The organism is Streptomyces sp. Ag109_O5-1, assembly GCF_003814875.1.
GTDB lineage: Bacteria > Actinomycetota > Actinomycetes > Streptomycetales > Streptomycetaceae > Streptomyces > Streptomyces sasae.
Genome location: NZ_RKQF01000001.1, coordinates 3,940,828 through 3,998,111 on the forward strand (window position 1 = coordinate 3,940,828; position 57,284 = coordinate 3,998,111).

Sequence of the window (57,284 nt, forward strand, 5' to 3'; positions counted from 1 at the left end):
CCCTGTTGTGCGAGGAGGTCGGCAGCCCCCAGGTCTTGAGCAGCTCGTACGCCTCGGAGAGCCGGCCCAGCGCCTCGAAGCCCTCCAGGGCGCCGATGCCGTGGACGACCATGTGCAGCGGGCGGGAGGCGGTGACCCGCGGGTCCTTCTGGCGCAGTGAACCGGCGGCCGCGTTGCGCGGGTTGGCGAAGGGCTTGTCACCGGCCGCGACCAGCCGTTCGTTGAGCTCGGCGAACTTCTCCATCGGGAAGTAGACCTCGCCGCGGATCTCCACGAGGTCGGGCACGTGCTCGCCGTTCAGCCGGTCCGGGATCTCCGCGATCGTACGGACGTTGGGCGTGATCTCCTCGCCGGTACGGCCGTCGCCGCGGGTCGCCGCTCGGGTCAGACGCCCGTGCTCGTAGGTGAGGTTGACGGCGAGGCCGTCGACCTTCAGCTCGCACAGGTAGTGGTAGTCGGAGGTGCCGACGTCCTTGTGGACGCGCTCGCCCCAGGCCGCCAGTTCCAGGTCGTCGAAGGCGTTGTCGAGCGAGAGCATGCGCTCGCGGTGCTCGACCGAGGTGAACTCCGTCTTGTACGCCCCCGCGACCTTCTGGGTCGGCGAGTCGGGCGTGCGCAGCTCGGAGTACTCCTCCTCCAGTGCCTCCAGGGCACGCAGGAGCTTGTCGAACTCCGCGTCGCTGACGACCGGGGCGTCCTTCACGTAGTACCGGAAGCGGTGCTCCTCGATCTGCTCAGCGAGCTGCGCGTGCTTCTCCCGTGCCTCGGCGGGCACCGTCGTCTCCGCTTGCTTGTCGCCGGCCACCGTGTTGTCCTCCCGTTACTCTGGGTTGTCCGCGAGTGATCTCGCCGCCCGGACGCAGTGGGCGAGCGCCTGCCGGGCGTACGCGGGGGAAGCGCCCGCGAGCCCGCACGACGGGGTGACCGTGACCGCCTCCGCGAGCAGCCCCGGCCGCAGCCCCAGCCTGCGCCACAGCGTCCTGACACCCATGACGCTACCGGCAGGGTCTGACAATGCGGCGTCCGTGCCGGGCACGACACCGACGAACAGCCCGGTACCGCCCTCCACGGCCTCGCCGATCGCGTCCTCGTCACGTTCGGTGAGGAGCGAGAAGTCGAAGGAGACGGCGGCGGCTCCGGCCCGGCGGAGCAGGGCGAAGGGGACGTCGGGGGCGCAGGAGTGGACGGCCACGGGCCCGTCGGCGTGGACCCCGATGACGTCCCGCAGGGTCGCCTCGACGATCTGACGGTCCACGGCCCGGTGGGTACGGTAGCCGCTGGCGGTCCTCACCTGCCCGCGCAGTACGGCGGTGAGGGACGGCTCGTCGAGCTGGAGCACGACAAGGGCGCCGGGGATACGGCGCCGCACCTCGGCCAGGTGCAGCCGGAGGCCCTCGCCGAGGGAGGCGGCCAGGTCACGGCAGGCGCCGGGGTCGGAGAGGGCCGACTCGCCGTTCCTCAGCTCCAGGGCGGCGGCGAGCGTCCAGGGACCGACCGCCTGCACCTTCAACGGGCCCGCGTAGTCCTGGGTGAACTCCTCCAGCGCGTCCAGGTCCTCGCCCAGCCAGGACCGGGCCCGCCGGGTGTCCCGGCCCGGCCGGTCGCCGATCCGCCAGCCGCTGGGCTCCACGCGCGCGTACAGCTCGACGAGCAGGCCGGCGGTGCGGCCGATCATGTCGGCGCCGGGGCCGCGGGCGGGCAGTTCGGGCAGGAACGGGAAGTCCTCGAAGCTGCCGGTCGCGGTCTTGGCGGCCTCTCGGGCGTCGGTGCCGGGGAGCGAGCCGACGCCGGTGGCGGGGCCGAAGCGGGTTTCTGCGTTCACGTGAGGAGCCTAAGCGGGGTGACCGGTGCGGTGTGCGGCGGCGGGTGGCGGCGCGAGGCCGGCCGTCGCGGTGGTGCTGATCTTGGTGCGCAGTGCCCGGGCCTCCGGCAGGCCCAGTTCGTCGAACAGGTCCAGGGCCCGCCGCCAGGCGTCCAGCGCGGGGCCGGGCGCGCCCGCCGCCTCGTGGGTGTCGCCGAGGTAGGTGAGGCAGATGGCCTCGCTGCGGAGGTCGCCGGTCTTGCGGAAGAGCGGGAGGGCACGGTCGTAGCACTCCACGGCCGTGGTGTGGCGGCCCAGGCGCCGGTGGATGTAGCCGAGGCTGTCCCAGGTGTGTGCCTGGCCGCTCAGGTCGCCGGTCGCCTGGACGAGCGGCAGTGCCTGCCGGCAGTGCTCCAGGGCCTCTCCCAGCTCGCCGAGTTCGGCGAGGTACCAGCCGATGTCGTTGAGGGCGACCGCCTGGCCGCCGCGGTCGTGGGCGAGCCGGAAGTGCTCCAGGCAGCGGCGTGAGTAGTGCAGTGCCTCCCGGGTCACGCCGTGTGCCCAGGCCATCTTGGCCAGGTTCTGGCAGGTGCGCGCCTGACCGGCGTGGTTGTCCAGCCGCCGGAAGAGGCCCAGCGCCCGGGTGAAGTGGTAGCGGGCACCCTGCCGGTCCCGCAGCTGGAAGCGGGCCAGGCCCAGGCCGCGGTGGGCGGCCGCCTGTCCTGCCGGGTCCTCGTGGCACTCGGCCGCGCGCAGGGCGACGGTGTGGATGTCGGTGAGGGCCTGCCAGTTGCCCTGGCGTTCGAGGAACGTGGTCAGGGTCGCGGCCAGTTGCCAGGTGTGGGCGTCGAGGCCGGGCGACCGGCGCTCCACGGCCGACAGCAGTACGGACTGTTCGGCGATCAGCCAGGCCAGCGCCTCGTCGTAGTCGGCGAGTTGGCGGGGCAGGGCGCCGGGCTCGGCCGGGGCGAGGGTCATCGGGTGGCGGCGCCGGGTCAGCAGGGCGTCGGCCGCGTACGCCGTGTGCAGATAGTGGTCCAGGACGCGGCGGGTCGCGGCCCGGGTCGCGCGTGCGTCGTCGTGTTCGGCGACCAGTTCGACGGCGTAGGCCCGCAACAGGTCGTGACAGGTGTAGCGGTGGTGGGTGTGCTCGATCAGCAGATGGGCAGCGGTCAGTTCCGCCAGCGGCGCGCGGACCCGCCCCACGCCCACGCCGGCGAGCGCGGCGAGGGACGTCAGGTCGGCGTCGGGGCCGGGATGCAGGCCGAGGAGCCGGAAGAGCCGTGCCGCCTCCGGGCTCAGAGTCCGGTACGACCAGTCGAAGACCGTCCGTACCGCGGTGACCGGGTCGCCGGTGTCCAGCGGGTCCAGGATCCGCTCGGCGGTACGCAGTTCGTCGGCGAAGGCGGCCAGCGGTACGGCGGGGCGGGCGGCGGCGCGGGCGGCGACGACCGCGAGGGCGAGCGGCAGCCCGGCGCAGCGCACCACGATCTCGTCGACGGCGGCGGCCTCGGCCGCGACCCGGGCGGCGCCCAGACGGCCGGCGAGCAGGTCGCGGCACTCCTCGGCGCCGAGCAGGTCGAGCGCGAGCAGCCGGGCGCCCTCCGCGGCGGCGAGCCCGGTCAGCGGAGCCCGGCTGGTCACCAGGGCCAGACAGCCCGGCGCACCGGGCAGCAACGGCCGCACCTGGTCCGCGTCGCGGGCGTTGTCGAGGACGACCAGGACCCGGCGGCCGGACAACAGGCTGCGGTACAGGCCGACTTGCGCGTCCGGCGACTCCGGCAGCCGGGCGGCGGGCACCCCGAGCGCCTCCAGGAATCCGCGCAGGGCTCGGTCCGGGGGGAGCGGTGCGCCGCCCGGGTCGAAGCCGCGCAGGTTCACGTACAACTGCCCGTCGGGGAAAGCCGGACGGGCCTGCCGTGCCCAGTGCACCGCCAGTGCGGTCTTGCCCACACCGCCCATGCCGGACAGCGCGGACACCACGACCGCCGCCGGGCGCCGCCCGACGTCGTCGAGCAGCGCATCCAATTGGGCGAGTTCGTCGACGCGCCCGGTGAAACCCGCTGAGCCCGGCGGGAGTTGGGCGGGCGCGGCGTACGGCGCGGCGCCGCCCTCCGGGACCGCGAGGGTGGCCGCCGGATCGGACGCGGCACGCTCCGCCGGGTGCGCGTCGGCGGGGGCGGACGACGGACCCGAGCCCCCGCGCCCCTCCGACTGCCGGTCGGCAGGAGCGACCGACAACTCCGACGCCCGACGCCCCTCCGACTGCCGGCCGGCGGGCACGGCCGACGCCCCCGACACCCCACCCCCGGCCCCACTCCGATCAGCAGAGGCGACCGACGACTCCGACGCCCGACGCCCTTCCGCACTCCGATCCGCAGAGACAGCAGGCGCCTCCAACTCCCCCTCTCCCGCCCGACTCCGATCGGCGGGAACGACCGACGACTCCGACACCCCACGCCCCGCCCGATGCCGATCAGCAGGAGCGACCGGTGAATCCGACGCCCGGCGCCCCTCCGGGTACCGGCCGGCGGGCACGGCCGACGGCCCCGACTCCCCCTGCCCAACCCGACTCCGATCGGCGGGAACGACCGACGGCTCCGGCGCCCGGCGCCCCTCCGAGTGCCGGCCGGCGGGCACGGCCGACGGCCCCGACTCCCCCTGCCCAACCCGACTCCGATCGGCGGGAGCGACCGGAGAATCCGACACCCCACGGCCCGCCCGACTCCGATCGGCGGGCGTGGGCGGCAGTTCCGGGGCCGTTCGCCCAGCCCGGTGTCGGTCGGTGGGGGTGGTCGGGGTCGGGTGTACGGGCTTCGGGGCAGGGGCCTTCTCGTGTCCGCGGGCGGCAGTCCTGCCTTGTTCGCGGGCGGGGGCCAGGGGGCGGTCCCGGAGGATCTCCTGGTGCAACTCCCACAGCCGGCGCCCGGGTTCGGTGCCGAGCTCCTCCACCAGGCGCTCTCTGGTCCGGGCGTAGCAGCGCAGCGCCTCGCCGCTGTCGCCGACCGCGTGCAGGGCCCGCATGAGGGCCTCCGCCAGGGGTTCCGTCAGCGGGTACTCGCCCAGCAGGTCCGCCAACTGCCCCACCACGGCCGCCGGGTCGCCGCCGTGGATCTCCAGGTCCGCGAGGCGTACGGCGGCGTCCACGCGCTGCAGACGCCAGGTCTCGCGCATCCGGGCGGGCCAGTTCCCGGGCAGACCGGCGAAGGGCTCGCCGCGCCACAGTCCGAGCGCCTCGCGCAGCCGCGCGGCACGTGTGCGGTCGGGCAGCGCGTCGTCGCGGGCCGCCGCGGCCAGCCGCTGGAAGCGGTGCAGGTCGACGCTGTCGGGTTCGAGGTCCAGCTGGTAGCCGCCGGCCCGGCGCAGCACCGGTAATCGCCCCTCGCCGCTGTCGTCCAGGCGTTCCGCCACCCGCCGGATGCGGGCGACGTGCGCGTACAGGGCGCGGCGCGCGCCCTCTGGTGGATCGGCGCCCCATACCCGGTCGACGAGCGCCTCGACCGGCACGGGCCGTCCGACGTCCACCGCCAACGCGGCCAGCACCGCCCGGCGTTGGGGCGGCCCCAGATCCACCGGCGTCTCGCGCACCAGCAGTTCCACCGGTCCCGACAGACACAACCTCAGCATTGCGCCCACCCCCGTCCGCCCCGCATTCACAGTCTCCTCACATCCGTGGGCTGGGCGACAAGCTTTCGACAAGAAATCGGCTCACACCCGGCCACCACCCTGGTCCGGGCGGTTTCGCGCCGGTACATCGGCGTGTCGCGCTCGGGACCGCACCCCGTACCGGAACCGGACGGGGCTCACACGTGAAAACGGGGGTTGACACGTGCATCGACCGGAATGGGTGACCTCGCCCGTCTCGGCACCGTCACGGATCGCACCGCCGGCCTCGGCCTCTTCGGCAGGCCTCGGCGGAGCGTTGCCGGCGGCGGCCGGACGGGGTGTCCTGGAAGGGGCCTTCGCTCTGCTGAACGCGCTGCAACGGGAACAGGACGCCGGTGTGACCGCGCTCGCCGCCGCGTGCGGCCTGCCCAAGACGACCGCGTACCGGCTGCTCGACCAACTGGTGGAACTGGGAGCCGTCGAACGCAGTGCGGGCCGGTACCGCATCGGGCCGGGCATGTTCCGGCTGGGCCAGGGCTGGCAGCCGCACCCGGGCCTGCGGTCGGCCGCGCGGAAGCCGTTGCGGCGGCTGACGGCCGTCACCGGCATGACGGTCGCGCTCGCCGTACTGCACCGGGGCCAGACGCTGGTCCTGGACTGGACGGCGGCAGCGGACGCGCCGCGCCCGCTGCCCGACGACCGGCTGGTCTGGCCCTGGTACACGGCGGCCGGCAAGGTCCTCGCCGCCTGGACCCGCCCCGGCCCGGCGCCCGGCCCGCTGCCCCGGGACTGGCCACAGGAGGCCGGGCGGATCCGGGAGCTCGGGGCCGCCTACGACCACGAGGAGGTACTGGAGGGGGTGTGCTGCGCCGCCGTACCCGTGTACGCGGCGGACGGTGCCCCGGTGGCGGCACTGAGCGTGCTGACCGGCCCCCACCACCACCTGGACCGCCTCGCCGACACCGCCCGCCGTGCCGCGTCGGCCATCACGGCGGGGCTCGGCCGCCGCCGGTGACGCCCGGACCGGCGCCCACCGCCCCACCGTCCCGCGCCGGAGACCGGCCGACGGCGGCTCACGCAGCCCCGGGCCCCCGTCACCGTTCAGGGAGGACACCCATGACGTCGTCGCCCGCACGCCCCGGGAAAGACCGCGTTTCCCGGCCCGGACGGGGGCGACGGGGGCTGAGGCCCCTAGCCGCGCGCCGGGCCGGGGCGCACGGTGACGTCGTTGATCTCCGCGTCCCTCGGGAGGTCCAGGGCCGTGAGGATCGTGGTGGCCACCGACTCCGGGGCGATCCACCTCGCCGGGTCGTACTCCTTGCCCTCCTGCTGGTGGACCTTGGCCTGCATCGGGCTCGTCGTGCGGCCCGGGTAGACCGAGGTGACCCTGATGCCGTTGCCGCCCTCCTCGTGACGCAGGGAGTCGGCGAGGGCCTTCAGGCCGTGCTTGGACGCCGCGTACGCCGACCAGCCCGCGTGGGCGTTGAGTCCCGCGCCCGAGTTCACGAACAGCACATGGCCTCGGGCGGCGCGGAGTTGGGGCAGGAAGTGCCGGGTCAGCTCGGCCGGTGCGACCAGGTTGACGTTGAGCTGGTGGCGCCAGGACTTCGGGGTCAGCTCGCCGACCTCGCCCAGGTCGACCACGCCCGCGATGTGCAGCAGCGAATCGATCCGCTCCGGGAGTGTCTGGTGGGAGAACGCCCAGGACAGCTTGTCCGGGTCCGCCAGGTCGCCGACCAGGGTGCGGGCGCCGGGGAATTCCGCCGCCAGTTCCTTCGCGCGGCCCGCGTCGCGCGCGTGCAGGACGAGTTCGTCCCCACGCGCGTGCAGCCGGCGGGCCACGGCGGCGCCGATACCGGAACCGGCGCCGGTGATCACATGAGTTGCCATGAGGGTCATGCTCGCATCAGCCGGCGTTCCGGCCGGCCTCCAGGTGGGCGAGCGCGTCGGCGGGTTCGGCGGCGAAGTGCATCAGCTCCGACAGGGGGCGAGGCAGGAAGCCCTCCGCCTCCATACGGCGGAACTGTTCCTCCAGGCCGTCGTAGAAGCCGGCGGTGTTCAGCAGGACGACCGGCTTGTCCGTGCGGCCGTGCTTCTTCAGTTCCAGGATCTCGGTGGCCTCGTCGAGGGTGCCGGTGCCGCCGACCATGATGACCACGGCGTCGGCCTTCTCCAGGAGAAGCCGCTTGCGCTCCGCGAGGTCGGCCGCGACGACCATCTCGTCGGCGCCGGGGCGGGCCTTGTTCGCGAGGAAGTCGACGGAGACGCCGATCAGCTTGCCGCCGGCTTCCTGGACTCCGTCCGCGACGACCTTCATGAGGCCGACGTTGGAGCCTCCCCAGACGAGGGTGTGGCCGGCTTTGCCGATCAGTTCTGCAAATTCCCGGGCGGGGCGGGTGTAGCGGTCGTCGAGGTCGGCGGCGGAGAGGAAGACGCAGATTCGCATGGGGTCAGGGTATGACCCGTCGCATGGCGGCTGCGGGTGCGTGGGGGCTGGTCGCGCCCACGCGGCGGAGCCGCAGATCTATACAGCCCCGCGCCCCTGGAGGGGTGCTGCACCGAGCGTCGGGAACAAGTCGGCCTCCGTCGGCGTCCCCCTTACATGGCCTCAGGACACACGATCACCATCGAAGACAGTGACCAGCACGTGCGTGTGACGCACGGCGATCTGGTTCTCGCCGAGAGCGACCGGGCCCTCGTCCTTCACGAGACCGGCTGCCCCCCGCGCTACTACATCCCCGCCGACGACGTGCGGCTCGATCTGCTCGCGCCCTCCGAGTCGCACACCGTCTGTCCTTTCAAGGGCACCGCCTCGTACTGGTCCCTGCCGGACGCGCCGGACCTGGTTTGGGCATACCCGGAGCCCAAGGCCGACGTCGCCCGGATCAAGGACCACCTCTGCTTCTACGAGGTCGAGGTCACCGGCTGACGCCGTACCGTCGTCGCGATGGTCGCCGAGCCGACGACGCGCGTGCCGTCGTACAGGACGATCGCCTGGCCGGGGGCGACGCCGCGGACCGGCTCCGTGAACGTGACGTGCAGCTCGCCGTCGGTCAGTTCCGCGCTCACCTCGGTCTCGCCGCCGTGGGCGCGGAGCTGGGCGGTGTAGACACCGGGGCCGGTGGGGGCGGCGCCGCACCAGCGGGGCTTGATCGCGGTGAGGCCGGTCACGTCGAGGGCGTCGGCCGGGCCGACCGTCACCGTGTTGTTCACCGGTGAGATGTCCAGGACGTAGCGCGGCTTCCCGTCGGGAGCGGGGGTGCCGATGCGCAGGCCCTTGCGCTGGCCGATGGTGAAGCCGTACGCCCCCTCGTGGGTGCCGAGCTTCTCCCCGGACTCGTCGACGATGTCGCCCTCGGCCTTGCCGAGCCGCTGGGCGAGGAAGCCCTGGGTGTCGCCGTCGGCGATGAAGCAGATGTCGTGCGAGTCGGGCTTCTTCGCGACCGCAAGCCCCCGGCGCTCGGCCTCGGCGCGGATCTCGTCCTTGGTGGTGACGGTGTCGCCGAGCGGGAAGAGCGCGTGGGCGAGCTGCTTCTCGTCGAGGACGCCGAGGACGTACGACTGGTCCTTGGCCATGTCGGAGGCGCGGTGCAGTTCGCGGGAGCCGTCGGGACCGGTCACGACCTGCGCGTAGTGGCCGGTGCAGACCGCGTCGAAGCCCAGGGCCAGGGCCTTGTCCAGCAGTGCGGCGAACTTGATCTTCTCGTTGCAGCGCAGGCACGGGTTGGGGGTGCGGCCGGCCTCGTACTCGGCGATGAAGTCCTCGACGACGTCCTCGCGGAAGCGGTCGGCGAGGTCCCAGACGTAGAACGGGATGCCGATGACGTCGGCGGCGCGGCGGGCGTCGCGGGAGTCCTCGATGGTGCAACAGCCCCGCGCGCCGGTGCGGAAGGATTGGGGGTTCGCGGAGAGCGCGAGGTGGACGCCGGTGACGTCGTGGCCCGCTTCGGCCGCGCGGGCGGCGGCGACGGCGGAGTCCACGCCGCCCGACATGGCGGCGAGGACGCGGAGGGGGCGGGTGCGCTGCGGGGTGTCAGTCATAACCCCTCCAGGGTACGGGGGCGCGGGAACCGGGGCCCGCGAGTATCCGTTGGAGATCACACGGGGGTGCACATGGGGGTGGATCGGACAGTGGCGGGTGATCAGGACCGGCGGATCGGGCGGCGGGCGCTGCTGGTCGGCGGTGCGGCGGCCGCGGTGGGTACGGCGGCGCTGACCAGGGACGAGCTGGCGCGGCTGTACTGGCGGCTGCCGGGGGTGCGCAAGGCCCGGGTGGCGGGCGCGGTGGACTTCAAGGGTGCGCGCTGGGTGGCCGCGTCGCCCGCGAACTACCGGACGGCGAACCGGCCGGACGACTATCCGATAGACCGGGTGGTCATCCATGTCACCCAGGGCGGTTACGCGAGCGCGGTGAAGGCCTTCCAGGACCCGGCGCACGAGGCGGCGGCGCACTACATTGTGCGCAAGGACGGACGGATCACGCAGCTGGTCCGCGAGCTGGACGTGGCGTTCCACGCGGGGAACCGGTCGTACAACGAGCGGAGTGTCGGGATCGAGCACGAGGGGTTCGTGGACCGGCCGCAGGACTTCACGGACGCGATGTACGCGGCGTCGGCCCTGCTGACGGCCGCGATATGCCGGCGGTACGGCATGGCGGTGGACCGCGAGCATGTGATCGGGCATGTGGAGGTGCCGGGGACGGATCACACCGACCCGGGGAAGCACTGGGACTGGGATCGCTACATGGGGCTCGTACGGCGGGTCGGACAGACCTGAACCCCAGTTCCACCTGTGACGTAATCGTTATCTTGTGCTTATCCTGCGCACTGCTTGTGTCCGTTGCGTCCCGCACCCCGGGCGCTAGCTGCGCCTGATCAACTCGCCTTCCTCTCAAGGGAGTTAAGCATTATCAGCGTCCATGGCCGCTTCACAGCCCCTCGGGTTGCCTCCTAAGTTCGCCTCAGATTTCACACAGTCCCCAGGTCAAACATCCGGGGTCATGAGCCACACCACGGATCCCGCCTTCGGGGCGGACGGAAGCGAAGACCAGGAAACCCGCGGCCGGCGACGTCGTGCCAAGGGTGCGGAGCGCTTCGCGACGGAGCACTCCAAGGCGGAGCGCGTCACCGATGCCGAGCACTCCAAGGAGGCGACGGCCAAGCGCGGCAAGGGCGTTCACCGGCGGAAGTTCCTCGGCGGCATGGCCGGTGTCGGTCTGGGCGCCGTCGCCGCGGGCGGCGCGACCTTCGCCCTGCTGACCGACGCGAACGGCAACAAGGCCGGGGCGGCGACCAACACGGCCACCCTGACCATCCCGGACCTCCTGGAGGGCACCACCTCCGACAGCACCACCACCTTCACGCTCGAGGCGCAGACCGGCACCACCGAGATCCTCAGCGGTGTCAGCAGCACCACCGCCGGCTACAACCAGTCGTTCCTCGGCCCCACCATGAAGTGGACCAAGGGCAACACCAACGTCCTCAACATCACCAACAGCCTGGGCGAGGACACCACGGTCCACTTCCACGGCGCGCACGTCCCGGCCAAGATGGACGGCGGTCCCCAGGTCGCGTTCTCCGACGGGGACACCTGGTCGCCGACCTTCACGGTCAAGGACGAGCCCATGACGCTCTGGTACCACCCGCACGCGCTGGGCACCACGGCGAAGCAGGCAGTGCACGGCCTGGCCGGCATGATCATCGTCGACGACAGCGACAACACCACCAGTGCCGACCTGCCCACCACCTACGGCACCGACGACATCCCGCTGATCTTCCAGTGCCTGGCCATGGACAGCTCCGGCGACATCAAGTACGACCTGAGCGGTTACCTCACCAGCGGCCTCAGCTTCCCGCTGCTGGTCAACGGCACCAACGTCGACGACACCACCCTCACCTTCACCGCGACCAAGACCCGGACCCGGTTCCGGCTGCTCAACGCCTCGCCGTCGGACATCATCACCATCCAGCGCAGCGACGGCGGCACGATGACCCAGATCGCCACCGACCAGGGTTACCTGGCGTCCTCGGCCGATGTGACGGAGATCCGGCTGGTGGCCGGTGCCCGCGCCGAGATGGTCATGGACCTCTCGGCCGACGTCACCCTCCAGGCGGTCGTCACCACCGGCTGGGTCCGCGGCGGCAGCGGCACGTACGACTTCCTCGCCGTCACCGCGAGCGGCTCCGACACCCCGTCCGACCTGCCCAGCTCGCTCCGGACGATCGACCGGTACGACACCAGCGACTTCACGGCGCGGACCATCACCCTCGGCCAGTCCGGCACGAAGATGCTGATCAACGGCTCGGCCGGCACCAGCATGAGCTCGATGGCCATGATCAGCACGACCGTCGGGTCGAAGGAGATCTGGACGATCAAGAACTCCACGCAGCTGGAGCACTCGTTCCATCTGCACGACGTGCCGTATCAGCTGATCTCCATCAACGGCGAGGATCCCACCGGCGTCGAACTCGGCTGGTACGACACGTACGAGGTGGTCGGCGGCGGCTCGATCGAGATCGCCATGGAGTTCACGGACTTCTCCGACGACACGTACATGTACATGTTGCATTGTCATCTTCTGCAGCACGAGGACGAAGGAATGATGGCGTCCCTCATGGTCACGGACAGCTAGGTCAGGGACATCCAGTCGTCTCTGGGGCCTCTTGCGGAGGCTGCCGCCGGCAGTGGAAGTGCCGGCGGCAGCCGCTCTTGAGGTTCCGGTCACCGGCAGGTCCCCCGGAACACACCGACCTGGCCGCCCGTGCTGTCCGCCACCACGAGGTCGCGGACGCCGTCGCCGTCCAGGTCGGCCGCCGTCGCGTCGTAGGCGCCGGTGGCGGGTACGTCGGTCAGCTGGGTGAGGGTGCCACCGGTGGCACCCTCGTACGGCGTGACCGAGTTGCCGCGCAGGGAGGAGACCAGCAGATCCGTGGGGTCGGCCATGGTGCGGGCCAGTTCACGGTCCGCGTCGGTCCAGCGCCAGGCGCGGGCCGTCAACGTGTCCAGGGTGTAGGGCAGTTCGGCGATGTGGTGGACGCCGTAGCCGGCCAGGCCGTCCCGGGGCGGGGCCAGCGGGAGGCCGGGGGGGCAGGGGAGGGGTCCGAGTGAAGCGGTACAGCCAGGTGGGCACGACCGGCGCCTGGGTCCGCGCCCAGTGCCACACCGGGTAGACGAACCGGCTCTCGCCGGTGAACTCCCGTGCCGTACGGCGGACTTCGTCGCCGTCCCGCAACGGGTGCGCCGAGCCGGTGGTTGAGGGTGACGACGACCAGGCCGCGCCGGGCCAACGAGCGGCCGTGGTGGATCTCCTGGCCGCCGTGGCCGTAGCGGTTGCCGCCGCCGTGCACCCGGACCATCACCGGCAGCCGGGACCGATCTGACCCGTGAGTACCTCGCGGCGCCGGGGGTCCGGGCGTCCCTGGAGTCCCTCGTCCCCGCGGGTCGGCTCGGCCGGCCCGCGGACCTGACCGGGCCGGTGCTCTTCCTCGCGTCCGACGCCGCCGCGTTCGTCACGGGGCAGGTGTTGTACGTCGACGGCGGCCGGACGCTCGTCTGACATTCCCGTCCACGATGACCGTGGAGCATCCACGATGACCTTGGAGGCCGTATGACCGCCGTGTTCGAACGTTTCGCCGGGAAGACCGTGCTCGTCACCGGTGCAGGTACCGGATTCGGTGCGGAGATCGCCGTGCGGGCGGCGCGGGAGGGGGCCGATGTCGCCGTCCACTACCGCGGTTCCCGCGAGGGGGCCGAGGCGACCGCGGAGCGGGTGACCGCGCTCGGCCGCAAGGCGCTCGTCGTGCAGGCCGACATCTCCGAGCACGCGCAGATCACGCAGCTCGCGGAGGAGGTGTGGACGCACTTCGGGCGGCTGGACGTGGCGGTCAACAACGTCGGGGACGTCGCCCGGGAGCAGATGTCCTGGCGGGACATCACGGAGGAGTCCATCGACCATGTGCTCGCCGTCGACATCAAGGGCACGTTGCTGTGCACGCACGAGTTCGGGGGGCGGATGCTGGAGCAGGAGGGGGGCGGGGCGATCGTGAACATCGGGTCGACGGTGGTCGTGCGGGGCAGTGCGCGGGCACCGCAGTACGCGGCCGCGAAATACGGGATCATCGGGCTGACCAAGTCGTATGCGCACGCGTTCGCGCCGAAGGTGCGGGTGAACGTCTTCGCGCCGGGCTTCATCGAGACGGCGGCGACGCTGGGGCGCGAGGACTGGAAGGACGGGCGCGGGGATGTGCTGCGGGCGAACACACCCATGGGGCGGATTCCGGGGCCGGAGGAACTGGCCGGCGCCGCGCTGTTCCTGGCGACCGAGGACGCCGGGCACATCACAGGAGGTTTCTTGGTGGCTGATGGGGGATTCAACATGATCGGGGCATAAGGAAAAGGCAGGAACGCCTCTCCTCCCTTGAAAAGCTCGGCCCCCGGGATTCGGTTCGCATCCATCCCCGGGGCCGGTTCTCTTCTGTTGGTCTTCTTACGACACCGTCAGGGTCAGCGCGCCCGTGTAGCTCTTGCCCGCTGTGATGGTCGTCGCCGTGCCGTCCACCGTCAGGGTCAACGTCTTGCCGCTCGGCGCCTCGACCGATGCCGTCGACGCCAGGGTCAGGGCGCTCAGGTACGACGTTCCCGTCACGGTCCAGGTCGAGCCGGCGCCCAGCGTCACCAGGACGCCGTTGTTGACCACCGCGCTCGGCGTGTTGGTGACCTCGCTGATCTGGCGGTACTCGGTCTGCGTGATGGTCGAGACGCTGTGCTTGGCCGTGCTCGCCGAGATCACGCCCTCGACGGTGCTGCCGGTGAAGGAGAGGCTGAGGTTCTGGCCCTGGAGGCTCGCGTTGCCGGCGCCCCAGACCGAGTTGTAGAAGTCGCCGGTCAGGGCGATGTCGGTGAAGGTGCCCTTCGCGTCGGTGGACTGGGAGCTGGTGGTGGTCCAGCTCGACGCCTTGGTCGGGGAGCCGGTCGGCTCGGTGTACGTGCCGATCGTCTCGCTCGACCAGGGGTAGCCGGACACCGTGACGCTGCTCGGGCGGTCCGTGTCCATGAGCTGGAAGATGACGCCGTTGCCGGAGTTGATCGCGGCGCCGTCGGAGCCGTCCACGGTGACGGTGCCGGCGACCGCCTTGCACATGAACGTGGTCTCACCGGTGTTGACCTGGGTGCCGCCGTCGATGGCGACCGAGCCCGCCGCGTACCACATGACCATGAAGCGGCCCGCGTCGATGGTGGTCGACTGCACCGGGAGGTCGTCGAGTTCGGCCGAGGTCAGGCCGAGGGAGAGGGAGGTGTTGAGGGCGGAGACCGCGCTCTTGGTGCTGTCGCCGTAGTGCGCCGACGCGCCCCAGTGGATGAGAGCGTAGTCGCCGACGTCGAAGGTGCAGCCGAGGAAGTGCTCGGTGACGTTGCCGATGGCGTAGCTGCCGTACCCCTCGCCGCCGGTGTTGGCGATGGTGCTGTTGATCGCGGTGAGGGTGCAGTAGCTGCCGCCGTCGACCGAGAGCGCGCCCCACTTCTCCGAGGAGATCTTGGAGTTGATGTACGACGCCTTGGTGCTGGCGCCGAGCAGGTTGGTGGCGCGGACGTTGCCGGAGATGCCCAGCATCCACGGCACGGTGATCATGCAGCGGGTGTCGCCGGTGCCGGACGCCGGGTACTCGTCGGGGACGACTCCGTCGGCGCAGTGGATGGTGGAGTTCTTGACGATCACGTTGGCGGTGGCGTCGGCGATGACCGCCGTACGGACCACGCCGACGTTGCTGATGTTCGCGCCGTCGAGGACGAGGGTGGTGCCCGAACCGGTGCCGACGACGGAGGCGCCGTAGCCGATGAAGTCGCAGCGGCCGTTGCCGTCGAAGGCGATGCTCCACAACTGCGTGGAGCCGTCCCTGGTCGGCAACGAGCGCCGGATCCCCTTCACCCCGGACAGCGGCCCCTACACCCTGGCCGACCGGACGGCAGCGCTCGGAATCGACCTGCCGCCGGCCGCCCTGGACCAACTGCTCGATCAGGTGAAGCAGTTGATGATCCGGGAGAACCGCCTCGCGACCGACGACGACCTGCGGGCGCTCGCCCGGGAACTGGGCTGACCAGCCGGCCCGGTGACCATGACGGGTTGGGTCACCGGGCCGACGGTGCCAGCCGGCCTCCGGGCCCGTCGGCCTCAGGAGGTGCTGACACCCACGGTGAGCGTCGCCTTGTACCCGTCGGAGACGCTGTCACCCAGTGCGGTCAGGGTCAGCAGGCCGGAGGAGGCACCGCCGTCGTCGTAGATGGTGTCGTCGGCGAGCGCGGTCTCCTTCGTGGTGTTGTCGGAGTACGGCGAGGTCGCCTGGACCTCGGTGTTGATGTCCGCGTCGAAGAACAGCTGACCGGTGTGGATGATCGAGCCGCCGGTGTACGACGTGTCGGTCAGCGTCACATCGGTGTGCACCCGCATGTGGACGTGCACGGCCCGGGAGACGTAGTGCCCGGGCCAGATCGAGATGATGCTCACCTCGCCGTTGGAGTCGGTCATCTGACCGCCCCGCAGGAAGGTGCCGTCGTCGGTCTCGGTGTGGCCGTTCTCGCCGACGAAGCCGGAGTACTCACCGAGCGCGTCGCAGTGCCAGATCTCGACCAGCGCGTCCGCCAGCGGGGCACAGTCGTTGGCCTCGTCGACGACGGTGAAGGTGTACTGGAGCTCGACACCCTCCTTGTCCTCACGGATGTCCTCGCGCACCAGCGCACCCGTGAGCGAGTACGGGCCCTCGGTGACCTCGGCGGTGAGGGAGCAGACGCCGGAGGAGGCGTCGGTCGTGACGGTGGAGGAGGCGTCGGAGTCGCTCTCCGAGGTGGTGGTGTCGGCGGAGGCGAGGCCCGCGGCCATCAGCCCGCCGACCGCGGCGACGGTCGCGCCGCCGATCAGCACCCGCCGCCGCTTCATGGTGTTGTCCATGCGGTGACGCCCCGGCTCGGCGGAGAGGGTGTCGGCGGAAACGGGCTCGGGGGTCTGCTCGGAGGCAGAGGCGTTGTCTGTCATGTCATGAGAACTTAAAGACCGACCTGAGGTGAGCCATGGCCACGCACTGTGAAGACGCTGGGGAAGAACCCGTCAACTCGCCTCCATTGGAACGGAGTTGGGGCCAATTCCGCGTGTCGCGCGAACGGCGCGGACGTCACGTGTGCGACATGGGACAGCCCCGCCGGACGGTTCCGGCGGGGCTTCGGGGAGAGGTGGTTCCTGCGACGCCTACGACAGTCCGGCGGCCCGGGCCCGCTCCACCGCCGGGCCGACGGCCTTCGCGACCGCGTCGACGTCGGCCTGGGTGGAGGTGTGGCCGAGCGAGAAGCGCAGGGTGCCACGGGCCAGGTCCGGGTCGGTGCCGGTGGCCAGCAGGACATGGCTCGGCTGGGCGACCCCGGCGGTGCACGCGGAACCCGTGGAGCACTCGATGCCCTGGGCGTCGAGCAGCAGAAGCAGCGAGTCGCCCTCGCAGCCCGGGAAGGTGAAGTGCGCGTTGGCCGGCAGACGGTCCACCGGGTCGCCCCCGAGGATCGCGTCCGGTACGGCCGCACGCACGGCGTCGATCAACTGGTCACGCAGGGCGCCTATTTCCTGGGCGAACCACTCCCGGCGCTCCTCCGCCAGGCGGGCGGCGACCGCGAAGGAGGCGATCGCCGGGACGTCGAGGGTGCCGGAGCGCACATGCCGCTCCTGGCCGCCGCCGTGCAGGACCGGTACGGGGGTGTACTCGCGGCCGAGGAGCAGGGCGCCGATGCCGTACGGGCCGCCGACCTTGTGGCCGGAGACGGTCATCGCGGCGAGGCCCGAGGCGCCGAAGTCCACCGGGATCTGGCCGAAGGCCTGGACCGCGTCGGCGTGCAGGGGGATCCCGAACTCGGCGGTCACGTCGGCGAGTTCACGGACCGGCAGGACCGTGCCGATCTCGTTGTTGGCCCACATGACGGTGGCCAGGGCCACATCGTCGGGGTTGCGGGCGATCGCCTCGCGCAGTGCGTCGGGGTGGACCCGGCCGTAGGTGTCGACGGGGAGGTACTCCACCGTCGCGCCCTCGTGTTCGCCGAGCCAGTGGACCGCGTCGAGGACCGCGTGGTGTTCCACGGGGCTGGACAGGATCCGGGTGCGGGCCGGGTCGGCGTCGCGGCGGGACCAGTAGAGGCCCTTCACCGCGAGGTTGTCGGCCTCGGTGCCGCCGGATGTGAAGACGACCTCGCTGGGGCGGGCGCCGAGCGCTTCCGCGAGAGTCTCCCTGGATTCCTCGACCGTGCGGCGGGCCTTGCGGCCGGAGGCATGCAGGGAGGACGCGTTGCCGGTCACGCGGAGGGCGGCGGTGAGTGCTTCCACCGCTTCCGGGAGCATGGGGGTCGTGGCTGCGTGGTCGAGGTAGGCCATGGTGAGTCGATTCTACGGGGGGCGGAGTCAGGGTCGCCCAGCGCCGTAGGGGTCGATCACCGTGTGCGGGTGCCGGTGGTTCGTGGCTGGTCGCGCAGTTCCCCGCGCCCCTGCCGGGGCGCTTCCCTGAGGCCTGTTCACAGGCTCCAGGAGACCGTGTTCGAGAGCTCCATCGCGATCGCCAGGACCGCGAGGTCCGCCACGCCCAGGGCCAGGCCCAGGTATGCGCGGCCCTTCCGCTTCGTGCCGCGCCACAGGGAGACCAGGGCCAGGATGATCGCGATCGGGCCCAGGAACAGGTTCAGGACCAGGAGGCCGAGGAGGCCGAGGATGAAGGACGCCACGGCCATGCCGTCGGCGTCGCGGGTGCGGGGCTGGGGGCGGGGAGTGGCCGGGGCGGTGAGTTGCATCATGCTCAGCTCCTCAGGTGAGCGCGGGGATGGAAGGTCAGTTGGCCGAGGCGTGACGGCGGCGGGCGATGCGCTCGCGGAGCGCGAAGACGGCCAGCCAGACAACGATCACGGCGGCCAGTCCTGCGGTGACGTCGAGCGGTGCGTGGGCCACGGTGCCCAGCACCACGCCGAACAGCATGAGTGCGGCGACGAGGAACAGCATGGGTTTCGATCCCCCTCCGTTAAGTTTGGGTGAACGCTTGTAGCAACAGTTGTTCACTGACTTTGAGTCTAGCAACTCGCACGGCTTTTCAATTCCAGAGAACAGTTGTTAACTGGATGACATGAGTCACACCCTCGGCATCCGACAGGCCCAGAAGCAGAAGACCCGCCAGGCTTTCCTGGACGCGGCGCTCGGACTGCTGGAGGAGCAGAGCCTGAGCAGCCTGGGACTGCGCGAGGTCACCCGGGCCGTGGGCGTCGCGCCGACCGCCTTCTACCGGCACTTCCGCTCCACCGCCGACCTCGGCGTCGCCCTCGTCGACGAGGCCCTCGGCAGCCTGCATCCCATGGTCCGTACGACGGTCTCCATACCCGGCGAGGAGCGCATCACCCAGGCCGTGCGGCTGATCGCCGACTACGTGTCCGCCCACCCGGCACACGTCCGGTTCATCGCCCGGGAGCGGCACGGCGGGGTGCAGCCGGTGCGGGAGGCGATCCGGGCCCAACTGGCCAGGTTCGCCGACGAGGTCAGGTCCGAGCTGGCCAAGGACCCCGGGGCGGAGGGCTGGAACGACGACGACCTGCTGATGCTCGCCCACCTCTACGTCGACCAGATGCTCATCACCGCCTCACTGTTCCTGGAGACCCTGGAGTCACCGGAGCCCTCGGAGGCGGAGCGGGAACGCGTCACCCAGGTCGCCACCCGCCAGCTGCGCCTGATCAGCCTCGGCCGGCTGCACTGGCTGGACACGCCCTAGGGGCGGCCGGCGGGCAACGCGAAGGGGCGGCGCGTCCGGTGATCGGACGCGCCGCCCCTGTTCGCGCGGCCCCTGTCATGCGGCCCCTGTCATGCGGCCCTTGCCGTACGGCCTCTGCCTACGGCCGCCGGTGTCAGCTCTTGGTGGCCTGCTGGGTCGGGGCGCCACTGGGGGCCGCGCCGCCACCGCCGGGGCCGCCCTGGCCGCCGCCGCAACCGCCGCCGCCCTGGCCGCCGCCGGGGCCGCCCTGACCGCCGCCGCCCGGTCCGCCGCTCGGCATGCCGGTGGGGGTACCGGTCGGCTTGGCGGTGCCGGTGGGCGCGCCGGAGGGGGCACCGCTCGGACGGCCCGACGCGTTGCCGGTCGGCATGCCGGACGGCTGCTTACAGGACTGCGACTGCCCGGAGTTGCCACTGCTGGACGACGACGAGTCGCCCGAGCCGCACGCGCTCAGCAGCAGCGGAGACATGGCGAGCAGGGCCACGGCGGGGACGAGACGTACACGCTTCATGAGAGACAACTCCATAAAGGATGAGGGAGTCCTGAGGCGTCGCACTCAACCAACAGCGCTTAGGGCGTTCTTGGGCCCGCACTGTCCCCAGCCTGTGATTCGGGTAAAGAGCGGCCAAAGACACCGCGCTGACCTGCTCCTTCCCGGACGGGAGCTGTCTACTCGCTGATACAGGTCCGTGACAGAACAGAGTCCCCGGCGGGTCAGCCGAGACGGACCCGGGCCAACTGGCGGGACTGGGCGACGAGTCGGTCCGCGCTGTCCCAGACCTCGGCGTCCTCCTCCAGGAAGCCGCCGGCCAGGTTGCGGGTGGTGATGGCGACCCGGAGCGGGCCGGGGGCGGGGCGGTGGCGGACATGGACGGTCAGTTCGACCGTGGGGACCCAGCCCTTGAGGCCGATCTCGAACGCCGTGGGCGGCAGTGCGTCGACCGCCAGGAGGAGCGAGAGGGGGTCGGCGTCACGGCCGTCGGCGAGGCCGAACCAGGAGCGCATCTCCCCCTTGCCGGAGGGGGCGCCGAGGGCCCAGCCCAGGGTGGAGGGGTCCAGCTTGAGCATCAGGCGGTCGGTGATGGCGGAACTGCCCTCGACCGGCGCGGGGCCGTCCTTGGGGCCGAAGCACTGCTCCATGGGCGGGATCACGGGCGGGGTCGCCGTCGTACGGACGTCGTCGGGGAGGCCGGCGAGGTCGCCGTAGGAGGCGAGGACGCAGATGCGCTCGATCTCCTCGCCCCGCTCGTCGTACTGGAAGAGGGAGGCCTGGCCGGTGGAGAGGGTGCGGCCGGTGCGGACGGTGTCCGTGCGGATCACGGCCGGGCCCGGCTGGGACGCGGTCAGGTAGTGCGCGGAGATGGTGAACGGGTCCGGGTGCGGCAGCGTGTCCGCGAGCGCCCGGCCGAGGACGGCCAGCAGATAGCCGCCGTTCACGGCGTTGATGATGGTCCAGCCGGCCGCGAGGTCGATGTCGTAGACCCCGGGAGCGCGCCGGGTGACCGCCGTGTCGCGGTCGAACTCGCTGTCGCCGATCACGGCCCGCGTGCATGCTGCTTCTGGCATGCCTGAACGGTACAACAAGAAATTACTAAGCGGTAGCTTTTCTGATCCCGTAGCCGGCCCATTACCCGGGGACCCCCGGTAAGGGCTCCCTCTATCGAGTGAGGTTCCGGCAATATCTAAGTAAGTGCCCGGACACGTCCGTAACCCGGGGCCGGGAATTCCCCTCTATGGGGACATGAGCCTCACCGGGACTCCGTTCCTCTACACGACCATCGTGCTGTCGGTGGTCGCCCTCATACTGCCGCTCGTCCTGTGGTCGAAGATGCGGGGGCCCAAGGTCGTGCGTACGGCGGCCCGGGTCCTGATGCTGCTGTTCGCTCAGGCCACGGCGGTGACGCTGATCTTCGTACTGGTCAACAACCAGAACAACCTGTACGACAACTGGGCCGACCTCCTCGGTACCGGCAACCACGTCCAGCAGGCCGCCGACCTCGGCCGGGACGGGACCGGCGGAATAGCGCTGAAGACGCTGCCCAAGGTCAAGCAGACCTTCTCGGCGGCCGACGGACCGGGCATGCACGGGGTGCAGGTCACCCAGCTCAAGGGCCGGATCTCGGGGGTGAACGCCGAGGTCTACGTCTGGCTGCCACCCCAGTACAACGAGCCGGCGTACCGGAACCACAGATTCCCGGTGGTGGAGCTGCTCCCGGGCTACCCCGGCTCCGCCAAGGCCTGGTTCGGCTCGATGAAGGTGACCGCGCAGCTGGCGCCGCTGATGAGGAGCGGCAAGGTCGCGCCCTTCATCCTGGTCGCCCCGCGCACCAACCTGCTGGCCGGCGTGGACACCGGGTGCGCCAACATCCCGGGCACGGTCAACGCCGACAGCTGGCTGAGCATCGACGTGCCGAAGATGGTGACCGACAACTTCCGCGCCGCCCCGGCCCCCGCCGACTGGGCCACCGCCGGATACTCCGCGGGCGCGCACTGCGCGGTCAAGCTGGCGGTCGCCCACCCGGACCGCTACCGGGCCGCGATCAGCCTGTCCGGCTACAACGACCCGATCGGCGAGCGCAACTCGCTCGCCGCGCAGAACCTCACCCTGCGTCGGGCCAACAACCCCTATGTGCTGCTGAAGAAGGCGGTCACCCCGCCCCGGATCGCCCTGTACCTCTCCGGCGAGTCCGGCGACGGCTACCAGGCCGGCGTGGCGCTCGAACAGATCGCCAAGGCGCCGACCACCGTGCACGTGGTGTATCTGCCGCGCAGCGACGGCGGCCACAACATGGCGCTGTGGCGGCCCCAGGTGCCGACCGTGTTCGAGTGGCTCACGCTCAACATGGGCGAGAGCCACGCCAAGGGCCGTTCCACTACTCCTCGCGAACCGTCGAACGCCGATTCCACGCACGCGGCGCTCGCCAGTGGTACCTCATCGCGAGCAGGCGCAGTACGAAAGCGGTGACGACCGCGGCCCCGCTGGTGAACGGGGTCAGCGCGTCGTAATGGATACAGAGCACCACCGTCGTCGCCCCGACGATCGCCGGTACCGCGTACAGGTCGCGGTCCCAGCGCAGCAGCGAGGGCACCTCGTTGGCGAGCACGTCCCGGAGCACGCCACCGCCGACCGCGGTGGCGAGCCCCAGGGCCGCGGAGGCGGTCAGGTTCAGGCCGTAGGAGTACGCCTTCGTCGTACCGCTGACGGCGAACAGGCCGAGACCGGCCGCGTCGAAGACCAGGACCGCCGACTGGATCCGCTCGACGTGCGGATGCAGGAAGAACACCACCAGGGCGGCGATGAGCGGGGTGATGAAGTACCCCAGGTCCGTGAAGGCGGCCGGAGGGACCGCCCCGATGATCACGTCCCGGAAGATCCCTCCGCCCAGCGCGGTGACCTCGGCCATCACGCCGATGCCGAAGACGTCGAAGTTCTTGCGGACGGCCAGCAGGGCGCCGGAGATCGCGAAGACGAAGATGCCGATGACGTCGAGCGTGTGCTGGACGGAGGGAGAGAAGAGTTGCTGGAGCTGCACCCTGACATTGTGACGCGTCAGGGTGCATGAACCTTACAAAGCCAGGCTCACAGGGCGGGTTTCCCTGGGGTGAACAGCCAGGTCTGGAACAGGTCGTCGAGGTTCTGCCCGGAGATCTTCTCCGCGAGCCGGATGAAGTCGGCGGTGTCGGCGTTGCCGTAGCGGTGCAGCCTCGTCCAGGCGGGCAGGAGCTTGAAGAACGCCGTGTCGCCGATCCGCTCGCGCAGCATCTGCAGGGTCATCGCCCCGCGTTGGTAGACGGCCGAGGCGAACATGGTGTCGCGCTGCGGGTCGGCGACGGTGATCTGCCAGAAGGCGTTGTCGGCGGGGCGGGCGTTGTAGCCGGCCAGGAACGAGTCGTGGGCCGAGCGGGTGCCCTGGTGCTCCGCCCACAGCCACTGGGCATAGGTGGCGAAGCCCTCGTTGAGCCAGATGTCCTTCCACTGCGCGACGCTCACCGAGTCGCCGAACCACTGGTGGGCCAGCTCGTGCACGATCGTTGTCTCGTTGCGCACCGCCGAGTAGGCCGGCTTGCTCTGCACCTCCAGCGAGAACCCCGCCTCCGGCATGTCGTCGACGATCGCGCCGGTCTCCTCGAAGGGGTACGGCCCGAAGAGCTGCGACCAGTAGTCGGTGGCGGCGGCCGTCACCGCGTACACGTCGACGCTGTTGCTGCCCGCGAGGGTCGGGTCGATGGCGACGTAGATCGGGATGCCGGAGGGGGTCTTCCCGGTCTTCACGTCGAACTTCCCGATGGTGGCGGTGGCCAGGTAGGTCGCCATGGGCCTGCTCTCACGCCAGTGCGTGTACGTCGAGCCGCCCTTGTCGTACGTCGACACGAGCCGGCCGTTGGAGACCGCGGTCAGGCCCTGCGGCGCCTTGATCCGGATGTCGTAGGTCGCCTTGTCCGAGGGGTGGTCGCTGGACGGGAACCAGGTGGAGGCCGCGTTGGGCTCGCAGGCGACGAAGACGCCGTCGGGGGTCTTCATCCAGCCGTAGTCCGAGCCGAAGACGATGGGGCCGTTGAGGGGCTGGGGTATCCCGCCGTAGGTGACGGAGACGGTGAAGTCGCGGCCCCTGGCGAGCGGGTTCCTCGGCGTGATGGTCATCTCGTCGCCGGTGCGCGTGAACTCGGCTCGTCTGCCGTTCACTTCGACGCGCGTGACCTCCAGCTTCTGGAGGTCGAGGTCGAAGGAGGAGAGGTTCTGGGTGGCGCGGGCGGTGAGGGTGGTACGGCCGTCCAGACGGCCGGTGTCCGGGGCGTAGGCGACGTCGAGGTCGTAATGGCGGGCGTCGAAACCGCCGTTGCCGAGCTGCGGGAAGTAGCGGTCGCCGATGCCGTCGGCGCCCGGGGTGGGGGCGGGGGCGGCCGCGATGACGAAAGAGGCGGCTGCCGCGGTTGCGACAGCCGCCAGACGTGCCGAACGGGAGAGGCGCATGGGTCGTCCCTTTCGAGCGTGCCGGTCGGTTGACGGACACGGTCGACTCTGCGCTCTCCCGTTAAGGCATGTACATGACTTTGCCCAGTTGTGTCATGGGCTACTTGTCGGTTGACTCCTGTGACTTCTTTGACTTGGCTGTGGAGTCGGCGGAGTCGGTGGACTCGTCCGAGGCTTCGGGAGTACCGGAGGTGTCGGAGGCCTCGGCCGCCGACCCGGACTCCGCCTCCGACCCGGCGGGTTCGCCGGCCGGCTCCGTGACTTCGGCGGCCGGCTCCGCCGAGGAGTCCGCCTCCTCGGTCTCCGCCGGAGTCTCCGCCGCGGGTTCGGCCGGGGTCTCGGCCTCGTCGGCCGCGGGCTCCACCGGGGTCTCGGCCGCGGGCTCCGGGGCCTCAGCCGCATCCGCCGGGGAGTCCGGCGTCTCCGGCTCCGGCTCCGCGGCCGCCTCCGGCTTCTGTTCGGCCTCCAGCGCGGCCACCGCCGCCGACGTCTTCGCCTCCTCCTCCAGGACCGCCTCGCCCACCAGCTCCGAGGCCTCCCTGGCCGCGGTCAGCAGGACCGTGTCCTGCGGGGCCTGGTCGGCGAAGTTCTCCGGGTGGTGGCAGGCGACCCGCTGGCCCGGGCGGAGTTCGAGAAGCGCGGGCTCGGTCGTCTTGCAGATCTCCGTCGCCTTCCAGCACCGCGTGTGGAAGCGGCAGCCGGACGGCGGGGCGATCGGCGACGGGACGTCACCGCGGAGCAGGATGCGCTCGCTCTTCTGGCCCCGGCGCTTCGGGTCCGGCACCGGCACGGCCGACATCAGGGCCTTGGTGTACGGGTGCATCGGCGTCTCGTACAGCTTGGTGCTGTCGGCGAGTTCGACGATCTTGCCCAGGTACATCACCGCGACCCGGTCCGAGACATGCCGGACGACCGAGAGGTCGTGGGCGATGATCACGTACGTGAGGCCGAGCTCCTCCTGGAGGTCGTCCATGAGGTTGACGACCTGCGCCTGGATGGAGACGTCCAGGGCGGAGACGGGCTCGTCGGCGACGACCAGCTTCGGCTTGAGGGCGAGCGCGCGGGCGATGCCGATGCGCTGGCGCTGACCGCCGGAGAACTCGTGCGGGTAGCGGTTGTAGTGCTCGGGGCTGAGGCCCACCAGCGACAGGAGACGCTGGACCTCCTTCTTCACCCCGCCCTCCGGCTCCACGCCCTGCAGCCGGAACGGCGCGGAGACGATGGAGCCGATGGTGTGCCGGGGGTTCAGGGAGCCGTACGGGTCCTGGAAGATCATCTGGATGTCGCGGCGCAGCGGGCGCATCTTCGCGGTGGACAGGTGCGTGATGTCCTGGCCCTCGAAGGTGACCTTGCCGCCGGTCGGGTCCTGGAGGCGGGTGATGACCCGGCCCATGGTCGACTTGCCGCAGCCCGACTCCCCGACCACGCCCAGGGTCTCGCCCTTGCGCACCTCGAAGTCGATGCCGTCGACGGCCTTCACCGCGGCCACCTGCCGCTGCAGGATGCCCTTCTTGATCGGGAAGTGCTTCTGCAGGCCCTCGACCTTCAGCAGCACCTCCCGGTCCCCGGACGCCTTCTCGGGAGCCGACGCCTGCTGCGGGATGACCGCCTCATCGGTTTTCTTCGTGTCGCTCACAGCTTCGGCGCAATCTCTTCGGTCCAGATCCGCGTCCGGTCCTCGGCCGAGAGGTGGCAGGCGGACCAGTGACCGCCGTCGACCTGCTGCAGCTCGGGGCGGACCGTGCGGGTGACGTTCCCCTTGGGCAGGTCCGCGTACGGGCAGCGCGGGTGGAAGGCGCAGCCCGAGGGGACGTTGATGAGGCTCGGCGGCTGTCCCTTGACCGGGATGAGCCGGTCGGAGGTCTCACGGTCGATGCGCGGCATCGAGCCCAGCAGGCCCCAGGTGTAGGGGTGCTGCGGCTTCTCGAAGATCTCGTCGACCGGACCGCGTTCCACGCACCGGCCGCCGTACATCACCAGAACGTCGTCGGCGATCTCGGCCACCACACCCAGGTCGTGGGTGATCAGGACGACCGCGGAGCCGAACTCCTTCTGGAGGTCGCGGATCAGGTCGAGGATCTGCGCCTGGACGGTGACGTCGAGGGCGGTGGTCGGCTCGTCCGCGATGAGCAGCTCGGGGTTGTTGACCAGGGCCATGGCGATCATGGCGCGCTGGCGCATACCGCCGGAGAACTCGTGCGGGTAGCCGTCGATGCGCTTGGCGGGCTCGGGGATGCCGACCCGGTCGAGCATCTCGATGGCGCGAGTGCGGGCGACCTTCTTGCTGACGTTGTTGTGGACCCGGTACGCCTCGACGATCTGGTCGCCGATCTTGTAGTACGGGTGCATCGCGGACAGCGGGTCCTGGAAGATCATCGCCATCTCGCGGCCGCGCAGCCGGCGCACCTCGTCCGGGGAGGCGCTGACCAGCTCCTTGCCGCCCAGCCAGATCTCGCCGGACATCCGCACGTTCTTGCCACGGGCGCCGAGCCGGTGCAGGCCCATGATGGCCAGCGAGGTGACGGACTTGCCGGAGCCGGACTCACCGACGATGGAGAGGGTCTTGCCCTTCTCCAGGGAGAAGCTGAGCCCGTCGACCGACTTGACGATGCCGTCGTCGGTCGGGAAGTGCACCTTGAGGTCGCGGACTTCGAGGAAGGCGTCGGACGGGCTGGACGGCGTGGGCTCGCCCACGGCCGCGCCGGTCTTGGAGAGTTCGGTCACGAGAGCCTCACCCGCGGGTCGGCGGCCGCGTAGAGCAGGTCCACCAGGAGATTTGCGATCACTACGAAGAATGCGGCGAGCAGGGTCACGCCGAGGATCGGGGGCAGGTCGTTGTCGTCGATGGCCTGCACCGCGTACTGGCCGACACCGTGCAGGGAGAACACGGTCTCGGTGATCACCGCGCCGCCGAGCAGCAGACCGAGGTCCATGCCGAAGACGGTGATGATCGGGGTGAGCGCGGCGCGCAGTCCGTGCCGGACGACGACCTTGCGCTCGCGCAGGCCCTTGGCGCGGGCCGTGCGGATGTAGTCCTCGTTCATCGTCTCCAGCATGCCCGAGCGGGTGAGCCGCGCGTAGATGGCCGAATACAGGAGCGCGAGCGAGCACCAGGCGGGGATCAGGGTGTTGGCCCACTGTGCCGGGTTCTCGGTGAACGGGACGTACGTGCGGCCGAAGATCGGCCACTGGTAGGTGAAGAGCAGGATCGCCAGGTTGCCGGTGAAGAACATGGGCAGCGAGACGCCCGCGAGGGCCACACCCATGAAGGTGCGGTCGAAGAAGGAGCGCGGCTTCAGCGCGGAGACCACGCCGATCGCCACGCCGGAGACCAGCCACAGCACGGCGGCGCCGGCGGCCAGCGACAGGGTCACCGGCATCCGGGAGGTCAGCTGCGGCCAGACCGCCTGGTGGGTCTTGAAGGAGTAGCCGAAGCACGGCGCGTCGCAGTGCACCGTGGTGGGGCCCAGGTCGTAGGTGGCGCCGGAGACGATCCCCTTGATGAAGTGCCAGTACTGGACGTAGACGGGCTGGTCCAGACCGAGGTTGTGCTTGACCGCGGCGATGTCCGCCTTCGACGGGCTCTTGCCGATGTACTGCTGCGCCAACTGGTCGGCGGTCTGCCCGGCCAGCCGCGGCAGCACGAAGAAGATGGCGAAGGTGACCGCGGAGACGACCAGCAGCAGGATCACCGCTGCGAGCGTCCGACGGAGGATGTACGAGATCACGGGGATCGGCGCTGGTGCCCGCGGGCCTCTCGGCCCGCGGGCACCAATGCCTTCACCTGCCTTCCGGGGCTGCTACTTCGACGCTACGCCGATGTTGAGGTAGTCGTACTGACCGCTGAAGGCCGCCGTGGAGACCAGGTTGGTGTAGTTGGTCGGGCGGGCCAGCAGGACCTTGAAGTAGGTCAGCGGCACGAGGGCGGCGTCGTCCATGGTCTGCTTGTCGATCTGCGTGTAGATGCTGTTGCGCTCGGTGGTGTCCTGCGTACCGATCGCCTTCGCCAGCAGGTCGTTGACCGACTTGTTGTTGTACTGCGACAGATTGGTGTTACCGGACTGGCTGATCGCCTGGCCGTTCAGGATCTGCTGCAGGAAGCCGTAGCCGGACGGCCAGTCGGCGCCCCACTGCATCATGATCAGGCCGATGTTCTGCTGCTCGGTGAACTTCGGGACACCCGCGTAGTCGGTGAAGTACTTGCCCGACGGGTACTGCTTGAGGGTGGCGTTGATGCCGACCTTCTTCAGCGAGTTGATGATCGCCGTGGCGGCGTCGATCTCCGGCTGACGGTCGGAACGCGCCGAGATGTTGGTGTTGATCGCGGTCTTGCCGCAGGCCTTCAGCTGCTCCTTGGCCTTGGCGACGTCACCCTTGCTGCCGGTGGTGGCGTACTCATCGGCCTTCGAGTAGCCCGTGATGTCCGGCGGCAGCACCGTGGAGGCGACCTCACCGCGGATCGGGCCGCCCTCGGCGGTCTGCACGGAGACCTTGTCGACGGCGTACTCGACGGCCTTGCGGCACGCGACGTTGTCGAACGGCTTCACCTTGGTGTTGATCGCCATGTAGACCAGGCGGCCACCGTAGGTGTTGTCCGTGTTGGCCTTCTTGCTGGCGTCGGTGAGCACCTGGGCCTGCGTGGCGGCCTGGACACCCGAGCCGCCGAGGTCGATCGCGTCGCCGGCGAGGACGTCCTTGTCGATCGTCTCCGCGTTGACCTTCAGGTTGACGACGATCTTGTCCGGCAGCTGCTTGCGCAGCGGGTCGGTCTTCGGGTCCCAGTTCTTGTTGCGGACCAGCACGGCCTGCTTGCCGTCCTGGTAGCTCTGGAACTGGTACGAGCCCGAGGACACGATGTTCTTGACGTAGTCGACGCCGTTGTCCTTGGCCTGCGGGACCGGGGCCGTCTGCGGGGCCGAGACCAGGTAGTCGAACTCCTGGAAGGCCGTCTTCAGGTGGAAGACGATCGTGGTGTCGTCCGGGGTCTCGATGGACGCGAGGCCCTTGGCGCTCTTGTCCTTGTAGGGGCCCTTGTACTTGTCGCCGCCGACCAGGAACTGCTGGAAGTAGTTCGGGCCGAGGGAGAGCACGTCACGCGCGAAGTTCGAGCGCTCGACGGCGTACTTGACGTCCTTGGACGTGATCGGCGTGCCGTCCTGGTACTTCAGGCCCGAACGCAGCTTGTACGTCCAGGTCTTGCCGCCGTCGCTGGAGACGCCCTTGCTCGCGGCGAGGTCCGGGACCAGGGTGTTGCCCTTGGAACCGGCGGCCGGCTCGAACGTCATCAGCGGGCGGGCGTACAGCCGGCTGAAGTTGTACATGTACGCGTAGTACGTGTTACCGGGGTCGAACGAGTCCGGGACGTCGGACAGCTCGTAGGTGAGCGTCCCGCCCTTCTTGTCGGACGCGTTGACGACACCCTTGGTAGCCGCGTTGGCCGCGGCGGAGCTGCCGCCGTTGCCGTCCTTGTTGTCATCGGCCTTGCTGCACCCTGCAACCAGCAGGGTGGCGGAGCCGATGGCCGCGATCGCGGCCAGCGCTGACCTTCGCATGATGGGCGGGTTCCCCTCCATTGTCGGAAACTTTTCGGGCTCTCGGTGACAGCAGGCGTCAGCGGCTGCGCGGGTCGAGAGCGTCGCGGAGACCGTCACCGAGCAGGTTGAACGCCAGCACGGTCACGAAGATTGCAAGGCCGGGCACGATCATGTACTCGGGATCGACCTGGTAGTACGTCACCGCTTCGCGGAGCATGCCGCCCCAGGACGCCTGCGGGGGCTGGATGCCGACGCCGAGGAAGCTGAGGGACGCCTCGAAGAGGATGTTGGTCGGGATCAGCAGCGTCGAGTAGACGATGATCGGGCCGACCAGGTTGGGCATCAGCTCCCGGAACAGGATGTACGGGCCCTTGGCACCCATGCCGCGGGAGGCGTCGACGAACTCGCGCTCCCGCAGGGCGAGGGTCTGGCCGCGCACGATCCGGCCCAGGTAGGGCCAGTTGAAGAAGCCGATGACGAAGATGAGCACGCTCAGGTGCAGCGGCAGTCCGTTCAGGCCGAAGGCGCCGCCCTGCAGCGTGGCGGAGATGGCGATCGCGAACAGCAGGAGGGGGAAGGCGAGGAAGGTGTCCATCAGCCGGCTGATGACCGTGTCCACGCGGCCGCCGTAGTAACCGGCGACGACACCCATGATCGCGCCGATCACGTTGGACAGGATGGTGGAGCCGAAGGCGACCACCAGCGACACCCAGGAGCCCTCCAGGATGCGGGTGGCGATGTCCCGGCCGAACTTGGGGTCCACGCCCAGCGGGTGGCTCAGGCTCATGCCGCCCCAGCCACCGTTGGGCAGCGAGGTGTTGGCGTCGATCAGGTCCTGGTGGAAGACGTTGGGGTCGAGACCGAAGAGGGCCTGGATGGGGCGGGCGAGGATCGCGACGAGGATCAGCAGGACGACGATCACGCCGCCCGCGATGGCGACCTTGTCCTTCTTGAACCGGGTCCAGGCGATCTGCCCGAGGGAACGGCCCTCGATCTGCCCCTTGCCGGCACCCTCCAGCACAGCCTCCGGCTGTGCCTCGGCTGCCGCCCCGGTGGTCTCGATCGGTGCGGTCACGGTGAGCGACCCCTCTCGCCGGTGGTGACCGGCCTACCCCAGCCGCGGATTGCGGCTTTGTCGACTTGCTCGATCACGAGGTTTAAACCTCATGTCTGACACGCGAGTCTTCAGCGTCGTCGCGATCACCCGCCAGATCTCACGGGGAAAGTATGCGCAACCGTGATGCAGTCCGATGGATTCCGTTATCCGAACAGTGGGTAACGCCCGCCGGACGCGGGTCAATTGGGGTAGAAGGTTCAAACTGGGCGGAACGGAACGTTCCATCGTGATCTACGCGCGGAGAAATGTGTTCGTTACGTAAAACTTGTGAACCGTGTCAACTGCGGTGGCCGTAGCGCCCCGACAGAAGCGCGGGGAACCGGGCGACCGGCCCCCGCCGGCCCGCGGCCGCCGTACGACTCTAGTAACCACTCTGGGCGGGCGGATACCCGTACCCCGCCACCGGCGCCGGCGGCAACGCCGCATGCGCCTCACGGTCGTAGAACGGCCGTGCGGCCGCCCTCATCCACATCACCACCGGATCGAACTCGTCGGTCATCGCGACCGTCGACACCGGCAGCCCGTCCGGCACCACCCCGATCGACTGCTGCATCATCGCCCGCACCGAGTCGACCGCCGGCGGCGAGGCGTCGTACACGTCGAGCCCGATCGCGAGGTACGGCGCCCCGAGCGCCGGCTGCACCCAGGCCCGCCGGAGCGAGCGGACCGCAGGGGTGCGGTGGGCGTTCTGCGACAGCAGCGCGTAGAACTGCGGGACCTCGATCGCCGGGTCCGACAGCCGGAGCGGCCCCGCGGGCTGGCGGTCCAGTCCCGCCGCGATACGGCGCAGGTCCAGCCAGGGGATGCCGACGCCGCCGCCCGGGGCGTGCGGGTTGAGCCAGAGGCCGTAGCGGTCGGGGTAGAGCGTGCGGGCCACGTCGACGCCGTCGACCACCTCGTACGAGCGGTTCCAGCCGCTCGCCGACAGTTCCTGGGCCGAGGTCACACAGGGGGCGTAGCCGTGGCCGTCGACCTCCATGTTCCCGTACTGGGCGTCGGGGGAGCCGGCCTGGCCGTGCCAGAGCAGCATCCAGACCTGGCCGGAGGAGGGCGTGGCGAGGGCGCGGAGGAGTGCCTCGTAGGCGTCGTAGCGCCCGGGGGTCACCTGGCGCAGCATGTGCTCGACGCTGCCGCTGAGGCTCGCGCTCACCTGTCGTACCGCCCCTTCGAAGAGTTGCCCCGCGTGTGGTGACAGCTTAAGCGCCCAGGAGGTGGGGGCCGATTGGTCGTGCGCGAGTACGGGTTTCGCGGTGGCTGGCCGCGCCCACGCGGCAAAGCCGCACATCGGTACGGCCCCGCACCCCTTACGGGGCGACTTCAGTGACCGTATTGGTAGAAGGGACGGACGTTGTCCCGCATCCAGTGCGCCACCGGGTCGTCCGCCACGTCCAGCAGGACCAGGTTGACCGGCCACTTCACCGGCACCCGGCCCAGTGCGGCACCCAGTGCCTGCAGCGGCAGTGCCCGCAGGTCGCCCTCCCACTGGGAGAGTTCGACGCCCACGAACATCACCGGGTCGGCCGTCTCGATGGCGGCCAGGCAGCGGCGGGCCGTGGCGACCACGCCGATCGCGGCGAACTCCGCCGACGCCGCGGCCAGGAAGTCCATCGGGTCGTCCTGCCAGTCGGGCTCGAAGAGGCGGACCCGGCCGCCCGAGGCGGGGCCGTCCAGTTCGGTGCGGCGCGAGCGGCACAGCTCGGCCACCCCCTCCGGCGGCAGCGGGACGCCGACCACTCCCCCGGGGTTCACGGCGAGGCCGACCTGCGGGGGCAGACCGCGGGCGAACTCGACGGCGGGGGCGATCGTGTACGACAGGTGAGCGCCGACGACCAGCCGGAACTGCTCCTCGGAGCTGAAGACCGGCACATACACCTGGCCCTCGATCTCCGTGGTGGGCAGGTCCAGCGCACCGCTGTGCGGGCCGCCGCCCTCCGGCAGCGGGATCCACAGGAAGCTCCGGCTCAGTACCTCGATGAGCCGGGCCGCCGCCGCGGGCACGCCGAGGGAGGCCGACAGGACCTCCTCCAGTTCATTGCCGGGCCAACCGCCGTGCGGGTGGGGGTGTGCCTGTGCCGGGAAGTCCGCGGGAAATTCCGCCGGGAAGTCCATCTGCCTACCGCCTGCTGGGAACCACTGGTGAGGCTGGAAAGGCTAGCGGGTGGCGCCGACAAAACCAGCAGCCGATGCGGCCTGCCCGGCACCCGGCCCGGCCGGCCGTTCAGCGTTCGAAGCCGATTCGGTGGAGTACGTCCGCCGCGGCCCGGTCGAGCAGCACCGCCGAGCCGACGCCCTCGGGCAGTTCTCCCTTCTCCGCCGCACGCAGCAGCCGGCCGGCCGCCCTGCGGTGGCGCAGGAACGCGTACCGGGAGACGCCCCGGCCGCGCTCGCGCTGGCCGTCGAGGGCCGTGCCCGGGGTGACGTCGAGGAGGAGCAGGTGCAGGGTGCCGCCACGGCGGTGCGCCTCCCGGGCCAGCCAGTCCCGCACCCAGGCCTGCGTACCGCAGTCGTGCACCACCACGCCCTCGCCGGTGCGCAGCGCGCGGTGCAGTCCGGCGTAGTGGGCGAGCCGCACCAGCGGGCGGTAGACGGCGTACGGCAGGAAGCGGGCCAGGCGGCCGTCCCAGCGGTCACGGGTGTCCTGGGAGTCGACGCGTATGCCCTGGACGGTGCGGTGCATCAGGGTGGACTTGCCGCTGCCGGGCAGGCCGGTGACCACGACCAGGTCACGGGGGCCGAAGAGGAGACCGTGCGGGCTGTGCCCGGCGCGGTCGCGCAGGTCGCGGACGACCGGTGCGGGGAGTTCGCCGCACCGCTCGCGGGCCGGGGCCGCCGGCTGTCCGGGCAGGGCGATGCCCGTCGTGGTCGCGTATGCCGTGGTCGTCCTTGTCACCGTGATCGTCCTCCCTGGGGGTTCAGGAAAGGTTCTCCCCACTTAACGTAAAGAGAAGGTAATGCACGGTGTCTCGCGGTTCGGTCCGCTTCCCGCCACAGCCCTGTCACAAAGGCCGGGCGGGCATGCAATGATGTCCGCGCCAACTGCATACCGGCCGTTTGAATCCGCGCGGGAGAGTCCCCGGCAGTCTTCGCTGGGGCGCCGAAGGAGCAAGTCCCTCCCTTGAATCTCTCAGGCCCCGTCACCGCGCGGGCGAGGCACATCTGAAAAGCGGGCCGCCGTGTCGGCGGCCCCACCCAAGGTGCAAGCCGTGACCACTTCTGTGGTCAGGGCGAACCTCTCAGGTTCCGATGACAGATGGGGAGGAACGACCTCGCCCGTTCTGTCATGCCCTCTGGGCCCTTGGGAGACGACCGACCGATGAGCAGTACCGATTCCGCTGGACCCCGCCGTACCGCGCTCGACGCCCTGCACCGCTCGCTCGGCGCGACCATGACCGACTTCGCCGGCTGGGACATGCCCCTGCGCTACGGCTCCGAGCGCGACGAGCATGTCGCGGTACGGACCAGGGCCGGGCTCTTCGACCTCTCCCACATGGGCGAGATCACCGTGACCGGCCCGGACGCGGCCGCCCTGCTGAACCACGCCCTGGTCGGCAACATCGCCTCCGTCGGCGTGGGCCGCGCCCGCTACACCATGATCTGCCGGGCCGACGGCGGCATCCTGGACGACCTGATCGTCTACCGGCTGGCCGAGACCGAGTACCTGGTCGTCGCCAACGCCTCCAACGCCCAGGTCGTCCTCGACGCCCTGCGGGAGCGTGCCGCCGGGTTCGGCGCCGAGGTGCGGGACGACCGCGACGCGTACGCGCTGATCGCCGTCCAGGGACCGGAGTCGCCCGGGATCCTGAAGTCGCTGACCGACGCCGACCTGGACGGCCTGAAGTACTACGCCGGGCTGCCCGGCACCGTCGCCGGCGTCCCGGCGCTGATCGCGCGCACCGGCTACACCGGCGAGGACGGCTTCGAGCTGTTCGTGAAGCCGGAGCACGCGGTGGAGCTGTGGCAGGCGCTGACCGAGGCGGGCGCGCCGGTGGGCCTGGTGCCCTGCGGGCTGTCCTGCCGGGACACCCTGCGCCTGGAGGCGGGCATGCCGCTGTACGGCCACGAGCTCACCACCTCGCTCACCCCCTTCGACGCCGGGCTCGGCCGGGTGGTGAAGTTCGAGAAGGAGGGCGACTTCGTGGGGCGCGAGGCGCTCGCCGAGGCGGCGGCCCGTGCCGGGCAGAACCCGCCACGGGTGCTCGTCGGCCTGGTCGCCGAGGGGCGTCGCGTGCCGCGCGCCGGGTACCCGGTGGTGGCAGGCGGCGAGGTGATCGGCGAGGTCACCTCCGGCGCCCCCTCCCCCACGCTGGGCAGGCCGATCGCGATGGCGTACGTCGACGCGGCGCACTCGGCGCCGGGCACGGCGGGGGTCGGCGTCGACATCCGGGGCAGCCACGAGCCGTACGAGGTCGTGGCGCTGCCCTTCTACAAGCGCCAGAAGTAGCCACCTGGCGTGACCCTGCACACATCCCCGCTGATCAGGCACGTTTCCAGCACTCCCCCCCTTCACCAGCACTCCCTCGCGTACAGGAGAATTCAGGCCATGAGCAACCCCCAGCAGCTGCGTTACAGCAAGGAGCACGAGTGGCTGTCGGCCGCCGAGGACGGCGTGGCGACGGTCGGCATCACCGAGCACGCGGCCAACGCGCTCGGTGACGTCGTCTTCGTCCAGCTTCCGGAGGTCGGCGACACGGTGACCGCGGGCGAGTCCTGCGGCGAGCTGGAGTCGACCAAGTCGGTGTCCGACCTGTACTCGCCGGTCGACGGCGAGATCACCGCGGTCAACGAGGACGTCGTGGAGGACCCCTCCCTGGTCAACTCGGCCCCCTTCGAGGGCGGCTGGCTGTTCAAGGTGCGCGTCGCGGGCGAGCCGGAGGAGCTGCTCTCCGCCGACGAGTACACCGCCTTCACCGCCGGCTGAGGCGTCGTAGGAAGTCGCAGAAACAGGAGTCACGGAACCAGATGTCCCTTCTGAACACGCCCCTGCACGAGCTCGACCCGGAGGTCGCCGCCGCGGTCGACGCCGAGCTGGTGCGCCAGCAGTCCACGCTCGAGATGATCGCCTCGGAGAACTTCGCTCCGCTCGCCGTCATGGAGGCGCAGGGTTCGGTCCTCACCAACAAGTACGCCGAGGGCTACCCGGGCCGCCGCTACTACGGCGGCTGTGAGCACGTCGACGTCACCGAGCAGATCGCCATCGACCGTGTGAAGGAGCTGTTCGGCGCCGAGTACGCGAACGTGCAGCCGCACTCGGGTGCCTCCGCCAACCAGGCGGCCCTGTTCGCGCTGGCCCAGCCCGGGGACACCATCCTCGGCCTGGACCTCGCCCACGGCGGTCACCTGACCCACGGCATGCGCCTGAACTTCTCCGGCAAGCAGTTCAACGTGGTCGCCTACCACGTCGACGGCTCCGGTCTGGTTGACATGGCCGAGGTCGAGCGGCTCGCCAAGGAGCACCGGCCCAAGGTGATCATCGCGGGCTGGTCGGCGTACCCGCGGCAGCTGGACTTCGCGGAGTTCCGCCGGATCGCCGACGAGGTCGAGGCGTACCTGTGGGTCGACATGGCGCACTTCGCCGGCCTGGTGGCCGCCGGTCTGCACCCGAACCCGGTGCCGTACGCCGACGTGGTCACCTCCACCACCCACAAGACCCTCGGCGGTCCCCGCGGCGGCATCATCCTGGCCCGCCAGGACTTCGCGAAGAAGCTGAACTCGTCCGTCTTCCCGGGCTTCCAGGGCGGTCCCCTGGAGCACGTGATCGCGGCGAAGGCGGTCTCCTTCAAGGTCGCCGCCTCGGAGGACTTCAAGGAGCGGCAGCGTCGTACGGTGGACGGTGCGCGCATCCTGGCAGAGCGGCTGACGGCCGCCGACGCCCGCGAGGCCGGCGTGAACGTCCTCTCCGGCGGTACGGACGTCCACCTGGTCCTCGTCGACCTGCGCGAGTCCGAGCTGGACGGGCAGCAGGCCGAGGACCGCCTCCACGAGGTCGGCATCACGGTCAACCGCAACGCCGTCCCGAACGACCCGCGGCCGCCGATGGTCACCTCGGGGCTGCGGATCGGCACCCCGGCGCTGGCCACCCGCGGTTTCACGGCCGAGGACTTCGCGGAGGTGGCGGACGTGATCGCGGAGACCCTGAAGCCCTCGTACGACGCGGGCGCGCTGAAGGCCCGGGTCGAGGTGCTGGCCGGCAAGCACCCGCTTTACCCCGGTCTGAACAAGTAGTTCCCTGGTGAGGGCACCCGATGGCGTGTGCCCCCGCCCTTTTCCAAGGAGTCCCCGTGGCCATCTCGGTCTTCGACCTGTTCTCGATCGGCATCGGCCCGTCGAGCTCCCACACCGTCGGCCCGATGCGCGCGGCCCGTATGTTCGCCCGCCGCCTGCGCAACGAGGGCCTGCTGCCCTCCGTGGCGTCGGTACGCTCCGAGCTGTACGGCTCCCTGGGCGCGACCGGCCACGGCCACGGCACCCCGAAGGCGGTGCTGCTCGGCCTGGAGGGCGCCTCCCCGCGCACGGTCGACGTGGAGACGGCGGACGACCGTATCGAGGCGATCAAGGCGTCGAAGCGCCTTCGGCTGCTCGGCGAGCACGAGATCCCGTTCTCCTTCGACGACGACCTCAAGCTGCACCGCCGCAAGGCGCTCCCGTACCACGCGAACGGCATGACCCTCTGGGCGTACGACGCTTCCGGGGCGGAGCTCCTGTCCAAGACGTACTACTCGGTCGGCGGCGGGTTCGTCGTCGACGAGGACGCGGTCGGCGCGGACCGCATCGTGCTGGACGACACCGTCCTGAAGTACCCCTTCCGCACGGGCGACGAACTGCTGCGCCTGACGAAGGAGACGGGTCTGTCGATCTCCGCGCTGATGCTGGAGAACGAGCGGGCCTGGCGCACCGAGGAGGAGATCCGCGAGGGCCTGCTGGACATCTGGCGGGTGATGCAGGCGTGCGTCTCGCGCGGCATGTCCCGTGAGGGCATCCTGCCGGGCGGGCTCCGGGTGAAGCGCCGGGCGGCCGTGACCGCGCGCCAGCTGCGCGCCGAGGGCGATCCGCTGGCGCACGCGATGGAGTGGATCACGCTCTACGCGATGGCCGTGAACGAGGAGAACGCGGCGGGCGGCCGCGTGGTGACCGCGCCCACGAACGGCGCGGCGGGCATCATCCCCGCCGTCCTGCACTACTACATCAACTTCGTCCCGGGCGCCGACGAGGACGGAGTGGTCCGCTTCCTCCTCGCCGCCGGCGCGATCGGCATGCTCTTCAAGGAGAACGCGTCCATCTCGGGCGCCGAGGTCGGCTGCCAGGGCGAGGTCGGCTCGGCCTGCTCGATGGCGGCCGGCGCGCTGGCCGAGGTCCTGGGCGGTTCCCCGGAGCAGGTGGAGAACGCGGCCGAGATCGGCATGGAGCACAACCTCGGCCTCACCTGCGACCCGGTCGGCGGCCTGGTCCAGATCCCCTGCATCGAGCGCAACGGCATGGCCGCGGTCAAGGCGGTCACGGCGGCCCGCATGGCCATGCGCGGCGACGGCTCCCACAAGGTGTCCCTGGACAAGGTCATCAAGACGATGAAGGACACCGGCGCCGACATGAGCGTCAAGTACAAGGAGACGGCGCGGGGTGGGTTGGCTGTGAACATCATCGAGTGCTAGGGAAACGGGCCCTGATCGGCCCGTTCCTGTCTTTCGGCACTGTCGGGGCCTTCCCTGCTCACACGGCGGAAAGTCCCCGGCGAGTCTCCGGGACAGACGTGCAAGTCCCCGAAAAGTCCCCAGCGTGTCCCCGGACCGACGATGCATCCAAGGTGTGTGAGCAGGGCCTCCTCTGGGTCGCCTCCTGTCTCCTCGTGGTGCCCGCTGGTTTCCGGACAGCGAAGTCAGTCGTCGGCGTCGCGCTGCCCTGCGCCGACCGGGACCGGTGAGCAAAAGATCTTGCCGAGCCTGCTCGCGATCTGGCTGAGGATTCAGCCTCGGCGCTGGAAATGGACAGTCGAGCCGGCTCCTGTACCGCGTACTGGTGAGCGCGTCGAGGTATCGCGTACACCGGCCGCCTGTGAAGGCATCATGCGGAACGGCCTTACGGGAGGGCCCTCCCGACACCGCCCGACCGCGATGTCGCCCCCGGGAGAAAGATGTCGAGGTCCGCTCCGCCCCCGGCAGTTCCCGCGGCGCCGAGTCGAAGCAGTTCGCTCTCGTACCCGCCGAGCCGAGTCGGCAGCGCACGTGAGGGACAGACGTGCCGCACGGTTACAACGACGGCGATACGAAGCGCCTGCGCCGCTGCACCGGGCTCGCGCACGCCCAGGCACAGCAGGTCCTGAAGGACCGGGCAGGCAGAACCGGGTGCCCCCGAGAGAGGCGGCGAGCTTCTCGACCCGGCGCGTGCTGACACAGGTAGGCGGTGGCCCACCGAGATCCAAGGGGGCGGGATATCGGCAGGTTCTCGGAAGCGCGCTCCTTGCGCCGGGCCCTGTACCGAAGGCCGGGGTGGGTCGCCCCTGTTCGGGAGCGTCCCACCCCGGCTATCGGTCGTTCTCTACTTTCTCTTGAGGGTGAAGTTCTTGGTGACGACGGACTTCTTCTTGATCTTCACCGTCGCGACGGTGGGCTGGAAGCCGTCCTTGGCGACGATGACGGTGAGCGGGTTGTTGCGGACGTCGAGCCACAGGGCGTACCCGCCGTGGGTGTCCGTCGTCAGCGTGTAACTCGTGGCCCAGGTGTCGATCTGGACGGTGGCCCCGGCGATCGGCGCGGTGCCGCCGTCCGCGGTGACCCCCAGCACGGTGCCGGTGATCTTGCCCCAGGTCTTGGGCGGGGCGACGTCCATCTCCACAGGGAGACTGGGCACGGCGTACGGGGTGTCGGAGCTGACGGACAGCTTGGCGGTGAAGGCTCCCGGCTGGGTCACCTCGGCCACGGAGGCGTCCAGGGTGATCGTCACCTTCGAGCTCTTGCCTGGCTGGAGGGTGAGCTGCTGCTCGCTCTCGCTGAGCCAGCTGACGTCGACCGTGTCTCCCTGGTCGTAGCCCGGCAGCACCTCAACCGTCGTTGCGGGGGTTGCGAGCGCGACGCCGCCGCCGACCTTGAAGAAGCCGAGCGCACCTCCGCCGCGGTAGGTGGCGGTGTCGGCGTTGGGCAGGGCGGTCCAGGTGCCGGCCTGCGGGTCGAAGGCGAAGGCCTGGTTGGTGATGCTGTTCTGGGTGACGCCACTGGCGGTGACGAGCAGGCCGTTGGCGGAGGTGTAGGCGGAGCCCCAGAGGGTGATCGGCAGGTCGGCGACCTGTGACCACGCGTTGCTGGCGGGGTCGTAGACGTAGGAGTGCTTGTCCTCGCTGTTGCCGTTCAGACCGCCGGCGCAGTAGAGCTTGCCGCTGATGCCGGCGCAGGAACTCCAGGAGATCGACTCCGGGTAGTCGGCCACCGTGGACCAGGTGTCGGCGGCCGGGTCGTAGGCGGTGACGTCCGTGCTGCCGCAGGATTCCGCCCCGCAGCCGCCGACCACGTAGAGCTTGCCGTCGAGCACGGCGTTGCCGGAGCCGGCGTGGGGCTTGGGCGAGGCGGCGCCGGTGGTCCAGGTGTCGCTTCCCGGGTCGTAGATCTCCAGCTTGGAGTCGGGGTCGCCGCTGGGTCCCCAGCCGCCGACGGCGTAGAACTTGCCGTCGATGAAGCCGTGGGCGGGATCCTCCCGGGTGTCCGCCGCGCCGGCCAGCTTGGTCCAGGTACCGGCGACCGGGTCGAGGACGTACATGTCCTTGGTGTCGGCGCTGCCGTTGAAACCGAAGGCGGAGTAGATCTTCCCGTCGTTGGTGGCGACAGCGTTGTCCATCAGCTTGACCGGCAGGTCGGGGGCCGCCTGCCAGGCGTCACCGGCGGCTCCCGGAGCCACTTTGGCGGTGGTGCCCGCGGCGGCCGCGGCGGCCTTGCTCGACAGCGGGGAGTAGGTGCCCTTGACCAGCTTCAGCGGGGCGCCGCCCGCGGACTCGATGCTGAACCCGCCGGGCTTTTCACCCAGTTTGACGGTGGCGGCCGCCGTGCCGGTGTTCTTGACGGTCAGGGTCTGGGTGGTCTGCTCGCCCCAGCCGACCGACGCGGTGACCGAGGTCTTGTCGAGCGTCAGCTGCCCGGCGCCGAGGGCGAAGTCCGCGCCGACCGCACTGTCGGCCGCCACCTTCACCGTCTTGTCGAGGCCGGTGTAGTGCGGCTTCGCCGCGGTGAAGCCGTGGCTGCCGAGGGAGGAGAACAGGGCGTAGACACCGTCGCCCAGAGCGGGGTCGTCGGGAGTGGCGAGGGTGACGGTGCTCTGCTTGTCGTCGTCCTTGTTCGTCACGGTGGCGCCGACCAGGCCCGTGGCGGTGTTGGCATCCGTCACGGTGCCGGTGAGCAGACCGCCGGGCAGGGGCGTGACGTGGCGCTCGCCGACGAAAACGTTGTCGACCTTCCACCACCAGCCGAACGAGCCGGTGAAGTGGAAGCGCAGCTGCACCGATGCCTTGCCGGCGTAGTCGGTCAGCGGGAGCTCGACCTTCTGCGCGCCGAAGGTGGTCTCCGTGGCGGACCAGAGACTGGTCCAGGTGGCACCACCGTCGGTGGTCACGTCGACGCCCGCGCTCTGGCCCCCGATGGCCGAGTAGTCATTGGCGAAGGCGATCTCGGGTGCCGAGTTGTCGGTGAAGTCGTATACCGGGCTGAGCAGTTGCGAGTCCTGGTACGCGCCGTTGCCGTAGTGGTCGCTGTCGACGATGGCGAACCCGCCGTCGCCGCCGGTGGTGTTGCCGCGTGAGCCCGGGTCGTCGAAGGCCCAGCCGCCGGTCGTCCCGTCGGCGTTGACCACACTCCAGCCCTTCGGGGCGGAGTCGGTCGAGTCGAACGTCTCGGTGGTGCCTTCGTCATGCACCGAGTAGCCGGTGGGCGCGGTGGCCCCCCACGGGTCGACCGGGACCGCGACGTTCAGACTCTGGTCGGAGTCCGCGACGGTGATCTTCTTGGTGGGCGACGTGTAGCCGGGATAGGCGCTGGTCACGTGAAGGGTGTAGTCGTGGCCCTGGGGCAGCTTCAGGTCGAAGGCGCCGGTGAGGGGGTCGGTCCACACCGGGCCGCCGGGGACGCCGTCCGCGGTGATCTTGGCGTAGAGCGGCCAGCCGTGGCCGGAGCCGTCGGTGACCTTGCCGGAGACCGTCCGGCTGGGGACCGGGGTCAGGGCGAAGTTCTTGGTGAGGGTGTCGCCGTCACCGAGGGACACGCCTGAGGCGGTGCCGGTGGCGTAGCCGTAGGCTTCGACGGTGATGTCGTAGCTGCCGACCGGCAGGACGAGCGAGTAGGTCCCGTCGGCAGCGGTGTGCGCGGTGCCGCCGCCCTGGGTGGTGACGGTGGCTCCGGCGACCGGCTTGCCGGTGCTGTCGTCGGTGACGGTGCCGGAGAGCTTCCCGTGCGGGCCGCTGCGGAACGCGGCGAGTCCGTCGGGGGTGCCCAGGCCGGTCGGGCCGTCGTAGCCGGCACCGGCGGTGCACAGGTACGCGGGGGTGCAGGTGCCGTTGTCGCCTGTGGTCACGTCATTGAGACCGGTACCGGAGGCGTACGGGTAGGAGTTGGGGTACGTACCCGCGACGGGGGTCCCGGCGGCCGCGTACACAGCGGCGATGATCGGAGAGGCGGCGCTGGTGCCCCCGTACACCTGCCAGCCGCCACCGCCGTAGGTCTGGTAGACCGCGACGCCGGTGGCCGGGTCGGCCACGGCGGAGACGTCGGCGACGGTGCGCTTGTCGCATCCGGTGTCCGTCTGGAAGGCCGGCTTGGGCTCGTAGAGGGAGCAACCGGACCCGGGGCCCAGGCCGTTGCGGTTCCAGACCGACTCGGACCAGCCGCGTGCGGTGCCGGAGTCCCGGACCAGTGAGGTGCCGCCGACGGAGGTCACGTAGGGGGAGACGGCAGGGTAGGCCACCCCGTAGTCGCTGTCACCCGAGGAGGCGACCACAGCGACACCGGGGTGGTTGTAATGGGCGTCGTACGTCGTCTCGTCCGGGGTCTCGCCGCTGCCCGGGGTGCTGCTGTAGTTGGTGCCGTAGGAGTTGGAGACGTACTTGGCACCCAGCGCGACCGCCTGGTCGACAGCCGCCCCGAGGTCCTCGAAGCTCGGCTGGTCCGCCTCGACGAGCAGGATGTGCGCGTTCGGCGCGGCCGCGGAGACCATATCCAGATCGAGTGAGATCTCGCCGGCCCAGCCGGAGTCGGGCGCGGGGTAGTCGGTGCCGCCGCGCTGGTCGACCTTGGTGAAGCAGCCGTTTGCCGTGGTACAGGCGGGCAGCCCGTACTGCTCGCGGTAGACGGCCAGGTCGGCCTCGGCGCTGGGGTCGTCATAGGCGTCGACGATGGCGATCGTCTGGCCCGCACCGCCGTCGGCGGGAAGGCTGTAGGCGCTCTGCAGGTCGGCGGCGCCGTAGCCGCTGGGGCTGACGGAGGCGGCCAGCAGGCCCTTGACGGCCTTGGTGTCGGTGCGGCGCAGGGCGAAACAGGCGGCCTCGCCCTTCTTGGGCGTGGAGCAGGAGGGTTCGAGGGCGACCTTCTTCTTGGCCGAGGACGCCGAGGCGACGGATGGGGGCGCCGCGTGGGCCGGGATCTGCATGCCCAGGACCGTCATTGCGGCGGCACTCAGGACCGTCAGGCAGGCGGCGGCTCTTCGGCGTAAAGCTGAACCGGTTCTCGGTGAGAGGCGCAAAACGTTACTCCTCAGTCTGCATTGCAAGGGTCGACCCGTATGCGGTTCCCGGTCGACGGCGGATACGGGTGGCCGCATTCGCCACCATCAATTGGCGTACCCCGAAGGGCAATTGACAATAAACGCCGTGTTACATGTACATGTCGTTGGATCGAATCCGCACAAGGGGACTGCGATCCGGGTCGGAAATTAATTTCCATGCCAAAGAAACCCCGCCGCTAAAATCAAAAAGCGTGGGGCCTATTTCTGCACGGTAATGATTTCCAGTCGGCTGCGGGCGGCCGGGGACCGGGGCGCACACTCTGCGGCGGCCACGGGAGTTGTCGGTCCGGACATGTGGTCAGAACGGAGATCACCGCACCGGTGACCTGCCATCATCCTGATCTCGGCAGCCTCGCCTGACAAGATCCGCCGTCTGTGGGCCCGCGCAGTTGCACACTTGCGTAGCATCGGCGTGAACCTCGTTCCGATCTTCCGAGGAGTCGCTGGTGGACGTGTCCTCCCCAGATGCGTTGTGGCCAGGCACCGGCCTGGGCGCCCTCGCCCGGCAGGCACTGGAATACCTGGTCGGCCATCCGGACGCGGACGAGGACGCGGTCGCGGCAGGGATCGGCGTGCCGGCCCCGGCGGCCCGGACCGCCCTGCGGTCCCTGGAGGCCGAACTCCTGGCCGTACGCGTCAGGGAACGGCCCACGCGCTGGAGTGCCAGCCCGCCCCGCTCCTCGCTGGGCGCCCTTCTCGCCCGTAGGCGGCAGGAGTTGGCCAGGGCAGAGCTGTACGCGGAACAGCTCCACGAGGTCTATCGCACGGCCCCGGGCCGGCAGATCGCCTCGGACCTCTTCGAGGTGGTCGAGAGCGATGAACAGGTCGGCGCCCGCTATGCACACCTTCTGAGAAGCAGTCGGCAGGAGGTCCTGCACTTCGCGAAGCCGCCGTATGTGACCTCGCGGATCGCCCCTACCGACGCTTCCACCGCGGCGGGCGCCACGGTCCGTCCCGGCGTCCGGCTCCGGTCCGTGTACGACAGCGACGGAATCGCGGACGACGGATGCCTGGAGACGGCCCTCGGGGGCAACGCTACGGAAGGGGAGTTGCGGCTCGTGCCCGGACTGCCCATGAAACTCGTCATCTTCGACGGCGTCGCGGCGATCATGCCGCTGCGGCGGGACGATCCCGCCGCGGGGTCACTTGTCGTGCACTCCTCGACACTGCTGGACGTACTGACCGCCCTCTTCGAGAGCGTATGGGAGCGTGCGGTGCCCCTCTCGCTGGAAAACCGGCCCGCCTCGCCCACCGCGAGTGCCGAGAGACAGGATGGCGCTCTCCACAGTCGGACGCGGGACATTCTTCGCCTGATGTCCGCCGGAATGAAGGACGATGCCATCGCGCGTGCCTTGCGGCTCAGTCGCCGGACCGTTCAGACCCACATCAGCGATCTGGGTAGACAACTGGGCGCACGGACCCGTTTCCAGATAGCCCTGCTGGCCCAGGAACGCGGCTGGTTCGGGGATCCGGAGGATTGACGTGCCCCCGCCCCGAAGGACTTTGCCGGCGGATGCGGTGACCGCTCTCAGGCCGGATCACAGCCCGCGAGTCGGCCCAGCCCGGCGGGGATGGGTGACCGATGGCGCGGCAGGCACGGTCTTCCGTTGTGATGATCAGCGAACTCGACACTCCGTGATCACCGGAAGCGGTGCCTGCACGCGCATCCGCCGCCGTCACGAACCGCCCACCACCGCAGACTTGGGGTGTCGGACCCAACCGACGACATCGGGCCGACCGCGAGAACGACGGAGCCCCGACCGCCACCGGCCGAAAATCCCCCGAGAAAACCCCACTGATCGATTCGGTCAAGAAAATCCCGGCAAACCCGCATGCCCATGGGCTTGTCGCGTCCGCCGCCCCCTACCCCGTCAAGTGCAAGGAGACGGCGCGGGGTGGGCTGGCGGTGAACATCATCGAGTGCTGAGGGGATGGGCCCCGACCAGCGCGTTCGCGTCTTTCGGCGCTGTCGGGGCCTTCCCCGCTCACCTGGCGGAAAGTCCCCGGGAAGTCCCCATGAAAGGAGCTCTTGACCTGCCGTTTCGCAGCATGTGATCAACACCGGATACGCCGCTCACCCGCCACCGGACGTATCAAATCGATCCCCTGAATCCATCCGAGGGGTATCAATCGATACATGGACGCTGTGGAAAACTCGCGCCTGGAACAGCGGCTGGCCGGCCTCTCCCCCACATTCACGACGGCGCAGGCGCGCGGTGCTGTTTCCACAGATCAGCGCCGCGCGGCACGTTGCCGCGTCCGGCCCGAAGTGGCTTGTGCCGCGCCACGCTGCTTCATCCGCTTTCCTGGGCAAATGCGCGAAGTTCGCCTACTCCCGCCGCATCCGTGTCCTTGATGGATCCGGAGAGTCGGTGAACGACCACCCAGCGGCCGTCGGGCAACCCTCCAGCGAAGATCCTGGATTTTCGGGTGGCACCGTTGTGGTAGGTCAGCGGCAAACCCCCGACCCGGCGCCAGGTGAGCGCCGGCTCACCGAGGGTCTTGTCGACGAGCAGTCCCGTGAGCAGGCGGGCGGCTGTACGCGTGCTGGCCCACATGCCACCCGCGGGCAGGATGGCTCCGGTCAAGTCCCATGGCTTCACGGGGCGGCCGAACCAGCTCGACGCCAGCAGACGCTGGTCCGCGGGTGGCCTGGCGGTCACCGCCCCCGCGGGCAAGCCGAGAGGCACGAGCACGTGATCGCCGACCAGTTCCTCGTACTCCTGGCCGGCAGCCGACATGAGCGCAGCGCCAAGCACGGCGTACCCGAAGTTGGAATATTCCTCGCGCTCGCCCGGGCTTGCGGTGACCAAGCTGTCGAGACGACCCACGAACTGTTCGAGCTGAGTCTGCCTGAAGTCCCTGTACGGGTTGAACAGGCCCGTGTCAGGAGGCAGCCGCGGAAGGCCGGAGGTGTGGTCGGCGAGGTGTCGAAGGGTGACACCGGTACCTGCCGGCGCGCCCAGCCACCGTTCGACCGGGTCGTCGAGGGAAACAACGCGCTTCTCGGCAAGCACGGCAAGCACGGTTCCGGTCAGTACCTTGGTGAACGAGCCCAGCTCCGCGTACGCGTCGGGATCATGCCCGCCGGTCACACGAGGAGCATCGAGGTGACTGCCGATGACGCAGGTGGGAGGGCGTCGCACGGAGAGCCTTTCAGTCGGCGGAAGCGGCTGCTACCGGTTCGCTGTCATGTGCCGCACTGCTTCCAGTCCCGTCCGCCGCTGTTTTCTCCTTGCGGCGTGTGCTCAGCTTTCGCGCTGCCTGCAGTGCGCGGGACAGTTCCGGCGACAGGAAGACGAGGTCACACGCGATCATCGTCAATGCGAATCCGGTGAGCCCCATGAACAAGCCGATGGAGACGTGGAAACCGATGGATGCGGCAGCCGCCCATGGGCGCAGGGACCCTACCACGACTCCCATGGGGAAATAGACGAGAAAGATGACCGTTGCATAGGCGCCGAAGTACACCAACAGGTCATTGTTGTACACGAACTGCGAAATTCCGGGGAATTCGACCGACCCCGCTCGGGCCCGGGACGGAAAGCGGCCGGTGTGGGCCTACGCCCACGTATCGAACAGTACGCGCCCGGCTTCACAGAAACCGTCGTCGCCAGCCGCGGTATCAGCGCCCGCGACTACGAGGCCCCACCACCCCAACTACGTCGGCGGGGACATCAACGGCGGTGCTGTGCCCCCGAAGCCGAGCGTGCTCCGCCCAGCCCCCGGGTGAATCCCCACCGCAGCCACTCCGCGGCGTGTACCTGTGCTCCGCATCCACACCGCCAGGACGACACCAAGCCTCGCCTCCTGACCAGATCGCCCGCACCCGTCCATGAGGTGGCGGGCGCGACAGACCGCCGAGGTCCCTCGTCCACGGGCTGTGCGGCCTGGGTACGTCGCTCACCTTCCCAGGCCCGGGTCCCACACGGCCGCGGGCCGGAAATGCGTTAACGTGCCAGCCATGACGGCTGATGAACGTGAAAACCCTGGCACCGAACAGGAGTTAGCGGCGACTCCTTGGAGCTGGGGGGGCCTGGGCCCGGTCGGCGGGTTCCTCTTGACGCTCTCCGGAATCGGTCTGCTCCTGTGGGGATTCCTGGGCCGGACAAGCTCCAGCCCTTCACTGATCTACCAGGCCGCGAAGGTCGCGGCGATCGGCCTGGTGGTCACCGGTACCACTCTGGTGGCGCGCCGACGCGACTCGTCACGACGTCCCGACGCAGAGACAGAGTCTGCTCCACGGTCGTGATACGTACCGGTCCGAGCCGGAGATCTGGCTCGCGTCGGCGGCGCCGTTGCAGCAGCTCACAGTCCTGGCCGGACCCGTCGCCGGGTCCACCCCGAAATACGGCCACCGACGTCGTTCCCTTCCTGGTCGAGGACGAACTCATCAAGCTCGGAGGCGTCTACTCCAAGGCCGACGACTGGCAGCCGTACGTCCTGCAGGACGGTCTGCTGATCACCGGGCAGAACCCGGCCTCCTCGGCTCCCGCGGCCTACGCCCTGATCGAACTGGTCAACAAGGGCAGCGTGCGCCTACGTCGTCGTGCTCCGCGAGCGTGTGACCGACCTGGCTCTCTACGTCGGCTCGGCCCGGGCGGCCCGGACAGGCCACGAAGTGACACCGGTCGTCGGATACGGGGCGATCGAAACCCTGGAGGGCGCGCCGTTCGACGGGGTGCTGATCCATCGTCTCCCCAGCGTTGCGGACGCCCGGGCCTGGTACGAGAGCCCGGCCTGCCAGACGGCGCTGCCCCACCGCCAAGCGGGTGCGGACTACCGCGTGTTCATCGTCGGGGCCTCGCAAGACGCCAGGTGAACAACGGCTACGACACGTCGTTCTACTCCGCGAACCACTACATCCTGATCATGACGGACGCCTACAACATGTCACCGGCGATCTCCTCGACCGGTCCGACCGACGCCGAGGTCGCGGCCCGGCTCGCACTGCTCGCCGCCGACCGCGCCGGCATCATCACATCAGACTGGTCGACCAAGTCGGCGGCCGTACGGAGCGCGGTCTCGGCCCGGAGCTGACCGAGACCGACCGAGCCGGACAATTCACGCGTCCACGCGGATCCTCCGTGCCAGGCTGGGGAATGGGGAATACGGAATGCACAGTTCCAGCATCACTCCCCCACTGGCACCCAGGGAGCCCCCCACATGCTGCACGGCATCGATGTGAGCGCGTACCAGTCCGCCACCTACGACACGGACGGCCTCTCCTTCGTCTTCATCAAGGCGACGGAGGGGCGTTCGTACGTCAATCCCAAACTCGCCGCCCAGACCAAGACCGGGCGCGACGCCGGACTGGTCGTCGGTTTCTACCACTTCCTCTGGCCCGGCAACCTCACCGCCCAGGCCGAGTACTTCGTCCGGCACGCCCCCGAGAAGCCCGGCGAGATCCTGGCCGTCGACTGGGAGACCACCCCCGAGGGCACCCACGCGACCAACGCCGAGAAGGACAGCTTCATCCGGAAGGTGAAGGCGCTCCGGCCGAACAACCGGGTGATCCTCTACACCAACCGGAACTACTGGCTCACCATCGACACCACCTCCTACGCGGGCGACGGCCTGTGGATCGCCGACTACGTGAGCGCCGGTCACCCGCGCATCGAGGCCGACTGGCGTTTCCACCAGTACGCCAGCGACCCGCACGACAAGGACGTGGCGGACTTCGGCGACGAGGCGGACCTCAAGTCATGGGCGAAGAAGGAAGATTGAGCCTCCATGGCGGATCCGGCAGGTTTCGGGGCGGTGCGCCGGGGCCACACTGTGAACCGTGGTGACCAGCCCGGCCCCCTTCTGGGAGGCCCTCGACTCCGGTGACCGGGCGGCGCTGCTGCGGGCGGCGACGCAGGTCCCGCTCGCCGCCGACCGGCAGTTCCTCGCCCAGGGCGAGGGATCGGACCATCTCGTCGTGCTGCTGCACGGCTGGGTGAAGGTCGTCGCCCAGTCGCAGGCCGGCTACCGCGCCCTGCTCGCACTGCGCGGCCCGGGCGAACTCCTCGGCGAACAGGCCTCGGTGGAGAACGGCCGCCGCTCCGCGACCCTGGTCACGGCCACCGCCGCGGACCTGCTGCACCTTCCGGCCAGCCGCTTCCATGTGCTGGCCCGAGCCCGCCCCGGCATCGCCGCGGCCCTGGAGCAGACCCTGGTACGACGGCTGCGCGAGGCCGACGCCCAGCGCGCCGGCATCACCGAACCGGTCCCCGCCCGCCTCGCCGCCCTCCTGCTCGACCTGGTGGAACGCTGCGGCCTCCCGGAGCCCGGGGGGCCCGGCCGCCGGATAGGGCTCAGTCTCTCCCAGGACGACCTGGCCGGACTGCTGCTGACCTCCCGGCGGACGGTCAGCCGGGTCCTGGAACAGTGGCGGGCGCAGGGCTGGATAGTGACGGGACGTCAGACGCTGGCGGTGCGGGCGGTGGACCAGTTGAAGGTGCAGGCGTTCGGCGGGTGAAGGACCCGGTCAGCAGGATGTGTAACTCACTCCGCCCTTCGGTGCCTTGAGGATGCGGTAGCCGTCGGTGTCGGTGAGCTGGTAGGTCACCGTCCAGTCGTCGCAGGTGTCGTCGGTGCTGCCGGACGGGCCGTAGCCGGCGGCCTGGTGGCTGCGGAAGTTCAGCGTGGCCATGGTGTACCCGCCGTCGGTGGTGAGGGCGCTCAGCATGAAGCCGCTGTCCCGGGTGGTGGACATGACCTTCTTCCACTGGGCCCTGCTGGAGCTGGAACCCAGGTCGACGGCAGCGGAGTTCGGGTCGTAGTACTTGAGCGCGTTGTCGTAGTCGTGTTCGTTGATCGCGCCGAAGAACTTGGCGAACATCGTGGCCACGTCCTCGGCCGCCGGGTCGTCGGCGACCTGGGAGTAGTCGACGGTGGCGCCCGTGGTGACGGCCTGGTCCGGGGTGGGTGTCGGGGTGGGGTCGTCGGTGGTGGGGCCGGTCGGGCCGGGGGTGTCGGTGGTGTCCGAGTAGGGGCTGGCGGACAGCGTCGTGGGCGACCCGGAACCGGAGCCGCCGGTGGGGTGCATATGGGTCACCGCGTAGCCGCCCACCCCGCCGACCAGCACGGCCGCCAGCAGCCAGCCGACCACCTTGCCGCCCGCCGACGAGGGGGCCGGGCGGCGCAGCGGCGGGGCCGAGGCGGGCGTCGACTGGGCGAACCCCGCGGCCGGCGATCCCCCCGTGGGCGGCTGCGCCCCGGTCCGCGCCTGCGCGCGGGGCTGACTGGTCTGGGTCTGGGCCTGTGCCTGGGCCTGGGCCGCGCGGAAGGCCTGGGCCGCCTGGGCCGCCGCCTGCTGCTGCCCGGCACGGTTGTGCGCCAGCTCCAGCGGCTTCAGCCACTCGATGAGGGCGGGGCGGCGCACCGGGTCCAGACTCTGGGCGCGGGAGGCGAGGTTCGCCAGTTCGGTGGAGACGGCGCGCAGCGGGACGAGGTCGGTGCTGTCGAAGCTGCGGCTGAAGATCCGGGCGGCGAGCAGCCCGAACTTCCAGGAGTCGGAGGCCGGCGTGGCCTTCTGCTCGGTGTCGGGCACCTCCCAGTCCGGCGTGGCCACCTGATCCAGCACGTCCCGGCCGAGGCAGCGCATGGAGTCGCAGTCGATGAGCAGACAGCGGGCCTCGCCCTGCGGCCCCTGGAGGGTGAACAGCACGTTGTTGGGCGAGAGGTCGCCGATCACCACCTGGCGCCGGTGCAGCCAGTCGAGGGTGCGGGCCAGGTCCAGCAGCAGTTCCAGGCGCCGTACGTCGTCGACCAGCAGGCCGATGCGGGTGGCGTAGGCGTCGTCGTTGAGCAGGTACTGCATCGCCTGCGGCTTGGCCTCGTTGAGCGGCGGGATGCGCACCTGGTACGACGCGGGCACCCGGCCCATCAGGAAGCCGACGACCTCGGTCCCCTGGTTCCGGGACGGCACCGGGTCCTGCGGGTTCGGTCCCCTGTACACCAGCACGGTCGGCCAGGTGAGCCGCTCGTCCAGGAAGGCGCGCTCGCCCGGGGTGAGCCGCTGGCGGAAGCAGACCATCTCGTACAGCGCGTCGGCGGAGTAGACGACGTTCTTCCGGTACTCCTTGTAGACCAGGGTCTGTCCCGGGAACAGCCCGGCCGGGTCCGGCACTCCGTAGACGATGCCCTGACCGCCGTCGCCCAGCCGTTGGGCCTGGTAGGCCCCGAGTTTCTCGGGCAGCACCCAGGGCACCCGTACCTCGGTCATCGTGGCCCTCCCCGTGGCCACAGGGCCAGCAGTGTGCGGTCGTCGTCGAAGGTCTCCCGGTAGAAGTCGAGGGTGAAGGCGAAGGCCAACGGCGGTATGGGGGTGGTTAGTTCGTTGGTGAACAGGTCGGCCACCCGGCCCCGGCCGTCGCCGACCGGGTCGCCGAAGCCGTCCGTGCCGACGAGCAGCACCATCCCCGGGTCGAGGTGCACGGCCCGGGGCCGGATGTCGGCCGGCACGTACGGCAGGGGCTGTACGGCGGAGGAGACCAGCCCGTCGGAGCCGAGCTCCTTGCCGCCGGACAGCCCGTACAGCTGGCCGTGCTTGATCGCCCAGACCCCGGAGTCGCCCACCGACACCAGCGCGACCTGCACGCCTTCCGGGGTGGGGGTGGCCGCCCCGGCGACCAGGGTGGTGGCGAGCAGGTCGGCGGTCTCCTCGACGGTCGCATCTTGGCGGCGCAGCAGCCGGGCGGCCTGCTCGCGCAGCTGCCAGTGGACGGTGCCGAGGAGCTTGCCCCAGTCGGTGACATGGCCGCCGCTCGCCCGGACCTGGTCGAGGAGTTCGCCGACCGCGCTGCGGCAGGCCAGCTGGGAGCCGATGTGCGGCTGGCGGGCGTCGGAGACGCCGTCGGCGACGGCGAACACCACGGCCTTGGAGATCTCGTCGTAGGCGGCCGCGGCATCGTCCTCGCGGGGGCGGCCCTCGGCCCGGTGGGCGTACCCGCGGACCGAGGCGAGACGCAGGTCGAGTGCGTCGGTGGACCAGCCGTCACACACGGTGTCCGGGCGGTACGACAGCCCGCCGGCGGGCGGCCGGTAGGTGAAGCCGGGGGCGGCGCCGTCGATGAGGATGGGCTGCCAGGGCTCGTCCAGGTCGCCGGCGGGCGCGGGCGGCGGAGCCGGTGCGTACTGCGGCCCGGCACCCGGCAGACCCGCGCGGCTGGTGGGGGCGCCCGGTGGCCAGCCGCCGTCCCTGTCGACGTCGTACACCGAGTCGCCGTGCACGGAGTTGCCGTGCCCAGCGTCCGGTCCGCCGGGGCGGCCCGTGCCGGGGGCGGCCGGCGGGAACAGGGCCGGCGGCGGCCCGGGCGGCGGTGGCGGTGACCCGTACTGTTCGCCCCGCTCCTCGCCGGAACGCCGGCTCGGGAAGATGGGCATCTCAGATCACGTCGATCGCTACGGTGAAGCCTTCCGGCTTGTCCACCACGAGCTGCGGGGAGGCGGAGCCGAGCGAACGGCCAGAGGAGATCACGCTCTTGGTGAGCGCGGTGCAGAACTTGGCGATGGCCCCGCCGACGTCGACGCCCTTGTTGGCGACGAACCCGAACTGCGGCTCGGTGGCGACCTGGTTGATGGTCTGCGCGTCGGCGTCCACGATCCCGCAGGCGATGATGTTGGGCGCGCCGTGGGTGACTTGGCGGTCGGTGAGTCTGCGGTGGGCGTCCTGCCAGTCCTCGCCGCGGTTGGGCAGCCCGTCGCTGAGGAAGAACACGGCGGGCCGGTGCACCTGGTAGCCCTCCCGCTTGAGGTCGGCCACGTCGTTCGGTATGCGGTTGATCAGGTCCTCGAAGGCGGCCAGGTAGCTGGTCATGCCCCGGGTGCGCAGTTCGGGGAACTCCCCCGCGCTGCGCAGGTCGACGAGGTGGACACGCTCGACCACGTCGTCGGAGAAGCCGAGCACCGAGAAGCGCACCTTGGCGGCGGCCATGGGCTCGCCGAGGAGTGCCTGGTGCAGTGAGCGCAGGCCGTCGTTGAGGTCGTCGATGTGCTCGATCATGGAGCCGGACTCGTCGGCGAGGACGTAGATGGGGAGCAAGTGCCCCCGGTTGCTTTCCACCATCGTCTTTCCGTTTCTGGCGAGTTGGGGAGCTGTGGGTCGGGTCAGTAGGCGTCCTCGGCGCGCCGGAAGCCGTCGGGCGGGTTGACCGAGAACTGCGGGTCGCCCGCGGCGATCCGGCGGCCGTAGCCGACGACGCTGTCGCGCAGGAACACCGCGCAGCTGTGTGCGGCGGAGACGGCGTCCTGGTGCGGCGGGGCCATGAACCCGAACTCGGGCCGGGTGGCCACGGCCCGCACCGCGAAGGTGTGCGCGCGGCCGACGCCGAGCGCGATGACGTGCGGCGCGGCCGGGTTGCCGGTGGCGTCGGTGAGAGCCCGGTGCGCGGCACGCCAGTCGTCGGTCTCGTCGGGCGCCCCGCCGGTGACGAAGTACACGATCGGGCGCAGCACTTGGGCGCCCTGCGCCTTGACGACGCCGACGTCCTGGGCGACGACGGTCCGCAGCTGCTGGAAGGCATGGCCGTACGACAGCCCTTGGCGGCCGGTGAGGATCGGGGTGCGGGTGGCGGTGGTCACCGTCTCCAGCTGGAGCCGGGGTTCGGTGGTGGCGGCCATGCCCAGCACGGAGAGCCGGATGCCCGCCGACACGTCCGCGGCGGCGGCGAGGGCCGCGTGCAGGTCGCTCAGGCCGCGGTTGAGCTCCTCGATGCAGTCGGGCGCGGACTCGTCGAGGACGAGGTAGATCAGCGCCGCGTAGGCCGGCCGGGCGACCGGGGTGACCTGGGTGGGCGTGTAGGCCGGGGCGTACGGCGGGGACGGCGGCTGCGGGTACGGAGGCTCCTGGTACGGCGGTTGGAGGTGGGACTGGGTCTGGGTGGGGCCGGAGGCGGCGGCCGAGGGGAGCTGGGCGGTGGGCGCGTCCCAGGGGCGGGCGCCGGGCAGCTGGGGTGTGCCGGCGGCGGGCAGCTGGCCCGCCCCCGCGGCCCGGCCGACCACGTCGGTCAGCAGCTGCCGCATCACCTCCAGGTCGCCGGCCTGGACCAGGTTCTTGTCGGCCATCGCCTGGAACAGGGCGAGCGCACGCTGGTTCTGCAGCTCGGCGGTGGCGAAGCGGGCCTCCTCCAGCTTGCGCAGCATCTCGAAGGCGCCGGCCGCGTCCTCGGGGTGGGTGTTGAGGTACTGGCGGATCAGGCCCTCGCTGTCGATCCGGGTGCCCTCCAGGGCCTTGGCCTGCCGGGCCGCGGCCTCCATCTGCAATTCCTGCTGCTTGGAGTCGAGTTGCCCCTGCCGTACGACGGCTCCCATGTTCGGCGTGTGTTCGGCCTGACCGAGCGTCTCGCGCCGGCCGGCCTCGATCAGGGACTCCAGGTAGGCCTTGGACCTGGCGTCAGGTGCGACGGTGACCTGGCAGCCGTAGATGATCAGGCCTTCGGCGAGCAGGACCTGCTGGGCGCACTTCTGGTTGAGGAACATCTGGAGGCCGAAGGAGTCCTCGATCGCGAACCGCTGCCCGGCCGCGTGGAAGAGGCTGGTGAGGTAGCCGTGGACGACGGGCAAGGCGTCGTCGATGCCGGAGCGCACCCAGTTCTTGGCGCCGTCGAAGCCGTCGATGCGGAAGCAGAAGTCGACCCGGACCTCGAAGGCGTGCACACCGTCCCGGGAGACCAGCGGGTTGCGGCCGAGCACGGCGCTGCGCTGCCGGGGCCGCAGGTCGACCTCGTAGCGGGTGCGGTATTTGGAGAAGACCTGCTGGGACGGGGTCATCGGGCGGCCGTCGAAGCACTCGACCTCGCCGGCCGCGGTGGCGTAGACGACCGCGAGGTGCGGCTGGGTGGCCTTGGTGGGGCCGACCGCCATGCGCGGCACGGGTTTCCGCTCGGCGATCAACGAGACCTGCTCACTCACCGGGCACCTCCTGACTGAGTGGATGCGGCTGCCTTCAGGGCGGCGCCGAGCACCGCCGCCGTGCGGGGCAGCGGGCGGAACCGGTCGCGGTCGGTCCAGTGGCGGGCGTAGCGCTCCAGGAGCAGCGCGGCCCGGGGACTGCGGGTGGCGACGTCCTCGACGAGGACCCGGACCATGTCGTCCAGGAGCTGAGGGTCGGCCTCGGCGCGGGCGGCCCAGGCCTCCAGCACCCCGCCGGCCTCGTCGGCGAACAGCTCGCCGTTGATCACCTCGGCCCACAGGTAGCCGAGCAGGCGCCGCAGTTCATGGCCGGGCGGGGCGTCGGCGGCCAGCCGGAGCAGGGTGGGGCGGCTGCGCCGGGCGCCGGCGGTGCCCGGCTCGTCGGTGACCAGGAGGTTGGCGAGCATCAGGAAGACCAGGTGCCCGGAGGGGCGGCTGGCGCTCTCGTGGGACATCTCGGCGATGGCCCGCAGCACCACCGCCGCATGCGCGTCGACATCCTCCTCCAGGAGGTCGGCGAAGGCGTCGCCGATCTCGATGGCGACCTGGATGTGGTCGACGGTGCCCAGCCGGGTGAGCGCGAGCACGGCCCCGGACAGATCGGTGCCGCCCAGGCAGAGGCCGTAGGCGCGGGCGGCGGCCGCCTCGAACTCCCAGTCGGTGCTCATGTACCAGCCCTCGACCAGCCCGCGCACCCCGGGCCGCAGCGCGGGGCGGCGCAGGCAGACCCGCAGGGCGTAGGCGACGGCCTCGCGGCGCAGATAGCCGGTGGTCTCGTCGCGCACCCAGTCCGGGAAGACCTGGGTGGCGACGTACTCGAAGGACTCGGTGGCGATCAGCCCCAGCGCCGTACCGGCGTAGCTGCGCACCTGCTGCGAGCGCCGGTCGACCAACCCGCCGAGCCAGCCGATGAGTTCGTTCTGGATGCGGTACTCGGACCACACGTGCCGGATGATCCGGGCCGGGTAGTCGGGGTTGCGGTACTCGGCGACGGTGCACGGCAGCCAGCCGAAGTCGCCGAGGGTGAGGGTGGCCACGGTCCGGGCGCGCAGCTTCTCCGCGAGCAGCCGGCGGGACTGGCTGAACGGGTCCTGGCGCAGCGGCACCGGACCGGTCTCCACACTGGCGGTGAGGACGCCGCGGTCGCTGCGGAACCGGTCGAGCAGCGCGCTCGCGCCCATGGCGACATGCTCCTGGGGCAGCCCGCCGAGTACGGCGAGGGCGATCGCCTGGGTGCGCAGCCCGGTCTCGCCGAGCCCCTCGAACCACTCCTCGGGCCCCTCCCCGCCGGTGTGGTCCATCCGGGTGCGCACCCGCTCGGGGTCGATGGCGCCGCCGCCGTGCTCGTGCGCGAGCACCTCGGCGAGCCGGGCCGCGTCCCGGCAGGCGGCGGCCGCGTCGAGGAGTTCCTCGGCGAGGTCACCGATCCCGGCGGCGGTGAGCGCGCCCTCGGCGTCGTCGTCGCCGAGCCGGTGGAAGAGGTGGGCACGCAGGACGTCGGCCAGGATGTCGGGCCGGGCGATGCGCTGCACGTACTCGCCGACCCCGCGCCCGAGGTCGGTCTCCGGACCGGCGATCAGCACGAGATGGGCATCGGCACGCAGCAACAGGTCTTCGAGTCCGTCGAGCTGGGGTCCGCGCAGCTCGGCGAGGTCCGTCGGACGGTCCACCAACAACCCGGCGCCGCTGCCGAGTTGCCGCAGATCGTTGAGCTGGGTCAGTTCGGCGACCGAGTCGACCTGGTAGAAGCGCTTGGCCTGGGCGGCTATCAACAGCCGTACGGCGGCCGCGTGTTTGCCCGCGCCTGCCGGGCCGCGCAGCACGACCGAGCGGCGCT

General features: G+C 70.4%; 51 protein-coding genes and 1 riboswitch (2 of these 52 only partly in view). Of the genes, 18 read left to right on the forward strand and 33 right to left on the reverse strand.

The genetic code is table 11. The annotated features are described in order from the left end of the window. The 3 genes in view from ligA to EDD90_RS17810 are tightly spaced (at most 15 nt apart) and all read right to left on the reverse strand, a layout consistent with a single transcriptional unit that may run on beyond the window. Positions 1–805, reverse strand: the start of a protein-coding gene (gene ligA, locus EDD90_RS17800) for an NAD-dependent DNA ligase LigA (RefSeq protein WP_123973965.1). 1,388 nt of this gene lie to the left of the window's left edge; the window shows 805 of its 2,193 coding nt (coding positions 1–805); the start codon lies at positions 803–805; its stop codon lies off the left edge, out of view. A 15-nt stretch (positions 806–820) separates the two neighbouring features. After that, positions 821–1,822: a methionine synthase gene (locus EDD90_RS17805; protein WP_123973966.1), complete on the reverse strand. Its 1,002-nt coding sequence runs from the start codon at positions 1,820–1,822 to the stop codon at positions 821–823. A 9-nt stretch (positions 1,823–1,831) separates the two neighbouring features. Then, positions 1,832–5,428 (reverse strand): BTAD domain-containing putative transcriptional regulator, encoded by a 3,597-nt coding sequence (locus tag EDD90_RS17810; protein ID WP_260327908.1) that lies wholly within the window; start codon positions 5,426–5,428, stop codon positions 1,832–1,834. Between the two features lie 202 nt (positions 5,429–5,630). Here EDD90_RS17810 and EDD90_RS17815 point away from each other — a divergent pair, with 202 nt between their 5' ends. Next, entirely contained in the window at positions 5,631–6,422 is a 792-nt protein-coding gene (locus tag EDD90_RS17815; RefSeq protein ID WP_260327909.1) for an IclR family transcriptional regulator, read from the forward strand. A gap of 176 nt (positions 6,423–6,598) precedes the next feature. On the opposite strand, the gene EDD90_RS17820 is transcribed toward EDD90_RS17815, so the two are convergent. Together EDD90_RS17820 and EDD90_RS17825 are read right to left on the reverse strand one after the other, a co-directional pair. After that, positions 6,599–7,306 (reverse strand): SDR family oxidoreductase, encoded by a 708-nt coding sequence (locus EDD90_RS17820; RefSeq protein ID WP_123973967.1) that lies wholly within the window; start codon positions 7,304–7,306, stop codon positions 6,599–6,601. Positions 7,307–7,313: 7 nt separating this feature from the next. Continuing rightward, positions 7,314–7,853, reverse strand: a complete 540-nt coding sequence (locus tag EDD90_RS17825; RefSeq protein ID WP_123973968.1) for a TIGR00730 family Rossman fold protein — start codon at positions 7,851–7,853, stop codon at positions 7,314–7,316. Between the two features lie 156 nt (positions 7,854–8,009). Here EDD90_RS17825 and EDD90_RS17830 point away from each other — a divergent pair, with 156 nt between their 5' ends. Continuing rightward, positions 8,010–8,336 carry a DUF427 domain-containing protein gene (locus tag EDD90_RS17830; protein ID WP_123973969.1) on the forward strand — a complete coding sequence of 109 codons (327 nt, stop codon included), beginning with the start codon at positions 8,010–8,012 and terminating at the stop codon, positions 8,334–8,336. On the opposite strand, the gene mnmA is transcribed toward EDD90_RS17830, so the two are convergent. After that, a complete protein-coding gene (mnmA, locus tag EDD90_RS17835) occupies positions 8,312–9,448 on the reverse strand; it encodes a tRNA 2-thiouridine(34) synthase MnmA (protein ID WP_123973970.1) in 1,137 nt (378 codons plus the stop codon). The two genes, EDD90_RS17830 and mnmA, sit on opposite strands and share 25 nt — an antisense overlap. A gap of 72 nt (positions 9,449–9,520) precedes the next feature. Between mnmA and EDD90_RS17840 the strand changes: the two genes are divergently transcribed. Continuing rightward, complete coding sequence (locus tag EDD90_RS17840) at positions 9,521–10,183, forward strand: N-acetylmuramoyl-L-alanine amidase (protein ID WP_123973971.1); 663 nt, start codon at positions 9,521–9,523, stop codon at positions 10,181–10,183. Positions 10,184–10,406: 223 nt separating this feature from the next. After that, on the forward strand, positions 10,407–12,038 hold the full coding sequence (locus tag EDD90_RS17845) for a multicopper oxidase family protein (protein ID WP_123973972.1): 1,632 nt from the start codon (positions 10,407–10,409) through the stop codon (positions 12,036–12,038). Positions 12,039–12,127: 89 nt separating this feature from the next. Here EDD90_RS17845 and EDD90_RS17850 read toward each other — a convergent pair whose 3' ends face one another. After that, positions 12,128–12,403 (reverse strand): VCBS repeat-containing protein, encoded by a 276-nt coding sequence (locus EDD90_RS17850; protein ID WP_123973973.1) that lies wholly within the window; start codon positions 12,401–12,403, stop codon positions 12,128–12,130. Next, positions 12,400–12,762 (reverse strand): carboxylesterase family protein, encoded by a 363-nt coding sequence (locus EDD90_RS17855; RefSeq protein WP_123973974.1) that lies wholly within the window; start codon positions 12,760–12,762, stop codon positions 12,400–12,402. The genes EDD90_RS17850 and EDD90_RS17855 overlap by 4 nt, the downstream gene beginning before the upstream one ends. A gap of 62 nt (positions 12,763–12,824) precedes the next feature. On the opposite strand from EDD90_RS17855, the gene EDD90_RS17860 reads away from it, so the two are divergent. Together EDD90_RS17860 and EDD90_RS17865 are read left to right on the forward strand one after the other, a co-directional pair. Next, complete coding sequence (locus tag EDD90_RS17860; protein WP_394365689.1) at positions 12,825–12,962, forward strand: SDR family oxidoreductase; 138 nt, start codon at positions 12,825–12,827, stop codon at positions 12,960–12,962. Positions 12,963–13,013: 51 nt separating this feature from the next. After that, complete coding sequence (locus EDD90_RS17865; RefSeq protein WP_123973975.1) at positions 13,014–13,796, forward strand: SDR family NAD(P)-dependent oxidoreductase; 783 nt, start codon at positions 13,014–13,016, stop codon at positions 13,794–13,796. A 96-nt stretch (positions 13,797–13,892) separates the two neighbouring features. Here the strand turns inward: EDD90_RS17865 and EDD90_RS17870 are convergent, their stop codons facing one another. Further along, positions 13,893–15,284: a hypothetical protein gene (locus EDD90_RS17870; RefSeq protein ID WP_185149132.1), complete on the reverse strand. Its 1,392-nt coding sequence runs from the start codon at positions 15,282–15,284 to the stop codon at positions 13,893–13,895. Here EDD90_RS17870 and EDD90_RS17875 point away from each other — a divergent pair. Next, positions 15,274–15,501: a hypothetical protein gene (locus EDD90_RS17875; protein ID WP_123973976.1), complete on the forward strand. Its 228-nt coding sequence runs from the start codon at positions 15,274–15,276 to the stop codon at positions 15,499–15,501. The two genes, EDD90_RS17870 and EDD90_RS17875, sit on opposite strands and share 11 nt — an antisense overlap. 74 nt (positions 15,502–15,575) lie before the next feature. On the opposite strand, the gene EDD90_RS17880 is transcribed toward EDD90_RS17875, so the two are convergent. From EDD90_RS17880 to EDD90_RS55505, 4 genes are all read right to left on the reverse strand, one after another. Next, entirely contained in the window at positions 15,576–16,433 is an 858-nt protein-coding gene (locus EDD90_RS17880; protein WP_123973977.1) for an intradiol ring-cleavage dioxygenase, read from the reverse strand. Positions 16,434–16,643: 210 nt separating this feature from the next. Next, a complete protein-coding gene (locus tag EDD90_RS17885; RefSeq protein ID WP_123973978.1) occupies positions 16,644–17,807 on the reverse strand; it encodes a cysteine desulfurase family protein in 1,164 nt (387 codons plus the stop codon). 137 nt (positions 17,808–17,944) lie between these two features. Beyond that, positions 17,945–18,217 carry a DUF4190 domain-containing protein gene (locus EDD90_RS17890; RefSeq protein ID WP_123981338.1) on the reverse strand — a complete coding sequence of 91 codons (273 nt, stop codon included), beginning with the start codon at positions 18,215–18,217 and terminating at the stop codon, positions 17,945–17,947. Positions 18,218–18,254: 37 nt separating this feature from the next. Continuing rightward, a complete protein-coding gene (locus EDD90_RS55505) occupies positions 18,255–18,422 on the reverse strand; it encodes a hypothetical protein (RefSeq protein ID WP_185149133.1) in 168 nt (55 codons plus the stop codon). A gap of 121 nt (positions 18,423–18,543) precedes the next feature. On the opposite strand from EDD90_RS55505, the gene EDD90_RS17895 reads away from it, so the two are divergent. After that, the gene (locus EDD90_RS17895; protein WP_123973979.1) at positions 18,544–19,179 is read left to right on the forward strand and encodes a TetR family transcriptional regulator; all 636 of its coding nucleotides are present in this window, start codon (positions 18,544–18,546) and stop codon (positions 19,177–19,179) included. Between the two features lie 133 nt (positions 19,180–19,312). Here EDD90_RS17895 and EDD90_RS17900 read toward each other — a convergent pair whose 3' ends face one another. Beyond that, positions 19,313–19,690 (reverse strand): hypothetical protein, encoded by a 378-nt coding sequence (locus tag EDD90_RS17900; RefSeq protein ID WP_260327910.1) that lies wholly within the window; start codon positions 19,688–19,690, stop codon positions 19,313–19,315. 203 nt (positions 19,691–19,893) lie between these two features. After that, on the reverse strand, positions 19,894–20,745 hold the full coding sequence (locus tag EDD90_RS17905; RefSeq protein ID WP_123973981.1) for a thioesterase family protein: 852 nt from the start codon (positions 20,743–20,745) through the stop codon (positions 19,894–19,896). A gap of 175 nt (positions 20,746–20,920) precedes the next feature. On the opposite strand from EDD90_RS17905, the gene EDD90_RS17910 reads away from it, so the two are divergent. Next, positions 20,921–22,144 carry an esterase family protein gene (locus EDD90_RS17910; RefSeq protein WP_123973982.1) on the forward strand — a complete coding sequence of 408 codons (1,224 nt, stop codon included), beginning with the start codon at positions 20,921–20,923 and terminating at the stop codon, positions 22,142–22,144. Here the strand turns inward: EDD90_RS17910 and EDD90_RS17915 are convergent. The 10 genes from EDD90_RS17915 to EDD90_RS17960 form a co-directional block, all read right to left on the reverse strand. Further along, positions 22,053–22,712: a trimeric intracellular cation channel family protein gene (locus EDD90_RS17915; RefSeq protein WP_123973983.1), complete on the reverse strand. Its 660-nt coding sequence runs from the start codon at positions 22,710–22,712 to the stop codon at positions 22,053–22,055. The two genes, EDD90_RS17910 and EDD90_RS17915, sit on opposite strands and share 92 nt — an antisense overlap. Before the next feature lie 47 nt (positions 22,713–22,759). Further along, positions 22,760–24,151, reverse strand: a complete 1,392-nt coding sequence (locus tag EDD90_RS17920; RefSeq protein ID WP_123973984.1) for a M1 family metallopeptidase — start codon at positions 24,149–24,151, stop codon at positions 22,760–22,762. 100 nt (positions 24,152–24,251) lie between these two features. After that, positions 24,252–25,787 carry a dipeptide ABC transporter ATP-binding protein gene (locus EDD90_RS17925; protein ID WP_123973985.1) on the reverse strand — a complete coding sequence of 512 codons (1,536 nt, stop codon included), beginning with the start codon at positions 25,785–25,787 and terminating at the stop codon, positions 24,252–24,254. After that, positions 25,784–26,875, reverse strand: a complete 1,092-nt coding sequence (locus EDD90_RS17930; protein WP_123973986.1) for an ABC transporter ATP-binding protein — start codon at positions 26,873–26,875, stop codon at positions 25,784–25,786. Before EDD90_RS17930 ends, EDD90_RS17925 begins: the two co-directional genes overlap by 4 nt. Further along, positions 26,872–27,879, reverse strand: coding sequence for an ABC transporter permease (locus EDD90_RS17935; RefSeq protein WP_123973987.1), 1,008 nt, complete (start codon positions 27,877–27,879; stop codon positions 26,872–26,874). The genes EDD90_RS17930 and EDD90_RS17935 overlap by 4 nt, the downstream gene beginning before the upstream one ends. A 72-nt stretch (positions 27,880–27,951) precedes the next feature. Continuing rightward, the gene (locus tag EDD90_RS17940; RefSeq protein ID WP_123973988.1) at positions 27,952–29,724 is read right to left on the reverse strand and encodes an ABC transporter substrate-binding protein; all 1,773 of its coding nucleotides are present in this window, start codon (positions 29,722–29,724) and stop codon (positions 27,952–27,954) included. 37 nt (positions 29,725–29,761) lie between these two features. Beyond that, on the reverse strand, positions 29,762–30,760 hold the full coding sequence (locus EDD90_RS17945) for an ABC transporter permease (protein ID WP_123973989.1): 999 nt from the start codon (positions 30,758–30,760) through the stop codon (positions 29,762–29,764). A gap of 403 nt (positions 30,761–31,163) precedes the next feature. Continuing rightward, positions 31,164–31,919 carry an enhanced serine sensitivity protein SseB C-terminal domain-containing protein gene (locus tag EDD90_RS17950; protein ID WP_185149606.1) on the reverse strand — a complete coding sequence of 252 codons (756 nt, stop codon included), beginning with the start codon at positions 31,917–31,919 and terminating at the stop codon, positions 31,164–31,166. 200 nt (positions 31,920–32,119) lie between these two features. Beyond that, positions 32,120–32,911: an enhanced serine sensitivity protein SseB gene (locus tag EDD90_RS17955; protein ID WP_123973991.1), complete on the reverse strand. Its 792-nt coding sequence runs from the start codon at positions 32,909–32,911 to the stop codon at positions 32,120–32,122. A 109-nt stretch (positions 32,912–33,020) separates the two neighbouring features. Further along, positions 33,021–33,698 carry an AAA family ATPase gene (locus tag EDD90_RS17960; RefSeq protein ID WP_123981340.1) on the reverse strand — a complete coding sequence of 226 codons (678 nt, stop codon included), beginning with the start codon at positions 33,696–33,698 and terminating at the stop codon, positions 33,021–33,023. A 156-nt stretch (positions 33,699–33,854) separates the two neighbouring features. Further along, positions 33,855–33,952, forward strand: a riboswitch (glycine riboswitch). A gap of 163 nt (positions 33,953–34,115) precedes the next feature. On the opposite strand from EDD90_RS17960, the gene gcvT reads away from it, so the two are divergent. From gcvT to EDD90_RS17980, 4 genes are all read left to right on the forward strand, one after another. Further along, positions 34,116–35,243, forward strand: a complete 1,128-nt coding sequence (gene gcvT, locus EDD90_RS17965; RefSeq protein ID WP_123973992.1) for a glycine cleavage system aminomethyltransferase GcvT — start codon at positions 34,116–34,118, stop codon at positions 35,241–35,243. A gap of 99 nt (positions 35,244–35,342) precedes the next feature. Then, positions 35,343–35,720 carry a glycine cleavage system protein GcvH gene (gene gcvH / locus EDD90_RS17970; RefSeq protein ID WP_123973993.1) on the forward strand — a complete coding sequence of 126 codons (378 nt, stop codon included), beginning with the start codon at positions 35,343–35,345 and terminating at the stop codon, positions 35,718–35,720. A gap of 41 nt (positions 35,721–35,761) precedes the next feature. After that, the gene (gene glyA / locus EDD90_RS17975) at positions 35,762–37,024 is read left to right on the forward strand and encodes a serine hydroxymethyltransferase (protein WP_123973994.1); all 1,263 of its coding nucleotides are present in this window, start codon (positions 35,762–35,764) and stop codon (positions 37,022–37,024) included. Between the two features lie 56 nt (positions 37,025–37,080). Then, entirely contained in the window at positions 37,081–38,448 is a 1,368-nt protein-coding gene (locus EDD90_RS17980; RefSeq protein WP_123973995.1) for an L-serine ammonia-lyase, read from the forward strand. Positions 38,449–39,331: 883 nt separating this feature from the next. On the opposite strand, the gene EDD90_RS17985 is transcribed toward EDD90_RS17980, so the two are convergent. Continuing rightward, on the reverse strand, positions 39,332–43,414 hold the full coding sequence (locus EDD90_RS17985; protein WP_260327912.1) for a carboxypeptidase regulatory-like domain-containing protein: 4,083 nt from the start codon (positions 43,412–43,414) through the stop codon (positions 39,332–39,334). 587 nt (positions 43,415–44,001) lie between these two features. Here EDD90_RS17985 and EDD90_RS17990 point away from each other — a divergent pair. Then, positions 44,002–45,030, forward strand: a complete 1,029-nt coding sequence (locus tag EDD90_RS17990; RefSeq protein WP_260327913.1) for a LuxR family transcriptional regulator — start codon at positions 44,002–44,004, stop codon at positions 45,028–45,030. An 813-nt stretch (positions 45,031–45,843) separates the two neighbouring features. On the opposite strand, the gene EDD90_RS18005 is transcribed toward EDD90_RS17990, so the two are convergent. After that, on the reverse strand, positions 45,844–46,644 hold the full coding sequence (locus tag EDD90_RS18005) for a serine hydrolase (protein ID WP_260327914.1): 801 nt from the start codon (positions 46,642–46,644) through the stop codon (positions 45,844–45,846). 61 nt (positions 46,645–46,705) lie between these two features. Beyond that, positions 46,706–47,041, reverse strand: coding sequence for a hypothetical protein (locus EDD90_RS18010; RefSeq protein ID WP_185149134.1), 336 nt, complete (start codon positions 47,039–47,041; stop codon positions 46,706–46,708). Positions 47,042–48,113: 1,072 nt separating this feature from the next. On the opposite strand from EDD90_RS18010, the gene EDD90_RS18025 reads away from it, so the two are divergent. The 4 genes from EDD90_RS18025 (at position 48,114) to EDD90_RS18040 (ending at position 50,012) form a co-directional block, all read left to right on the forward strand. Next, the gene (locus EDD90_RS18025; RefSeq protein ID WP_221305111.1) at positions 48,114–48,371 is read left to right on the forward strand and encodes a DUF1330 domain-containing protein; all 258 of its coding nucleotides are present in this window, start codon (positions 48,114–48,116) and stop codon (positions 48,369–48,371) included. Continuing rightward, positions 48,368–48,589 (forward strand): hypothetical protein, encoded by a 222-nt coding sequence (locus tag EDD90_RS18030; protein WP_260327915.1) that lies wholly within the window; start codon positions 48,368–48,370, stop codon positions 48,587–48,589. Before EDD90_RS18025 ends, EDD90_RS18030 begins: the two co-directional genes overlap by 4 nt. A 126-nt stretch (positions 48,590–48,715) precedes the next feature. Then, positions 48,716–49,276: a glycoside hydrolase family 25 protein gene (locus tag EDD90_RS18035; protein ID WP_123974003.1), complete on the forward strand. Its 561-nt coding sequence runs from the start codon at positions 48,716–48,718 to the stop codon at positions 49,274–49,276. A gap of 58 nt (positions 49,277–49,334) precedes the next feature. Further along, positions 49,335–50,012, forward strand: a complete 678-nt coding sequence (locus tag EDD90_RS18040; RefSeq protein ID WP_260327916.1) for a Crp/Fnr family transcriptional regulator — start codon at positions 49,335–49,337, stop codon at positions 50,010–50,012. A 9-nt stretch (positions 50,013–50,021) separates the two neighbouring features. Here the strand turns inward: EDD90_RS18040 and EDD90_RS18045 are convergent, their stop codons facing one another. The 5 genes in view from EDD90_RS18045 to EDD90_RS18065 are tightly spaced (at most 41 nt apart) and all read right to left on the reverse strand, a layout consistent with a single transcriptional unit that may run on beyond the window. Continuing rightward, positions 50,022–51,761, reverse strand: a complete 1,740-nt coding sequence (locus EDD90_RS18045; RefSeq protein WP_123974004.1) for a hypothetical protein — start codon at positions 51,759–51,761, stop codon at positions 50,022–50,024. Continuing rightward, positions 51,758–52,921 (reverse strand): protein phosphatase 2C domain-containing protein, encoded by a 1,164-nt coding sequence (locus EDD90_RS18050; protein WP_123974005.1) that lies wholly within the window; start codon positions 52,919–52,921, stop codon positions 51,758–51,760. The genes EDD90_RS18045 and EDD90_RS18050 overlap by 4 nt, the downstream gene beginning before the upstream one ends. Before the next feature lies 1 nt (position 52,922). Continuing rightward, positions 52,923–53,603, reverse strand: coding sequence for a hypothetical protein (locus tag EDD90_RS18055; protein ID WP_123974006.1), 681 nt, complete (start codon positions 53,601–53,603; stop codon positions 52,923–52,925). Positions 53,604–53,644: 41 nt separating this feature from the next. Further along, positions 53,645–55,447 (reverse strand): hypothetical protein, encoded by a 1,803-nt coding sequence (locus EDD90_RS18060; RefSeq protein ID WP_123974007.1) that lies wholly within the window; start codon positions 55,445–55,447, stop codon positions 53,645–53,647. Then, positions 55,444–57,284, reverse strand: the 3' portion of a protein-coding gene (locus EDD90_RS18065) for a hypothetical protein (protein WP_185149135.1). Its footprint extends 496 nt past the window's final position; only the last 1,841 of its 2,337 coding nucleotides appear in the window; its start codon lies off the right edge, out of view — the gene reads right to left on this strand; the stop codon is at positions 55,444–55,446. Before EDD90_RS18065 ends, EDD90_RS18060 begins: the two co-directional genes overlap by 4 nt.

Coding starts and splice junctions, on each gene's coding strand:
- EDD90_RS17810 (WP_260327908.1), bottom strand. CDS start 5,428: ATGCTGAGGTTGTGTCTGTCGGGACCGGTGGAACTGCTGGTGCGCGAG.
- EDD90_RS17820 (WP_123973967.1), bottom strand. CDS start 7,306: ATGACCCTCATGGCAACTCATGTGATCACCGGCGCCGGTTCCGGTATC.
- EDD90_RS17825 (WP_123973968.1), bottom strand. CDS start 7,853: ATGCGAATCTGCGTCTTCCTCTCCGCCGCCGACCTCGACGACCGCTAC.
- EDD90_RS17830 (WP_123973969.1), top strand. CDS start 8,010: ATGGCCTCAGGACACACGATCACCATCGAAGACAGTGACCAGCACGTG.
- mnmA (WP_123973970.1), bottom strand. CDS start 9,448: ATGACTGACACCCCGCAGCGCACCCGCCCCCTCCGCGTCCTCGCCGCC.
- EDD90_RS17840 (WP_123973971.1), top strand. CDS start 9,521: ATGGGGGTGGATCGGACAGTGGCGGGTGATCAGGACCGGCGGATCGGG.
- EDD90_RS17845 (WP_123973972.1), top strand. CDS start 10,407: ATGAGCCACACCACGGATCCCGCCTTCGGGGCGGACGGAAGCGAAGAC.
- EDD90_RS17855 (WP_123973974.1), bottom strand. CDS start 12,762: ATGGTCCGGGTGCACGGCGGCGGCAACCGCTACGGCCACGGCGGCCAG.
- EDD90_RS17865 (WP_123973975.1), top strand. CDS start 13,014: ATGACCGCCGTGTTCGAACGTTTCGCCGGGAAGACCGTGCTCGTCACC.
- EDD90_RS17875 (WP_123973976.1), top strand. CDS start 15,274: ATGCTCCACAACTGCGTGGAGCCGTCCCTGGTCGGCAACGAGCGCCGG.
- EDD90_RS17880 (WP_123973977.1), bottom strand. CDS start 16,433: ATGACAGACAACGCCTCTGCCTCCGAGCAGACCCCCGAGCCCGTTTCC.
- EDD90_RS17885 (WP_123973978.1), bottom strand. CDS start 17,807: ATGGCCTACCTCGACCACGCAGCCACGACCCCCATGCTCCCGGAAGCG.
- EDD90_RS17890 (WP_123981338.1), bottom strand. CDS start 18,217: ATGCAACTCACCGCCCCGGCCACTCCCCGCCCCCAGCCCCGCACCCGC.
- EDD90_RS55505 (WP_185149133.1), bottom strand. CDS start 18,422: ATGCTGTTCCTCGTCGCCGCACTCATGCTGTTCGGCGTGGTGCTGGGC.
- EDD90_RS17895 (WP_123973979.1), top strand. CDS start 18,544: ATGAGTCACACCCTCGGCATCCGACAGGCCCAGAAGCAGAAGACCCGC.
- EDD90_RS17900 (WP_260327910.1), bottom strand. CDS start 19,690: ATGAAGCGTGTACGTCTCGTCCCCGCCGTGGCCCTGCTCGCCATGTCT.
- EDD90_RS17905 (WP_123973981.1), bottom strand. CDS start 20,745: ATGCCAGAAGCAGCATGCACGCGGGCCGTGATCGGCGACAGCGAGTTC.
- EDD90_RS17910 (WP_123973982.1), top strand. CDS start 20,921: ATGAGCCTCACCGGGACTCCGTTCCTCTACACGACCATCGTGCTGTCG.
- EDD90_RS17920 (WP_123973984.1), bottom strand. CDS start 24,151: ATGCGCCTCTCCCGTTCGGCACGTCTGGCGGCTGTCGCAACCGCGGCA.
- EDD90_RS17940 (WP_123973988.1), bottom strand. CDS start 29,724: ATGGAGGGGAACCCGCCCATCATGCGAAGGTCAGCGCTGGCCGCGATC.
- EDD90_RS17950 (WP_185149606.1), bottom strand. CDS start 31,919: ATGCTGCGCCAGGTGACCCCCGGGCGCTACGACGCCTACGAGGCACTC.
- EDD90_RS17955 (WP_123973991.1), bottom strand. CDS start 32,911: ATGGACTTCCCGGCGGAATTTCCCGCGGACTTCCCGGCACAGGCACAC.
- gcvT (WP_123973992.1), top strand. CDS start 34,116: ATGAGCAGTACCGATTCCGCTGGACCCCGCCGTACCGCGCTCGACGCC.
- gcvH (WP_123973993.1), top strand. CDS start 35,343: ATGAGCAACCCCCAGCAGCTGCGTTACAGCAAGGAGCACGAGTGGCTG.
- glyA (WP_123973994.1), top strand. CDS start 35,762: ATGTCCCTTCTGAACACGCCCCTGCACGAGCTCGACCCGGAGGTCGCC.
- EDD90_RS17985 (WP_260327912.1), bottom strand. CDS start 43,414: ATGCAGATCCCGGCCCACGCGGCGCCCCCATCCGTCGCCTCGGCGTCC.
- EDD90_RS18035 (WP_123974003.1), top strand. CDS start 48,716: ATGCTGCACGGCATCGATGTGAGCGCGTACCAGTCCGCCACCTACGAC.
- EDD90_RS18045 (WP_123974004.1), bottom strand. CDS start 51,761: ATGACCGAGGTACGGGTGCCCTGGGTGCTGCCCGAGAAACTCGGGGCC.
- EDD90_RS18050 (WP_123974005.1), bottom strand. CDS start 52,921: ATGCCCATCTTCCCGAGCCGGCGTTCCGGCGAGGAGCGGGGCGAACAG.
- EDD90_RS18055 (WP_123974006.1), bottom strand. CDS start 53,603: ATGGTGGAAAGCAACCGGGGGCACTTGCTCCCCATCTACGTCCTCGCC.